Origin of the sequence: Crossiella sp. CA198, from assembly GCF_052078295.1 — a bacterium.
In the GTDB taxonomy this organism is placed as follows: Bacteria; Actinomycetota; Actinomycetes; order Mycobacteriales; family Pseudonocardiaceae; genus Crossiella.
This window is the reverse complement of the sequence record NZ_JBQJIM010000009.1, coordinates 228,958-285,682: the sequence shown is the minus strand read 5'-3', so window position 1 is coordinate 285,682 and position 56,725 is coordinate 228,958. Positions and strand designations below refer to the sequence as shown.

General features: G+C 71.0%; 51 protein-coding genes (2 of these 51 running past the window's edge). 27 read left to right on the top strand and 24 right to left on the bottom strand.

The features are described from left to right. The 5 genes in view from ACTOWY_RS17630 to ACTOWY_RS17610 are tightly spaced (at most 5 nt apart) and all read left to right on the top strand, a layout consistent with a single transcriptional unit that may run on beyond the window. Positions 1–931: the end of a lantibiotic dehydratase gene (locus ACTOWY_RS17630; protein WP_441310712.1), read on the top strand. It extends 1,373 nt beyond the left edge of the window; 931 of the gene's 2,304 nt are visible here — the last part of the coding sequence; its start codon lies off the left edge, out of view; the stop codon is at positions 929–931. Then, positions 928–2,388, top strand: coding sequence for an amino acid adenylation domain-containing protein (locus ACTOWY_RS17625; protein ID WP_441310711.1), 1,461 nt, complete (start codon positions 928–930; stop codon positions 2,386–2,388). Before ACTOWY_RS17630 ends, ACTOWY_RS17625 begins: the two co-directional genes overlap by 4 nt. Beyond that, positions 2,385–3,290 carry a threonine ammonia-lyase gene (locus tag ACTOWY_RS17620; RefSeq protein WP_441310710.1) on the top strand — a complete coding sequence of 302 codons (906 nt, stop codon included), beginning with the start codon at positions 2,385–2,387 and terminating at the stop codon, positions 3,288–3,290. The genes ACTOWY_RS17625 and ACTOWY_RS17620 overlap by 4 nt, the downstream gene beginning before the upstream one ends. After that, a complete protein-coding gene (locus ACTOWY_RS17615; RefSeq protein ID WP_441310709.1) occupies positions 3,287–3,535 on the top strand; it encodes a phosphopantetheine-binding protein in 249 nt (82 codons plus the stop codon). Before ACTOWY_RS17620 ends, ACTOWY_RS17615 begins: the two co-directional genes overlap by 4 nt. Positions 3,536–3,540: 5 nt before the next feature. Continuing rightward, entirely contained in the window at positions 3,541–5,781 is a 2,241-nt protein-coding gene (locus tag ACTOWY_RS17610; protein WP_441310708.1) for a lantibiotic dehydratase, read from the top strand. A 55-nt stretch (positions 5,782–5,836) separates the two neighbouring features. Here ACTOWY_RS17610 and ACTOWY_RS17605 read toward each other — a convergent pair whose 3' ends face one another. After that, positions 5,837–7,075: an MFS transporter gene (locus tag ACTOWY_RS17605; protein ID WP_441310707.1), complete on the bottom strand. Its 1,239-nt coding sequence runs from the start codon at positions 7,073–7,075 to the stop codon at positions 5,837–5,839. A 165-nt stretch (positions 7,076–7,240) separates the two neighbouring features. Here ACTOWY_RS17605 and ACTOWY_RS17600 point away from each other — a divergent pair, with 165 nt between their 5' ends. From ACTOWY_RS17600 to mgrA, 5 genes are all read left to right on the top strand, one after another. After that, positions 7,241–14,467 carry an amino acid adenylation domain-containing protein gene (locus ACTOWY_RS17600; protein WP_441310706.1) on the top strand — a complete coding sequence of 2,409 codons (7,227 nt, stop codon included), beginning with the start codon at positions 7,241–7,243 and terminating at the stop codon, positions 14,465–14,467. Beyond that, entirely contained in the window at positions 14,467–15,453 is a 987-nt protein-coding gene (locus ACTOWY_RS17595; RefSeq protein WP_441310705.1) for a TauD/TfdA family dioxygenase, read from the top strand. The genes ACTOWY_RS17600 and ACTOWY_RS17595 overlap by 1 nt, the downstream gene beginning before the upstream one ends. Before the next feature lie 58 nt (positions 15,454–15,511). After that, positions 15,512–16,027, top strand: coding sequence for a hypothetical protein (locus ACTOWY_RS17590; protein WP_441310704.1), 516 nt, complete (start codon positions 15,512–15,514; stop codon positions 16,025–16,027). A gap of 12 nt (positions 16,028–16,039) precedes the next feature. Next, complete coding sequence (locus ACTOWY_RS17585) at positions 16,040–16,951, top strand: SDR family NAD(P)-dependent oxidoreductase (RefSeq protein WP_441310703.1); 912 nt, start codon at positions 16,040–16,042, stop codon at positions 16,949–16,951. 697 nt (positions 16,952–17,648) lie between these two features. Next, on the top strand, positions 17,649–18,644 hold the full coding sequence (mgrA, locus tag ACTOWY_RS17580) for an L-glyceraldehyde 3-phosphate reductase (protein WP_441310702.1): 996 nt from the start codon (positions 17,649–17,651) through the stop codon (positions 18,642–18,644). Between the two features lie 85 nt (positions 18,645–18,729). On the opposite strand, the gene ACTOWY_RS17575 is transcribed toward mgrA, so the two are convergent. After that, entirely contained in the window at positions 18,730–19,668 is a 939-nt protein-coding gene (locus ACTOWY_RS17575; protein WP_441310701.1) for a glycoside hydrolase family 6 protein, read from the bottom strand. Positions 19,669–19,925: 257 nt separating this feature from the next. Further along, positions 19,926–20,951, bottom strand: coding sequence for a LacI family DNA-binding transcriptional regulator (locus ACTOWY_RS17570; RefSeq protein WP_441310700.1), 1,026 nt, complete (start codon positions 20,949–20,951; stop codon positions 19,926–19,928). Between the two features lie 172 nt (positions 20,952–21,123). Here ACTOWY_RS17570 and ACTOWY_RS17565 point away from each other — a divergent pair, with 172 nt between their 5' ends. Genes ACTOWY_RS17565 through ACTOWY_RS17555 form a run of 3 tightly spaced genes read left to right on the top strand, consistent with a single transcriptional unit; the run spans position 21,124 to position 24,036 of the window. Continuing rightward, positions 21,124–22,431 (top strand): ABC transporter substrate-binding protein, encoded by a 1,308-nt coding sequence (locus ACTOWY_RS17565; protein ID WP_441310699.1) that lies wholly within the window; start codon positions 21,124–21,126, stop codon positions 22,429–22,431. After that, complete coding sequence (locus ACTOWY_RS17560; RefSeq protein ID WP_441310698.1) at positions 22,428–23,354, top strand: carbohydrate ABC transporter permease; 927 nt, start codon at positions 22,428–22,430, stop codon at positions 23,352–23,354. The genes ACTOWY_RS17565 and ACTOWY_RS17560 overlap by 4 nt, the downstream gene beginning before the upstream one ends. After that, entirely contained in the window at positions 23,347–24,036 is a 690-nt protein-coding gene (locus tag ACTOWY_RS17555; RefSeq protein ID WP_441310697.1) for a carbohydrate ABC transporter permease, read from the top strand. Before ACTOWY_RS17560 ends, ACTOWY_RS17555 begins: the two co-directional genes overlap by 8 nt. Before the next feature lie 16 nt (positions 24,037–24,052). Here the strand turns inward: ACTOWY_RS17555 and ACTOWY_RS17550 are convergent, their stop codons facing one another. The 3 genes from ACTOWY_RS17550 to ACTOWY_RS17540 are packed head-to-tail and all read right to left on the bottom strand — an operon-like array spanning position 24,053 to position 25,820. Next, on the bottom strand, positions 24,053–24,583 hold the full coding sequence (locus ACTOWY_RS17550; RefSeq protein WP_441310696.1) for a hypothetical protein: 531 nt from the start codon (positions 24,581–24,583) through the stop codon (positions 24,053–24,055). Continuing rightward, positions 24,571–25,074 (bottom strand): AAA family ATPase, encoded by a 504-nt coding sequence (locus tag ACTOWY_RS17545; protein ID WP_441310695.1) that lies wholly within the window; start codon positions 25,072–25,074, stop codon positions 24,571–24,573. The genes ACTOWY_RS17550 and ACTOWY_RS17545 overlap by 13 nt, the downstream gene beginning before the upstream one ends. Before the next feature lie 44 nt (positions 25,075–25,118). Next, on the bottom strand, positions 25,119–25,820 hold the full coding sequence (locus ACTOWY_RS17540) for a TetR/AcrR family transcriptional regulator (protein WP_441310694.1): 702 nt from the start codon (positions 25,818–25,820) through the stop codon (positions 25,119–25,121). Between the two features lie 95 nt (positions 25,821–25,915). On the opposite strand from ACTOWY_RS17540, the gene ACTOWY_RS17535 reads away from it, so the two are divergent. Continuing rightward, positions 25,916–26,656 (top strand): SDR family oxidoreductase, encoded by a 741-nt coding sequence (locus ACTOWY_RS17535; protein WP_441310693.1) that lies wholly within the window; start codon positions 25,916–25,918, stop codon positions 26,654–26,656. Positions 26,657–26,672: 16 nt separating this feature from the next. Here the strand turns inward: ACTOWY_RS17535 and ACTOWY_RS17530 are convergent, their stop codons facing one another. Beyond that, the gene (locus ACTOWY_RS17530) at positions 26,673–27,272 is read right to left on the bottom strand and encodes a TetR/AcrR family transcriptional regulator (protein ID WP_441310692.1); all 600 of its coding nucleotides are present in this window, start codon (positions 27,270–27,272) and stop codon (positions 26,673–26,675) included. A gap of 61 nt (positions 27,273–27,333) precedes the next feature. Here ACTOWY_RS17530 and ACTOWY_RS17525 point away from each other — a divergent pair, with 61 nt between their 5' ends. From ACTOWY_RS17525 to ACTOWY_RS17515, 3 genes are read left to right on the top strand one after another with little or no spacing between them, the layout of a single operon-like run. Then, positions 27,334–27,789, top strand: a complete 456-nt coding sequence (locus ACTOWY_RS17525; protein ID WP_441310691.1) for a GNAT family N-acetyltransferase — start codon at positions 27,334–27,336, stop codon at positions 27,787–27,789. A 41-nt stretch (positions 27,790–27,830) separates the two neighbouring features. Beyond that, on the top strand, positions 27,831–30,749 hold the full coding sequence (locus tag ACTOWY_RS17520) for a glycine--tRNA ligase (protein ID WP_441310690.1): 2,919 nt from the start codon (positions 27,831–27,833) through the stop codon (positions 30,747–30,749). 13 nt (positions 30,750–30,762) lie between these two features. Then, a complete protein-coding gene (locus tag ACTOWY_RS17515) occupies positions 30,763–31,338 on the top strand; it encodes a suppressor of fused domain protein (protein ID WP_441310689.1) in 576 nt (191 codons plus the stop codon). On the opposite strand, the gene ACTOWY_RS17510 is transcribed toward ACTOWY_RS17515, so the two are convergent. Both ACTOWY_RS17510 and ACTOWY_RS17505 read right to left on the bottom strand, forming a co-directional pair. Beyond that, the gene (locus ACTOWY_RS17510) at positions 31,335–31,784 is read right to left on the bottom strand and encodes a universal stress protein (protein WP_441310688.1); all 450 of its coding nucleotides are present in this window, start codon (positions 31,782–31,784) and stop codon (positions 31,335–31,337) included. The two genes, ACTOWY_RS17515 and ACTOWY_RS17510, sit on opposite strands and share 4 nt — an antisense overlap. A gap of 70 nt (positions 31,785–31,854) precedes the next feature. Further along, positions 31,855–32,769 carry an SDR family NAD(P)-dependent oxidoreductase gene (locus ACTOWY_RS17505; RefSeq protein WP_441310687.1) on the bottom strand — a complete coding sequence of 305 codons (915 nt, stop codon included), beginning with the start codon at positions 32,767–32,769 and terminating at the stop codon, positions 31,855–31,857. A gap of 90 nt (positions 32,770–32,859) precedes the next feature. On the opposite strand from ACTOWY_RS17505, the gene ACTOWY_RS17500 reads away from it, so the two are divergent. Then, positions 32,860–33,411, top strand: coding sequence for a TetR/AcrR family transcriptional regulator (locus ACTOWY_RS17500; protein WP_441310686.1), 552 nt, complete (start codon positions 32,860–32,862; stop codon positions 33,409–33,411). Here ACTOWY_RS17500 and ACTOWY_RS17495 read toward each other — a convergent pair. Continuing rightward, complete coding sequence (locus tag ACTOWY_RS17495; RefSeq protein ID WP_441310685.1) at positions 33,408–34,190, bottom strand: class I SAM-dependent methyltransferase; 783 nt, start codon at positions 34,188–34,190, stop codon at positions 33,408–33,410. The two genes, ACTOWY_RS17500 and ACTOWY_RS17495, sit on opposite strands and share 4 nt — an antisense overlap. 253 nt (positions 34,191–34,443) lie before the next feature. Between ACTOWY_RS17495 and ACTOWY_RS17490 the strand changes: the two genes are divergently transcribed. Continuing rightward, a complete protein-coding gene (locus ACTOWY_RS17490; protein ID WP_441310684.1) occupies positions 34,444–35,445 on the top strand; it encodes a YdcF family protein in 1,002 nt (333 codons plus the stop codon). On the opposite strand, the gene ACTOWY_RS17485 is transcribed toward ACTOWY_RS17490, so the two are convergent. The 6 genes from ACTOWY_RS17485 to ACTOWY_RS17460 all read right to left on the bottom strand — a co-directional run bounded on the left by ACTOWY_RS17485 (position 35,442) and on the right by ACTOWY_RS17460 (position 39,514). Then, a complete protein-coding gene (locus ACTOWY_RS17485; RefSeq protein ID WP_441310683.1) occupies positions 35,442–35,828 on the bottom strand; it encodes a glycine cleavage system protein H in 387 nt (128 codons plus the stop codon). The two genes, ACTOWY_RS17490 and ACTOWY_RS17485, sit on opposite strands and share 4 nt — an antisense overlap. Before the next feature lie 157 nt (positions 35,829–35,985). Continuing rightward, a complete protein-coding gene (locus ACTOWY_RS17480; protein ID WP_441310682.1) occupies positions 35,986–36,507 on the bottom strand; it encodes a hypothetical protein in 522 nt (173 codons plus the stop codon). 111 nt (positions 36,508–36,618) lie between these two features. Further along, positions 36,619–37,818 (bottom strand): RNA polymerase sigma factor, encoded by a 1,200-nt coding sequence (locus ACTOWY_RS17475; protein ID WP_441310681.1) that lies wholly within the window; start codon positions 37,816–37,818, stop codon positions 36,619–36,621. After that, on the bottom strand, positions 37,818–38,159 hold the full coding sequence (locus ACTOWY_RS17470) for a YciI family protein (RefSeq protein WP_247761947.1): 342 nt from the start codon (positions 38,157–38,159) through the stop codon (positions 37,818–37,820). Before ACTOWY_RS17470 ends, ACTOWY_RS17475 begins: the two co-directional genes overlap by 1 nt. 84 nt (positions 38,160–38,243) lie before the next feature. Next, complete coding sequence (locus ACTOWY_RS17465) at positions 38,244–38,591, bottom strand: hypothetical protein (protein WP_441310680.1); 348 nt, start codon at positions 38,589–38,591, stop codon at positions 38,244–38,246. 11 nt (positions 38,592–38,602) lie between these two features. Further along, positions 38,603–39,514, bottom strand: coding sequence for a LysR family transcriptional regulator (locus ACTOWY_RS17460; RefSeq protein ID WP_441310679.1), 912 nt, complete (start codon positions 39,512–39,514; stop codon positions 38,603–38,605). Between the two features lie 91 nt (positions 39,515–39,605). Here ACTOWY_RS17460 and ACTOWY_RS17455 point away from each other — a divergent pair, with 91 nt between their 5' ends. Beyond that, positions 39,606–41,336 carry a pyruvate dehydrogenase gene (locus tag ACTOWY_RS17455; protein ID WP_441310678.1) on the top strand — a complete coding sequence of 577 codons (1,731 nt, stop codon included), beginning with the start codon at positions 39,606–39,608 and terminating at the stop codon, positions 41,334–41,336. 166 nt (positions 41,337–41,502) lie between these two features. Here the strand turns inward: ACTOWY_RS17455 and ACTOWY_RS17450 are convergent, their stop codons facing one another. Then, positions 41,503–42,129, bottom strand: coding sequence for a hypothetical protein (locus tag ACTOWY_RS17450; RefSeq protein ID WP_441310677.1), 627 nt, complete (start codon positions 42,127–42,129; stop codon positions 41,503–41,505). A 157-nt stretch (positions 42,130–42,286) separates the two neighbouring features. On the opposite strand from ACTOWY_RS17450, the gene ACTOWY_RS17445 reads away from it, so the two are divergent. Genes ACTOWY_RS17445 through ACTOWY_RS17430 form a run of 4 tightly spaced genes read left to right on the top strand, consistent with a single transcriptional unit; the run spans position 42,287 to position 45,281 of the window. Next, complete coding sequence (locus tag ACTOWY_RS17445; protein WP_185006245.1) at positions 42,287–42,685, top strand: TOBE domain-containing protein; 399 nt, start codon at positions 42,287–42,289, stop codon at positions 42,683–42,685. After that, positions 42,686–43,441, top strand: coding sequence for a molybdate ABC transporter substrate-binding protein (modA, locus tag ACTOWY_RS17440; protein ID WP_441310676.1), 756 nt, complete (start codon positions 42,686–42,688; stop codon positions 43,439–43,441). It begins immediately after the preceding gene. Further along, positions 43,438–44,235 (top strand): molybdate ABC transporter permease subunit, encoded by a 798-nt coding sequence (gene modB, locus ACTOWY_RS17435; RefSeq protein WP_441310675.1) that lies wholly within the window; start codon positions 43,438–43,440, stop codon positions 44,233–44,235. The genes modA and modB overlap by 4 nt, the downstream gene beginning before the upstream one ends. Then, positions 44,232–45,281, top strand: a complete 1,050-nt coding sequence (locus ACTOWY_RS17430) for an ABC transporter ATP-binding protein (protein ID WP_441310674.1) — start codon at positions 44,232–44,234, stop codon at positions 45,279–45,281. The genes modB and ACTOWY_RS17430 overlap by 4 nt, the downstream gene beginning before the upstream one ends. Positions 45,282–45,550: 269 nt before the next feature. Here the strand turns inward: ACTOWY_RS17430 and ACTOWY_RS17425 are convergent, their stop codons facing one another. Further along, on the bottom strand, positions 45,551–45,904 hold the full coding sequence (locus tag ACTOWY_RS17425; RefSeq protein WP_441310673.1) for a hypothetical protein: 354 nt from the start codon (positions 45,902–45,904) through the stop codon (positions 45,551–45,553). Between the two features lie 124 nt (positions 45,905–46,028). Between ACTOWY_RS17425 and ACTOWY_RS17420 the strand changes: the two genes are divergently transcribed. The 3 genes from ACTOWY_RS17420 to ACTOWY_RS17410 all read left to right on the top strand — a co-directional run bounded on the left by ACTOWY_RS17420 (position 46,029) and on the right by ACTOWY_RS17410 (position 50,109). Next, complete coding sequence (locus ACTOWY_RS17420) at positions 46,029–47,453, top strand: glycoside hydrolase family 76 protein (RefSeq protein WP_441310672.1); 1,425 nt, start codon at positions 46,029–46,031, stop codon at positions 47,451–47,453. A gap of 100 nt (positions 47,454–47,553) precedes the next feature. Then, positions 47,554–49,095 (top strand): hypothetical protein, encoded by a 1,542-nt coding sequence (locus ACTOWY_RS17415; protein ID WP_441310671.1) that lies wholly within the window; start codon positions 47,554–47,556, stop codon positions 49,093–49,095. 27 nt (positions 49,096–49,122) lie between these two features. Next, the gene (locus ACTOWY_RS17410) at positions 49,123–50,109 is read left to right on the top strand and encodes a hypothetical protein (protein ID WP_441310670.1); all 987 of its coding nucleotides are present in this window, start codon (positions 49,123–49,125) and stop codon (positions 50,107–50,109) included. A 50-nt stretch (positions 50,110–50,159) separates the two neighbouring features. Here the strand turns inward: ACTOWY_RS17410 and ACTOWY_RS17405 are convergent, their stop codons facing one another. From ACTOWY_RS17405 to ACTOWY_RS17380, 6 genes are all read right to left on the bottom strand, one after another. After that, positions 50,160–50,780, bottom strand: a complete 621-nt coding sequence (locus ACTOWY_RS17405; RefSeq protein WP_441310669.1) for a LysE family transporter — start codon at positions 50,778–50,780, stop codon at positions 50,160–50,162. 169 nt (positions 50,781–50,949) lie between these two features. Continuing rightward, a complete protein-coding gene (locus tag ACTOWY_RS17400) occupies positions 50,950–52,584 on the bottom strand; it encodes a class I adenylate-forming enzyme family protein (RefSeq protein WP_441310668.1) in 1,635 nt (544 codons plus the stop codon). After that, positions 52,581–54,260, bottom strand: a complete 1,680-nt coding sequence (locus ACTOWY_RS17395) for a CoA transferase (protein WP_441310667.1) — start codon at positions 54,258–54,260, stop codon at positions 52,581–52,583. Before ACTOWY_RS17395 ends, ACTOWY_RS17400 begins: the two co-directional genes overlap by 4 nt. Beyond that, positions 54,257–55,039 carry a class I SAM-dependent methyltransferase gene (locus ACTOWY_RS17390; RefSeq protein WP_441310666.1) on the bottom strand — a complete coding sequence of 261 codons (783 nt, stop codon included), beginning with the start codon at positions 55,037–55,039 and terminating at the stop codon, positions 54,257–54,259. Before ACTOWY_RS17390 ends, ACTOWY_RS17395 begins: the two co-directional genes overlap by 4 nt. Next, complete coding sequence (locus ACTOWY_RS17385) at positions 55,036–56,601, bottom strand: class I adenylate-forming enzyme family protein (RefSeq protein WP_441310665.1); 1,566 nt, start codon at positions 56,599–56,601, stop codon at positions 55,036–55,038. The genes ACTOWY_RS17390 and ACTOWY_RS17385 overlap by 4 nt, the downstream gene beginning before the upstream one ends. Further along, a protein-coding gene (locus tag ACTOWY_RS17380; protein WP_441310664.1) for a protoporphyrinogen/coproporphyrinogen oxidase crosses the window boundary here: on the bottom strand, positions 56,598–56,725 show its final stretch. 1,177 nt of this gene lie beyond the right edge of the window; 128 of the gene's 1,305 nt are visible here — the last part of the coding sequence; the start codon falls outside the window, past its right edge; it ends in the stop codon at positions 56,598–56,600. Before ACTOWY_RS17380 ends, ACTOWY_RS17385 begins: the two co-directional genes overlap by 4 nt.

The following is a 56,725-nucleotide window of genomic DNA, read 5'->3' as shown; positions in this document are numbered from 1 at the left end:
GTCCTCAGTGGACCTGAAAGACCAGGTGGAGGCGGCGTTCAGCGAACCCGGCGACGCTTGGAATATTGCCCGATACGTGAGTCCGGACGTGCTGATCCTGGCCGAGGACGCCGACGCGGTGGCCCGCGGCGAGTTCGAGCTGGTGCTCGGCGAACTGCACGTGGCCATGAACACTGTCGGCGCTTCCCTGTTCGCCATGCAGCACCCGGACATCAACGAGCTGCTCGCCGAGACCACAATGGACTTCCCCGGTCCGCGGCTGATGCCCATGCTGCCCAAGGAACAGCCGCCACGCTGGTCCACCCGCAGCCGTCCATCCCTGGTGCGTCCCGAGGACTACTTCGCCGGCATGGTCGACTACACCGCCGATCCGCACAACCCGCGCGCCCTCAACAGCGCAGACGTCCAGGTGCTCGACCGGGACGGCCGGCTGCTCGCGATCCTGCCCGACGGCGCCGAGTTCCCACTCCTGGATGTATTCGGCAACGCGCTCACCAACCGGGTCATGGACCGCTTCTCGCTGCGCACCGACGCCGAGCACTCGCCGCGGATCACCGTGGACCGGATGATCATCGCCAGGGAGACCTGGCGATTCACCGCCGCGAGCCTGGAGTTCACCGCGGAGAAGAGCGAGGCCCGCCGGTTCGTCAAGGCCCGGCAGTGGCGGGCGGAACTGGAGCTGCCCCGGTACGTCTTCGTCACCTCGCCCACCGAACCCCGCCCGTTCTACGTCGACTTCGACAGCCCGGTCTACGTCAACATCCTGGCCAAGGCCGCCCGCCGCCTCGCCCGCACCGACCCGGAGGGCCGGATCACGGTCAGCGAGATGCTGCCCAACCCGGAACAGGCCTGGCTCACCGACGACCAGGGCCAGCGCTACACCTCCGAACTCCGCTTCGTCGCGGTGGACCAGACCGGCGGTGCGTCATGACCGGCTTCGTCGACGAGCTGCTGGCCAACCCACCGCACACCCCCGCGATCATCACCCCGGACCGCACCGTGTCCTACGGCGAACTGCGCAACCGGATCGTCCGACTGGCCCAATGCCTGGTGGTCGAAGGGCTGCGCCCGGAACAGGTCTGCGCCATCGCCGTGCCCAGGGGCGTGGACGCGGTGGTCGCCATGGCCGCCGTGCTGCACGCCGGCGGCGCGTTCCTGACCCTGGATATCGACCAGCCACCCCAGCGCCTGGCCGTCATGCTCCACAGTGGACAGACGGCGCATCTGCTGACCACCAGCCAGGTCAAGCTGCCTTTCCCTGGCCGCACCACCCTGCTGGACCGGCTCACCCCGGCCATCGCACCCCTGCCCGCCGTGTCACCCCGGTCGCTGGCCTACGTCAGCCACACCTCCGGATCCACCGGAACCCCCAACGCGGTACTGATCGAACGCCGCGGCCTGGACTCCTACCTGCGCTTCCTGGCCAGGGACTACGACCTCGGCCCGCACACCACCGCCGTGCAACTGGCCCCGCTGGGCTACGACGCCTCCATCCGGGACATCTTCGCCCCACTGCTCGCGGGCGGCCGACTGGTGCTCGCGCAACGGGAATCCCTGTTGCGCGCCAACGGGTTCGCCGAGGTGATCCGCCGGTACGAGGTCAACACCGTGCTCAGCGTGACCCCGTCCTTCCTCACCTTCCTGGCCCAGCACAAGGACATCGCCGCAGACCTGTACCGCCTGCGACTCGTGGTGTCCAGCGGCGAGTCCCTGCGCCCCTTCCTCGCCGCCGGTGGCCGGGACCTGATCGCGGGCAGCCTGGTCAACCAGTACGGCCCGACCGAGTGCACCATGACCTCCACCCGCCACCGCGTCCCGGTCGTCCCCGACCTCAGCGCCGACCACATCGGCGTGCCGGTGGACGGCGTCACCGCGCACCTCCTGGACGAGCAAGGAAACCCGGTGCCGCCCAACACCATCGGCGAGATCCACCTCGGCGGTGTGGGCGTGGCGCGCGGGTACGCGGACCGCCCCGGCCTCACCGCGGACCGCTTCCGACCGGATCCCTTCGGCGAACCCGGCTCCCGCAGGTACCGCACCGGCGATCTGGCCCGCCGCACCGAGGACGGCATCCTGGAGTACCTGGGCCGGGTGGACCGGCAGATCAAGATCCGCGGCTACCGGGTCGACCCGGCCGAGGTCGAATCCGCCCTGCTGACCCACCCCGCGGTCACCGGCGCGGTCATCACCGCCGCCACCGACGACCGCGGCCGCGGCCACCTGATCGCCCACATCACGGGTGACCTCACGACCACCACCGACGCCGACCTGCGCGCCCATCTCGGAAAAACCCTGCCACCGCACCTGATGCCGCGCCGGTTCGCCCGAATCGACCAGCTGCCCACCACCAGCACCGGCAAGACCGACCGCAAGGCACTGGCCCGATGACCACGCCCGCCCTGCAACTCGGCCACGCCGACGTCTCGGCCGCCGCGGACCGGATCGCCGCGCAGATCCGGCACACCCCGCTGCTGCCGTGCTTGCCCGGCCTGCGACTCAAGGCCGAGCACCGCCAGCGCAGCGGTTCGTTCAAACTCCGCGGCGCGGCCAACGCCCTGCTGGGCAACGGGGTCACCGCCGTCGTCGCCGGATCCTCCGGCAACCACGGCATCGCGGTGGCCACCCTGGGCGCCCGGCTCGGCGTCACCGTCACGGTTGTGATGGCCACGGGAGCCAGTCCGGTCAAGGCCGCCCGGATCCGGGAACTCGGCGCGGACATCGTCACGGTGCCCGGGGGCGTGGCCGACCGCGAACGACACACCCGGGAACTGGCCGCGAACACCGGCGCGTTCCTGCTGCCCTCCTCCGACCACGACCTGGTGGTCGCGGGCGCGGGCACGGTCGCCCTGGAAATCCTCGCCGACGCACCCGACACCGACACGATCTTCGTCCCCACCGGTGGCGGCGGTCTGCTCGCGGGTTCCTGCCTGGCCGCACTGGGCAGCACGGTCCGGGTGATCGGCGTGGAACCCGCCGCCTGCCGCCGGTACGCGCGCTCACTCGCCGCCGGGCAACTGGTCGAACTGCCGCCACCGGACACCATCGCCGACGGCCTGCGCGGCCAGCGACCCGGCGAGGTGCCGTTCCCGATCATCGAGCACCGGGTGGACGACCTGATCGGCGTGTCCGACGAGGCCGTCCGTCACGCACTCGACCTGTTGCGGCGCAACGGGTTCCACGCCGAACCCAGTGGCGCGGTCGCCCTCGCGGGCGCGCTGCGCGCCGGGTGGACCGGCACCGCCGTCGCGATCGTCTCCGGCGGAAACACCACAGCGAAAGGACAGCCATGACCAACGACCTCAAGGTGGACGTGCCCGAACTGATCGCCGCGATCTACCGCGAGACCCTGGGCGATGAGCACCTGGACGCCGCCAGCGACTTCTTCGAGGCAGGCGGCGATTCCCTGGCCGCTTTCCAGATCACCGCCCGCCTACAGGACGCCCTCGGTGTTGAGGTGCCGGTGGCGCTGGTCTTCGCCTACCCCTCGCCGATCGACCTGGCCGGCGTGGTGGACCTCGACCCGGTCCAGGGGTGAGCCCAATGGGTGCGGACGAGGTGCGCCTGGACCAGACCTGGCGGTTGTGGGACCAGTTCGCGTTGCGCGGCCCGGGTTTCCCCGCCAGCGGGGTGCTCCGGCTCGCACCCGCCGGTCTGGCCCAGGCCGCGGACAAGTTCGACCGGGACGATCGACTGTCCGGTGTGGACTGGCAAGGATTCGAGGAGACCTACCAGGAAGCCGCGGTGCAGACCGCGAGGGATCTCCAGGACATCGCGGCCCGGCCCGACTTCCGGGCCGCGGTCGCCTGGCAGAACCGACCGGTGCTGACCACCGGCATCAAACCCTTCCTGGACTGGACGCCCACCGCAGCGGGTCGCACCAGCATGCCCCGCCAGCGCGAGGAACTCATCGCCCATTACTGGCAACGGTTCTGCGTCAAGAACGACACCATCGGCTTCTTCGGCCCGGTCGGCTGGGGCCGCTGGGACCTGACCCAGACCGGCGTCACCGTCGACCCCGGCGACTCGCTGATCGCGGAGACCAACGTCTACTTCGCCAGCTGGGCCATCGACACCCTCGCCCGCACCCTGGAACCCGCACTGCGCCAGTGGATCGCGCCGCGCCGCGTCCCGTTCGTCCACATCGGACCGGACACGGTCACCATCCCCAGCCGCCCACCACAGCGGATCACCCCGGACCAGCACCGCTTACTGACCCAGTGCGACGGCACCCGTTCGGCCCACCACCTGACCCGGTCCAACCCCGACCTGGACGTGCCCGCGCTGCTGGCCGACCTGGTCGCCCGCCGATGGCTGGTGTGGCGCCTGGAGATTCCCGCCGACGCGCACCCGGAACGCTGGCTACGCACCTGGCTGGCCACCGTCGAGGACGAACCCCAGCGCACCAAGGCCGAAGCCGCTCTGGACACCCTGGAACGCGGCCGCGCCGAGGTCGCCGCCGCCACCGACGCGGACACCCTGGCCGCCGCGCTCAGCAAGCTGGAACAGGACTTCGTCGCCCTCACCGACACCGCAGCGGTCCGCGAGAAGTCGGCGAGCACCGCGCCATGCCGGGCACTGGTCTACTCCGACTGCCGGCGCAGCGCCACCGCCACCGCTGGCCACCGGGTCCTGGACGCGCTGGCCCCGCTGTCCCTGTTCCTGACCAGCGCCACCTGGCTGACCGCCAACCTCGCCGACCGGGTCCTGCACCGTGCCGAGGAGGTCTTCGACCGTCTGGCCGCCAACGGCCCGGTCAACCTGGCCGACTTCTGGTTCGCCTGCATGCCGATCCTGCACGGCGCCGCCGCCGCGGACGCGGCCGAGTTGCAGCAGGAGTTCCAGCGCCGCTGGGGCATCATCCTCAATCCGGGCAGCGGCAGCCGGGTCACCCGGTCCACAAAGGACATCGAGCACCGGGTGTCGGTGGCCTTCGGCAACCGGGCCCCCGGCTGGACCGCGGCCCGCTACCTCAGCCCCGACATCCTGCTCACCGAGGACCACCTGGTACTCGGCGAACTGCACGTGGCCACCAACACCCTCGGCGCCTCCCTGTTCGTCAACCAGCACCCGGACCAGTCCGAACTACTGGCCAGCACCACCAGGGACCACCCCGAACCCCGCCTGCTTCCCTTGCTCCCCAAGGAACACCGCTCCCGCCTCTCCGCCAGGATCCGGCACACCCTGATCCGCCCCGAGGACCACTACGTCGCCCTGGTCGACCACACCGCAGACCCGTCCCGCCCCAACACCCACGCCAGTGCGGACATCCAGGTCGAACGGCACGACACCCTCCAGGCGGTCCTGCCCGACGGCACCCGGTTCCCGGTGATCGACGTCTTCGGCCACGTCCTGACCACCCTGGCCATGGACCTGTTCCGCCTCCTCCCGGAAGCCCCGCACACCCCACGGATCACCGTCGACAACCTGGTCGTCACCCGTGAGACCTGGCGCTTCCCCGCCGCCGAAGTCACCGCCGCCGAGGAGAAGTCCGAACCCCGCCGCTTCGTCTGCCTCCGCCAATGGCGCGAGTCGAACACCTTGCCCCGCTTCGTCTTCGTCACCTCCCCGGCCGAACCCCGCCCGTTCTACGTCGACTTCGACAGCCCCGTCTACCTCAACATCCTGGCCAAAGCCGTCCGCCGCCTGGCCCGCAAGGATCCGGCCGCCCAGCTCACGATCACCGAGATGCTGCCCACCCCGGACCAGGCCTGGCTGCCCGACCACAACCGCGAACCGCACACCGCCGAACTCCGCTTCGTCGCGGTGGCCGATCCCCGCTGAGCGCAACCCAAAAGCCCCCGCCCCGGACACTCGGGGCGGGGGCTCGACGCTGTGTTCAGCGGACCGCGACCGGCTCCGCCACCGGCCGCGCCGAATCCAGACTGGGCGCGTTACGCACCGCCGGACTCACCGTGGCCACGATCGCCAGCCCGATCATCCACACCGCCAGCGCCCACACCGTCGCCCGCGCCCCGATCCACTCCAGCGCGAACCCGCCCAGCAACGACCCCAACGGCACCGCGCCGAACGCGATCATCCCCGCCGCCCCCAGCACCCGCCCCTGGATGTGATCCGGCGTCACCGCGAGCTGATAGGCCGAGATCGCCACATTCCACACCGGACCGACAAAGCACATCAGCGCGTACACCGCGCCCAGCACATAGGGATTGGGCACCAGCAACACCATCGGCACCAGCAGGCCCCAGGCCCAGTTCGCCGCGATCACCACCACCTTCATCGACAGCCGGCGCTCCAGCGCGGGCGCGGCCAGCGAACCCAGCACCCCACCCACCGCGGCCAGCCCGAACATCACACCCACCAGCGTCGGCGAGGCGCCGTAGTCCGCGGCGATCACGATCACCACCAGGAACAGCGCGCGGAACAGGAAGTTGCTGCCCGCCACCAGGAACGTGGTCATCCGCAGGAACGGCTGCCGCCACAGCCAGGCGATCCCGGCGCCCAGTTCCAGCCGCCGCGGCTTGCGCTCGGCCTGGAAATCAGTGCGGATCAACAACAACGAGACCAGCGACACCAGATAGGTCACCGCGTCGAACAGGAACGGCACCGCCCGGCCCAATCCGAACAACGCCCCGCCCAGCGGCTGACCCAGCATCGCCGCACCCCGCTCCCTGGCCTCGTTGCGAGACAACGCGAAGGTCAGCTGACTCGGGTGCACCACATTCGGCACCGCGGCCGCCGCCGCAATCTTGAACGTCACGGTCAGCACCCCCTCGACGAACCCGACCGCCAGGATGTGCGGCAACGTCAGCGAATCGCTCACCAGCGCCACCGCCAGGGTGCCGATGGCCAGCGCGCGCAGGATGTCGCACCAGATCATCACCCGCTTGCGGTTCCACCGGTCCACCAGTGCCCCGGCAGGCACCTGGAACACCAGTTGTGGCAGCAGCGCGATGAACCCGCTCAGCCCCGCGTCCACCGGCGAGCCGGTCAGCGCCAGCACCAGTAGCGGATAGGCCACGCTGGAGGCGTTCGCGCCGAGGCTGGACACCGCCGAACCCGACCACAACAGCAGGAAGTCCCGGTTACGCCGCAGCGGCGGCACCTCTTCGCTCATACGCCCGATGCTTCTCGGCGTCCAGAGCAGGACACAGAGAAGGACCGGCAACCACGCAGGCAGTCCCGGTTGCCGACAGAGGTACCACGCTGACTCTGCTCTACCACCCCCTCCGCTCGGCAGGCTGTCCACTGATCGGCCGACCCGGAGCAGGAAGGGCGAACGATGAGCACCAGCTCAATCTCCCGCGCGGAACTGTTGCAGCGCAGACTGCGCGGTCTCAGCCCCGCCGCACCGGACTCCGGGATCACCCCGGTCGCCAGGGATGGCGCGCTGCCGCTGTCGTTCGCCCAGCGGCGGCTGTGGGTGCTGGACCAGATCCAGCCCGGCGGCACCGAGTACCTGATGCCACTGCGCCTGCGGTTGCGCGGGCGCCTCGACGTGCCCGCGTTGCGCGCCGCCCTGGATGAGATCGTGGCCCGGCACGAGATCCTGCGCACCCGCTACTCCACAGTGGACGGTGAGCCGGTCCAGGTGATCGATCCGCCCGCGCCGATCACCTGGCGCGAGGCTGACCTGCGCGGCGCCAACTCGGCCGCCCGGATCGCCAAGCTGATCGACGCCGACGGGCAGCGCCCGCTGGACCTGGCCACCGAACACCCGATCCGGGCCCTGTTCATCCGGCTCACCGCCGAGGACCAGATCCTGCTGATCACCACCCACCACATCGCCGCCGACGGCTGGTCCGAGTCGGTGCTGCTGGCCGAACTGGACAGCCTCTACGCCACCTTCGCCGCCGGCATGCCCTCGCCACTGCCGCCGGTCCCGGTGCAGTACGCCGACTACGCTGCTTGGCAGCGCGAGCAGCTCGCCGGGACGAAGCTCACCGAGCAGCTCGCGCACTGGCGCAAGACCCTGGACGGCCTCACCCCCCTTGCCCTGCCTACCGACCGGTCGAGAGGCCCGATCCGCGACCCGCGCGGAGCCAGCGAGACCTTCACCCTGCCCGCGACCCTGGTCGAACCGCTGCTCGCCCTCGGCAGGCAGCAGGGCGCGACGCCGTTCATGGTGCTGCTGGCCGCCTTCCAGCTGCTGCTCGGCCGCCACGCCGGTCAGCACGACGTGGTGGTGGGCAGCCCGGTCGCCGGTCGCGACCGCGCCGAGACGCAGAACCTGCTCGGGCTGTTCGTGAACACCGTCGTGCTGCGCACCGACCTCTCCGGCGACCCGAGTTTCCTCGACCTGCTCGGCCGGGTCCGCGAGACCGCGCTGGATGCCTACGCGCACCAGCACACCCCGTTCGAGCGCATCGTCGACGCACTGGCGCCCGAACGCGATCCGTCCCGGAACCCGCTGTTCCAGGTCGTCTTCCAGCTCACCAGCCAGCAGCCCACCGAGCTGAGCTGTCTGCGCGCCGAGCAGGAGCCGGTCGAGTGGAACGCGGCCAAGTTCGACCTCGGCCTGGCCCTGGCCACCCACCCCGACGGCTCCCTGACCGGCCAGCTCGAATACGCCACCGCGCTGTTCGACCCCGCCACCATCCAGCGGCTGATCGGCCACTTCACCCAGCTGCTAACCAGCATCGTCGCCCTACCGACCGGTCGGGTGGGAACCCTGCAGCTGCTCACCCAGCCCGAACGTGAGCAGCTGCTCGGCCCGTGGGGCGGCACCGGCCGCCACTTCCCGGCCGCGGAATCCCTGGCCGAGGTGTTCCAGGCCCAGGTCCGCCGCGCCCCCGAGGCGATCGCGGTCCGGCACCACGGCGTCAGCCTCACCTACGCCGAGCTGAACACCCGCGCCAACCGCCTCGCACACGAGCTGCGTGCCCGCGGCGCCGGTCCCGACCACCTGGTCGGTGTCTGCCTGGAGCGCGGCCTGGACCTGGTCATCGCCCTACTTGGCGTGCTCAAGTCCGGTGCGGGCTACCTGCCCCTGGACCCGGCCGCCCCTACCGATCGGTTGGCTTACCTGCTGGATGACGCCGAGGTCGCCCTGGCGATCACCGGCACCCCGCTGCCCGGCGTCGACAGCCTTCCCGTCGACCAGCCCGGCCGCCCGGACACCGACCCGGAACCCCTGGCCGCGCCGGACAACCTGGCCTACGTCATCTACACCTCGGGCTCCACCGGCAAACCCAAGGGCGTCCAGGTCACCCACGCCAACGTGCTGCGCCTGTTGCGTGCCTGCGAACCCGACTTCGGCTTCGGCCCCACCGACGTCTGGACCCTGTTCCACTCCTACGCCTTCGACTTCTCCGTCTGGGAACTCTGGGGCGCCCTGTTGCACGGCGGCACCGCGGTGGTCGTGCCGTACGAGATCTCCCGGTCCCCGCGGGACTTCCTCGACCTGCTGGTCAGCGAACGGGTCACCGTGCTCAACCAGACCCCCTCGGCCTTCCGTGGCCTGGTCGAGGCGGTCACCCAGACAGACCTCTCTGCCGACGCGCTGTCCCTGCGCACCGTGGTCTTCGGCGGCGAGGCCCTGGACGTCACCGAACTCGCGCCCTGGTTCGACCGCTTCGGCGACCAGCGGCCCGAACTGGTCAACATGTACGGGATCACCGAGACCACCGTGCACGTCACCTACCGTCCGGTCGGTAGCGGCGACCTGAACGGGGACCAGCGCAGCCCGGTCGGCGGCGCACTGCGCGACCTCCGGCTGTACGTGCTGGACGCGGAACTGAACCCGGTCCCGATCGGCGTGCCCGGCCAGGTTTACGTCTCCGGTCCCGGCCTGGCCCGCGGCTACCTCGGCCGCCCCGCCCTCACCGCCGACCGCTTCGGCCCCGACCCCTACGCCACCACCCCCGGCGCGCGCATGTACCGCACCGGCGACCTGGCCCGCTACCGGGTCGACGGCGACCTGGAGTTCCTCGGCCGCGCCGACAACCAGGTCAAGATCCGCGGCCACCGCATCGAACCCGGCGAGATCGAAGCCGCCCTCACCACCCACCCGGCCGTGGACAAGGCCGTCGTGCTGGCCCACCAGTCCCGCCTGGTCGCCTACTTCACCGGCGCGCCTGCCGAGATCACCGAGCTGCGCGAGCACCTCGGCCGGACCCTGCCCGCCTACATGGTGCCCGCCCTGTTCGTGCCCCTGGACTCCTTCCCGCTCACCGTGAACGGCAAGATCGACCACGCCGCGCTGCCCGATCCGGACGCCCACCGCACCCAGCACACCGCCGATCAGCTGGCCCCGCGCAACCCGGTCGAACAGATCATCGCCGAGACCTGGGCCGAGGTGCTGGCGGTGCCCGCGGTCGGCGTGCGGGACAACTTCTTCACCCTCGGCGGCGACTCCATCCGCGCCATCCGGGTGGTCGGCGCGCTGCGTCCACGCGGCATCGACCTGTCCGTGCAGAACCTGCTGCTGCACCAGACCGTCGAGGAACTCGCCCGGTTCAGCGAGACCCACGACCAGTCCACAGTGGACAACGCCGAGGAGCACCGGGTCGGCGCCTTCGCCCTGCTCGACCCGGCGGACCGGGCCGCGTTGCCCGCCGGGCTGGTGGACGCCTATCCGATGTCGATGGTGCAGGCCGCGATGGTCTACCAGATGATCGCCGACAGCGAGGAAAGCCCGTACCACAACATCACCCTGCTGCCGATCAACGACGACGGCCCGTTCGACCTGACCGCACTGCGTCAGGCCGCGGCCCTGCTGGGACAACGGCACGAGATCCTGCGCACCTCCTTCGACCTCAACGGATTCAGTCAACCGCTCCAGCTCGTGCACCCGGCGGGCGCGATCGAGGTCGGCTACCACGACCTGCGGGACAGCACTGATCCAGACGCCGAGATCCAGCGCTTCATCAGCACCACCCGCGGCACGCCGTTCGACGTCGGCACCACGCCGATGCTGCGCTTCCACGCCCACCAGAGTGCCGCCGACCGCTGGACGTTCTCCTTCATCGAGTGCCACGCCATCCTGGACGGCTGGAGCCACCACTCGCTGATCACCGAGCTGATGGCCGACTACCGCGCCCTGCGCGCCGGCCGCGAACCCGCCGAGCCAACCGTCCACAGTGTCCGGTTCGCCGACTACATCGCCCTGGAACAGCGCTCACTCAAGGACAACACCGACCGCGAGTTCTGGCAGGACCGCCTCGGCCGGTTCGACCGGGTCGAGCTGCCCGAGGGCTGGGCGGCCGAACCCGGCAGCGGCGAGTCCGCGTACAAGATCGGCGTCCCGATCGCCGATCTCGAACCCGGCCTGCGCGCCCTCGCCGTGGTAGCGGGGGTCTCGCTCAAGAGCGTGCTGTTCACCGCGCACCTCAAGGCACTCAGCGTGCTCAGCGGCTCCACCCGGTTCCACACCGGCCTGGTGTGCAACGGACGGCTGGAGACCAGCGGCGGCGAGACCGTGCGCGGCATGCACCTCAACACCGTCCCGGTCGGCGTCGACCTGACCAGCTCCACCTGGCTCGACCTGGTGCGCCAGGTCTTCGCCGAGGAGGTCGCGGTCTGGCCGCACCGCCGATTCCCGCTGCCGGAGATGCAACGCGCATGGGGCGGCGGCGCCTCGCTGGTGGAGACCGCGTTCACCTACCTGGACTTCCACGTGCTGGACGCGCGCCGGATCGAGTCCGCCGGCGTGGTCGACGTCAGCCCCAACGAGTTCGCCCTGGATGTCTGGACCTTCCCCGGCGCGCTGTTCCTGGCCGCCCGGCCGGAACGGATCAGCCGCGCCAACGGCGAACGCCTGGCCCGGCTGTACCGGCGCATCCTGGAACTCATGGCCGCCGATCCGGGCGGCAACGCCAGGGACAACGGCCTGGACGAGGTGGAAACCGCACGGCTGCTCTCCTTCGCCCACGGCGAGGTGGCCGAGTATCCGGAGCTGTGCCTGCATGAGCTGTTCGAGCAGCAGGTCAGCCGGACCCCGGACGCGACCGCCCTGCGCTGCGCCGACGGGTCCACTGTGGACTATTCCGCGCTCAACGCCCGCGCCAACCGGATCGCACACCACCTGCGGTCCCTCGGCGTCGGCCAGGAGTCCAGGGTCGGCATCCTGCTCCGCCGCGGACCGGACCTGGTCGCCGCTCTGCTCGGCGTGCTCAAGGCGGGCGCGGCCTACCTGCCACTCGACCCCACCCACCCGGCCCAGCGTCTCGCCGACCTGCTCGCCGAGACCCACGCCGAGGTCGTGCTCGCCGACTCCACCACCGCACACCTGGTGCCAGGTAAGGAACTCGTCCTCCTCGACCAGATCAACCTTGACCATCAGTCCACAGTGGACCTGGTCCGAACGGCCTCTCCGGACTCGCTGGCCTACATCATCTACACCTCCGGCTCGACCGGCACGCCCAAGGGCGTCATGATCGAGCACCGCAACCTGGTCAACTACGTGCTCTGGTGCCTCGGCGCGTACACCCCGTTGCGCGGCAAGGGATCCCCGCTGTACTCCTCGGTCGCCTTCGATCTGCCGGTCACCTCGGTCTTCCCCGCGCTGCTCACCGGCCAGCCGGTCACCATCACCGCCGACGACGGCACCCCTGGCATCGACGCACTGGTGGCCGCGCTGGAGGAAGGCGAGTTCGGCCTGCTCAAATTGACCCCCTCGCACCTGGCCGTGCTCAACCAGTCGCTCACCCCGGCAGCGGCCCGCCGGGCCACCGGCCGGATCATCGCCGGCGGCGAGGAACTGGTGCGGGACATGGTGTCCAGCTGGGCACAACACGCCCCGGACACCGTGGTGGACAACGAGTACGGCCCCACCGAGACCACCGTCGGCTGCTCCTGGCTGGAAGCCCCGGCCAACGGCCTGGAACCCGGGGTGCTGCCCATCGGCAAGCCCATCGCCAACACGGTGATGCGGGTGCTGGACGCCAACCTGGAGCTGGTGCCGGTCGGCGTGGCGGGGGAGTTGTACATCGGCGGCGCCCAGCTCGCCCGCGGCTACGTCGAACGGCCCGAGCTGACCGCCGCCCGGTTCATCCCGGATCCCCTTGCCACACAACCAGGTGCGCGGCTGTACCGCACCGGCGACCTGGCCCGCTACCGCGCCGATGGCGTGCTGGAGTTCGCCGGCCGGGTCGACCACCAGGTCAAGATCCGCGGCTACCGGATCGAACTCGGCGAGATCGAGGCCGCCCTGCACCGCCAGGTCCCGCTGCAGGACGTCATCGTGCGCGTGCACACCGCGCCCGCCGGCGACAAGGAACTCATCGCCTACCTGGTGCCAGCCGAGGGCGCCACCCTGGATCTGACCGCCCTGCCCGCGAAACTGGCCGAGATCCTGCCCGATTACCTGGTGCCCCAGGCCTTCCTCGAACTCGACGAGCTGCCGCTGATCAGCAACGGCAAGGTCGACACCGCCCGGCTCCCGCAACCCGAACTGGCCAGGGTCAGCACCCGGTTCCAGGCGCCGCGCACCGCGGTGGAGAACATCCTGGCCCGTGCCTGGGCCGAGGCGCTGAAACGGGGCCGGATCGGCGTGCACGACAGCTTCACCGAACTCGGCGGCCACTCGCTCAGCGTCATGCGGATCATCGTGAAACTCCGCGAGGAACACGGCATCCGACTGTCCTTTCGGGACTTCTACGAGCACCGCACCATCGCCGAACTCGCCCGCGTGCTCGGCGACAGCAACGCCGAACAGTCCGAAGTGGACGGTCTGGACGCGGTGGTGTGGCTGCGCCGCGGCGGCACCAGGCCGCCCCTGTTCTGCGTGCACCCCGGCAGTGCGCACTGGTTCGCCCAGCTCGCCGAACACCTCGACCCGGACCAGCCGGTCGCCGCCTTCGAGTGGCCCGGCCTGAGCCGCCGCTGCCCGGCGCCGGAGAGCGTGCACCACATCGCCGAACTGAATCTCGCCCAGCTTCGCCGCCTGCAACCCAGTGGCCCCTACCGACTGCTCGGTTGGTGCGGCGGCAGCCAGATCACCACCGAGATGGCCCGCAGGCTGCGCGCCGAGGGCGAGCAGGTCACCTTCATGCTGCTCGACCCCGCGCTGGACAGCTACGAACGCGCCAACATGCACGAGTTCATGGCTCGTTTCCGCCGCGCCGAACACCTGTTAGCCGAACTGGCCACCGCCACCGCCGAGGAGATGCCCGGTCTCCAGGAACAGGCGGTGGCGGTGCTGGAGCTGATCGTCGACGACGGCCGGATCGATCCGCCGGTGCCGGGCGATGAGTTCTGGCCTGCCAGGGTGCGGGTGTGGCGCGAGCTGCTGCAGACCCGCCTGGACTACCGGCACGAGCCCTATCCCGGGTCGCTGCACCTGATCGCCGGGGACGAGCTGGCCGCCGGTGAACACGAGGTCGCCGTCGGCGTGGACTTCGTCGACTACACCCAGCGCTGGGCCGAACTGGCCACCGGTGGGCTGGACGTGCACCGGGTCGGCGGCAACCACCTCGGCGTCCTGCGGGCGCCGCAGGTCGGCGAGGTGGCGCGGGTACTGACCCGCCTGATGGCAACCCCCGAAGACGCGCAGAAGGATGTGAACTGATGTCGATGGTCCTCGAGGTCGACGCGCCCGCGGGCGTACTGACCCTCAACCGCGCCAACGCACTCGCCGTCGAGGAGGTCGCGAGCACGTTACTGTCCACCGAGGATGGACGCGTTGACGACCGCGGCTGGGTGCGCGCGGCCGCGGAACGCGCGCACGAGCTGCCGGTCTCCCTGCGCCGCGCGCTGTCCGGCTACCGGCGGGACTCCGGTCCCAGCGGCGCGCTGGTGATCCGCGGCCTCCCAGTGGACGAGTCCCTGGTGCCGGAAACCCCTGCACAGAGCGGATCCGTGCAACGCGCGGCCACCATCCCGGCCGCCACGCTGATGATGGTCACCCACCTGCTCGGCGACGTGATCGCGTTCCGCCCGGAGAAGTCCGGCGCCCTGGTGCACAACGTGGTGCCGGTGCCCGGCAACGAGGACTTCCAGGGCAACGAGGGCTCGGTGCTGCTGTCCTTCCACAACGAGAACGCCTTCCACGACAACCGGCCGGACTACGTGCTGCTGCTGTGCCTGCGTGCCGACCACGACCGCGAGGCCGGTCTGCGCACCGCCTCCATCCGCCAGGTGCACGACCTGCTGAGCGACCAGAGCCGGGAAGTGTTGTTCCGCCGGGAATTCGTCACCGCCCCACCCCCGTCCTTCGGCCTGCCCGCCGGCGAGACCGAACCGCACGCGGTGCTCACCGGCGCCCCCGACGACCCGGACGTCCTGGTCGACTTCGCCGCCACCACCCCGCTCACCGAGTCAGCCCGCACCGCCATGGCCGAACTGCAGAACCTGTTCGCCGCCAACGCGTTGACCCACTACCTGGTCCCCGGCGATCTGGCCATTGTGGACAATCGGGTGACCGTGCACGGCCGCACCGGGTTCACCCCGCGCTACGACGGCCAGGACCGCTGGCTGCAACGGAGTTTCGCCACCCAAGACCTGCGACGGTCCCGGGTGCACCGGATCGGCGACGGCCAGGTGCTGTACGGCTGAGCGGACCCCAGGCGTGGGCTTCGGCGGCGGAGCCCACGCCTGGCCCATCGGAGGGGCCATGGAACAGGCAGTCCTGCACCGCATCCACAGTTCCCACACCCACGCCAAGATCACCGTCACCGGCCAGGTCCCACTGGCCCCGCTGCTCCGCGCGATCGCGAACCAGCAGGTCCCCACCTACGCCATTACCTACCGACCGGACGGTTGGGCCGCGATAGTCCCCAGAACCACCGGCGTCCGCGTAGCCGCGGCCCTCCAGTCGGCCCGGCCCCACCTCGGCTTCACCCACCTCACCCTGGACAGCGACATCGCCGAGGTGGCAATCACCGGCTCCGGCCTGCGCTCGGACCCCGCCATCCGCCCGATCTTCTGCGAGGCCCTGACCAGAATCGGCGTCACCCTGGACTTCATGTCCGCCACCGGCAACCGCCTGGCAGTGCTGTGTCCCGACCGCCAAGCCGCCCCCGCCATCCGAGCCCTGCGCGAGGCGCTGGAGATCACGGTCGCCGGAGTCCTACTAACGGATGACTCATCCGCTTATGCTACGGTGCAGGCGGATAGCAAATCCGGTTAGCAGGAGGTAGCTGTGCGGACCTGGACCCTCGCCGACATGCCCGACCAAACCGGCCGCACGGCAGTGATCACCGGCGCCACCAGCGGCCTGGGCCTGGCCGTGGCGCAAGCCCTGTCCGCCCGCGGCGCCCGAGTGATCATGGCCATCCGCAACCCAGCCAAAGCGGAAACCCTGCGCCCCCAGTTCCCCAGCGCCAACCTGGCCATCCACAAACTGGACACCTCCGACCTCGACTCGGTCAGATCCTTCGCCGCCGACCTGGAATCCCGCGGCGACCAGGTGGACGTCCTGGTGAACAACGCCGGCATCGGCAACCAACCGCACGCGGTCTCCGCCCAAGGCCACGAACTCCACCTGGCCACCAACCACCTGGGCCACTTCCTGCTGACCGCACTGCTGCTGGCCAACCTGACCAACGGCAACGACCCCCGCGTGGTGACGGTGGCGTCCTTCCTGTACAAACTCGGCCACTTCGACTTCGACAACCTCCACCTCACCCGCGGCTACAGCTCAGGCCGCGCCTACGCGAACTCCAAACTCGCCAACGTCCTGTTCGCCACAGAGTTGGATCGTCGCCTCCGCGCCACAAACTCCCCAGTCAAAAGCATGCTCACCCACCCCGGCATTGCCCGAACCCCCATGCTCCGCAGCGCCCCCGGCCCCATCATCAGCCGCATCACCGGCGGCATCGCCGGCCTACTCGGCCGCCCGGTAACCCAGGCCGCTCTCCCCATTAACTACGCCGCAACGGCCCCCGAAGCCCCCGCCGGCCAGCTGCTCTCCCCAGGCAAAACCCTGCACAAAAACCAGGTAACCCAAGAACCTCTCCGCGGCCGGGGCCTGACCCCCACCGCCGCCGCCACCCTCTGGACCCACTCAGAAGCCCTCACCAACGCCACCTACCCCACTCCGCAAACCCCCTGACCCCACCCTGTGGACAGCCGCCCCCACGCCGCCAACTTCCCCGCTATGTTCAACTCACGACCAATCCACCCGCCCCAACCCCAGCCCCCAGAACCCCCGCGAGCGGCCCCCACGCCGCCTCGCAGCTGAACGCCGAACCACCCAAGTCGCACTGAGTAGTGAACCCTGGCTCAATGGATCGCTAGCAAGGGTGAACCTGGAATCCCCGTAATAGTGAACGCTCCAGGGAACTCAGCCCCATGGTCATTTCGTTACCGCAGTACAAAGCGGAGGGCGGCGCAGGACACCCCCAGGTCCCCAACCCAGCCGAGCCCACCCCGCCAGAGGCCCAAGAACAAAGGCACCCGGGGAACGAAAGCACCCGGGCTCAGACTTGACCCGCCCAGCCGGGGACCTGAAGAACAGGAACGCCAAGGGCCGGGGAACAACGCCCAGGGCTGGGGAGCGGTGCGGAGTGGCGGCGGAGCCGAATCCCAGTCTGGCTGAGTTGTGTCCCAGTCTGGCTGAGTCGTGCGCGCTGTGGGGTGGAGGTATGGCGAGGGATGGGGCTTGCCGGGATTCGGCGTGGCGTGGGGTGCAGGTGGAGTTGCCGACGGAGTCGTGGCCGCCGTGGTCGCCGGTGCCGCCGGTGGAGTGGGTCTGAGACCCCGGGTGGTTACGATCTCCTCGATGCGCCCACCTGGTAGCAAGGAGCACGATGACCTACCTCGCCGCTGACGCGCGTTACGACGCCATGCCTTATCGCCGGTGCGGTCGCAGTGGCCTGAAGTTGCCCGCGATCTCCTTGGGGCTGTGGCACAACTTCGGGCTGGCCAAGGATCTGGAGACTCAGCGCGACATCGTGCGGGCCGCCTTCGATCTGGGGGTCACGCACTTCGACCTGGCCAACAACTACGGGCCGCCGCCGGGGGCCGCGGAGGAGAATTTCGGGCGGTTGTTCGACGCGGATCTGCGGCCTTACCGGGACGAGTTGATCGTCTCGACCAAGGCCGGGTACCTGATGCACCCGGGGCCGTACGGGGAGTGGGGGTCGCGCAAGTATCTGGTGTCCTCTTTGGACGCCAGTTTGCGGCGGCTTGGGCTGGACTACGTGGATGTCTTCTATCACCACCGGCCGGACCCGGACACGCCCATCGAGGAGACCATGGGTGCGCTGGATTCCTTGGTGCGTCAGGGGAAAGCGCTTTATGCGGGGGTGTCCAACTACTCGCCGGAGCAGACCCGGGAGGCGGCGGGGGTGTTGGCGGAGCTGGGCACGCCGTTGCTGATCCATCAGCCTTCTTACTCGATGGTGAACCGGTGGATCGAGGACGGGTTGCAGGATGTGCTGGATGAGGTGGGTGCGGGTTCGATCGCGTTCTCGCCGTTGGCACAGGGGTTGCTGACCGATCGCTACCTGGATGGGATTCCGGCTGACTCGCGGGCCGCGGGGGCCAGTCCGTTCCTCAATGCCGAGCGGATCACCGAGCAGCAGCTCACGCTGACCCGTGGGCTCAACGAGGTTGCCCGGCAGCGTGGGCAGACCCTCGCGCAGCTCGCGCTGGCGTGGGTGTTGCGTGGGGAGCGGGTGACCTCGGCGTTGATCGGCGCGAGCAGTGTCAAGCAGCTCACCGACAATGTCGCGGCCACCGGCAATCTGGACTTCGCGGATGGGGAACTGGCCGAGATCGAGCGGTTGCTCGGCGGGAACTGACGTAGGCCGAAGTCCGGGGCAGACCAGGGCCTGGGGCAGGCTGGGCGCCTGCCCCAGGTGGGGCTAGCCGGTGGCTGGTTCGTGGTCAGCCGGTGGCCAGTTCGTAGGCGCGTTGCGGTACGAACTGGCCTGCGGGGCCGATGCAGCCGTCGGACTCGCCGGGCAGCTTCACCCAGAGGTAGGCCGCGATCAGCGGGTCGCCGGTGTTGGTGGTGCTCGGCGTGCCCACGGCGCGACCTGCCGGATCGCACCAGTCGCTGCCGAGCGGGCCGTTGCCGTTGCGGCTGGTGTCGATCACCGCGCGCAGCCGGGAGCTGCCCAGCCGGGACAGGATGTCCTTGGCGTAGGCGGTTTCCGCGCTGGTGTGCCGGTAGTTGGACACGTTCAGCGAGATGCCGTCGGCGCTGTTGAGCACATCCGACTGGGCGAGCCGGGTGGCCATCTCCGCGGCACTATGCCAGTTGGAGTGCGCGGCGTCGAAGTACACCTTGGCCGCGGCCGAACCGGACTTGAGCTTCTTGCCCGCGTACGCCATGGACGCCCGGGTTTCCGCCTGCTGGGCCTCGTTCTGGCAGTTGGACATCAGCGCCAGCACATCCGGTTCCAGCACGATGCTGGCCGGCCGCCCGGCCAGGCCCGCGGCGACCTGGTCCACCCACTGGCGGTAGGCGCTGTGACTGGGTGCGCCGCCGCCGCTGGGGCCGCCGCAGTCCCGGTTCGGGACGTTGTAGACCACCAGGATCGGCACCTTCCCGGCTCGCGCCGCCGCGCCGACCAGCTCGTGCACCTGGCCGCGCACGGTGTCGGTGTTGGTGCTGGTGAACCAGCGGGCCTGGGGCACCGCGGCGACCCGGTCGCGGATCACCGGCATGCGGCCGTCGCCGGGGTTGGCGGCCACCCACTTGGCCGCGTTGGTGGCCGGATCGACGTAGAAGCCCGAGGGTGCGGCCTGGGCCGGTGGGCCCAGCAGGGCGAGGGTGACGAGCGCCGTGCTGAGCACGGGCAACACTGACCATCTGCTCATCTGAACTCCGAGTTGCCGACGTGACAGGGACACAAGGCGGCGGATTCTGGGAGCGCTCCCAGAACGTGTCAGAGCTTACGGATGTGCTGCCCTGCTGGGAAGTGCGGCCTTTTCAGTTGGGTCGGGGATGCCATGTGGGCCGGGGGTGTTGTGCACGCGTCTCTACCGACCGGTCGGTAGAGACGCGGAAAGTCGTGGTGGCGGTGTGGCTGAACGTGGGGTAGGGCTCTGGACGCCGGGTCGGCCAGGCGGGTTGGTCAGGCCGAGGCGCGGCGGACCAGGCGGACCGGCAGCACCCGGCGGCGTGGTGGCGGGGTGTCGCCGTCGATGAGCTGGTGCAGGGTGGCCACCATCTGCCGGACCTGCTCCCGTGGGTCCTGGTGCACGGTGGTCAGCGGCGGGTTGGTCGCCTCGGCCAGGCCGGGGTGGTCGTCGAAGCCGATCAACGCGACATCCTCGGGCACCCGCCGGCCCGCGGTCTGCAGCGCGCGCAGGGCGCCGGCGGCCATGGGGTCGTTGGCCACGAAGACCGCGTCCAGGTTCGGCACCCTGGCCAGCAGCCGTTGCATGGCCTGCTCGCCGCCCTCGGTGGTGAAGTCGCCCTCCTCGGCCAGCCGGGCCGCGGCCCGGTCGGACAGGCCGAGGGTCTGCTGCCAGCCGGTGCGCCGGTCCACCGCCGAGCGCTGGTCCTGCGGGCCGGTCACGGAGCCGATCCGCTTACGTCCCAACGACTGCAGGTGCTCCACGGCGAGTTTCGCGCCGCCAGTGTTGTCGAAGTCCACCAGGTGCAGGCCGCGGATGGCCCCGCCCGGCCTGCCGCCGCCGTAGACCATCGGCAGCCGCAGTGGGCGCAGTGCGGCGGGTAGCTGGTCGGCCTGGTGCGAGGCGAAGATCAGCGCGCCGTCCACGTGCCCGCCGTCCAGGAAGCGCACCGTGCCCGGAATGTCCTCCTCGCTGTCCACCAGCATCATCAGCATCTGACTGCCCAGCGCGGACAACTGGCGGAAGGCGCCGCGGACGATCTCGGCGAAGTAGGGGTCCTCCAGGAACTTGGTCTCCGGCTCGGAGAGCACCAGGGCGACCGCGTTGGTGCGGCGGGTGACCAGCGAGCGGGCCGCCTGGTTGGGCGAGTAACCCAGCTCGCGGGCGGAGTCGAGCACCCTCTCCCTGGCCCGGGCGCTGACGTAGCTCTCCTCGTTGAGCGCCCTGGACGCGGTGGACCGGGAGACGCCCGCGTGCGCGGCGACATCCTCCAGCGTCGGCCGTGCCTCATCTCGGATCACACCCGTCACCCTATCCGGCCCGCGCCACCCAGCACGGCCTAACCCGGGCAACGCGGCCGAACGGCTGAAACCGGTCAGGACCCGACCTCCGCAGGGCGCTGATCCGCGGCGATCCCGGCATCCTGGAGAGCGCATTCCACGCTGCCGCCGCCACGGTCAGATGAGGAGCGTCATGCGGTTACCCGGACTCGCCGCGGTCGGCCTGATCCTGTTCGCCATCGGCCTTTCCGGCTGCGACCCGGCCGAGGATCGCGGTGGCAGCGGCACGCTCACCTACTGGGCCAGCAACCAGTCGGCCAGCCTGGACCGGGACCGGGAGATCCTCACCCCGCCACTGGCCGAGTTCACCCGGCGCACCGGCATCGAGGTCGAGCTGGAGGTGATCCCCTGGTCGGACCTGCTCAACCGGATCCTGGCCGCGGCCTCCAGCGGACAGGGGCCGGATGTGCTCAACATCGGCAACACCTGGTCGGCCTCGCTGCAGGCCAGTGGCGCGCTGCTGCCCTTCGACGAGCCCGCGCTGGCCAAGGTCGGCGGCCGGGACCGGTTCCTGCCCAGCACACTGACCTCCACCGGCGCGGCCGGGCAGCCACCGGCGGCGGTTCCGTTGTACGGCCTGGCCTATGGCCTGTACTACAGCAGGAAACGCTTCGCCGAAGCGGGGATCAGCGCCCCGCCGGGCACCTGGGCCGAGTTCCTGGACACCGCGCGCAAGCTCACCGAACCGGCCAAGGACCGCTGGGGGCTGGGCATCATGGGGTCCAGCTACACCTCGAACGCGCACCTCGCGTTCATCTTCGGCCGCCAGCACGGCGCGACCCTGTTCGAGGGCAACAGGTCCACTGTGGACTCACCGCAGCTCGCGGCCGGGATCGGGCAGTACCTGGACCTGGTGGCCGGGGCGAAGGTGGTCAACCCGGGCAACGCCGAGTACCAGAACGACACCCAGCCGCTCAAGGACTTCGCCACCGGGCGGACCGCGATGGTGATGTTGCAGAGCCACGCCACCATGGGCCTGCGCGCCAACGGAATGGCCGACCAGGATTACGGGGTCGCGCCGATCCCGGTGCCGGATCCGTTGCCACCGGGCGGAAAACGGATCACCAGCCACGTGGCCGGGATCAACCTCGGCGTGTTCGCCGACACCGACAACACCGAGGGCGCGCTGAAGTTCGTCGAGTTCATGACCAGCCCGGACACCCAGCGCACGGTCAACGCCGCGCTCGGCTCGCTGCCGGTGGCCACCGCCGCCTACGACGATCCGCGGTTCCAGGGCCCGGTGCCGCGGACCTTCCGGGAGGTGCTGGCCGGCACCGCCGAGACCATGCCGATGATCCCCCAGGAAGCCCAGTTCGAGACCCTGGTGGGCACCGCGGTCAAGGATCTCCTGACCAAGGTCGCAGGCGGCGGGACCGTCGCGGTGGCCGACATCCGGGCCGAGCTGGTCGCGGTCGACGAGCGGATGCGCGGCGGCGGATGAACGGGCCTGCCCCGGGTCGGCGCCGCGCGGTCCGGCTGCTGCCGTACCTGTTGCTGGCGCCCGCGTTGCTGGTCGAACTGCTGGTGCACGTGCTGCCGATGCTGGCCGGTGCGGTGATGAGTCTGTTGCGGCTCAACCAGTTCGCCATCCGCGACCTCACCCGCGCCCCGGCGGCCGGACTGGACAACTACCGGCTGGCCGCCGACCTGACCGGCCCGGTCGGCGCGGATCTGTTGCGCTCCTTCGGGATCACCCTGGCCTTCAGTCTGCTCGCGGTGAGCGGGGCGTTCCTGCTCGGCCTCGCGGGCGCGGTGGCGATGCGCAAGGCGTTCCGGGGCAGGACAATGCTGCGCACGCTGCTGCTGATCCCGTTCGCACTGCCGGTGTTCTCCAGTGTGATCACCTGGAACTTCATGCTGCAACGCGACACCGGCCTGGTGAACACGGTGCTGGTGGACTGGCTCGGCCTCACCGAGGACCGGATGTTCTGGCTGGTCGGGCCGAACAGCTTCGCGAGTCTGGTCGTGGTCGCGGTGTGGCGGACCTGGCCGTTCGCCTTCCTCACCATCACCGCCGGGCTGCAGAGCATCCCGGCCGAACTGTACGAAGCCGCCGACCTGGACGGCGCGGGCCCGTGGCGCCGGCTGTCCTCGGTGACGCTGCCGCTGCTGCGGCCAGTCAACACGGTGCTGGTGCTGGTGCTGTTCCTGTGGTCCTGCAACGATTTCACCACCCCGTTCACCCTCTTCGGCGCGGCCGCCCCTGCCGAGGCGGACGTGGTGTCCCTGCACATCTACCAGTCCTCCTTCGTCACCTGGAACTTCGGGCTTGGCTCGGCGATGTCCATGCTGATGCTGGGTTTCCTGCTGCTGGTGACGATCGGCTACCTGGCGCTGACCGGACGGAGGCGGCGGGATGCGTGAGTCCGCGGTGGTGCGCTGGTCGCGGCGGCTGGTGATCGTGGCGCTGACCGGGTTCGCGCTCACCCCGGTGTATGTGATGATCACCTCCGCGGTGAAGCCGCTGCGTGATGTGCAGGGCCCGTTCACCGCCTGGCCCAGCGTGCTCACCCTGGAGCCGTTCCGGGAGATGTGGCGCACGGTGCCGCTGGCCCGGTACTTCCTCAACAGCGCGGTGGTCGCGCTGGGCGCCACCGCCTGCTCCATGCTGATCGCGATCCTGGCCGCGTACTCGTTGAGCCGCTACCGGTTCCGCGGCCGTGGCGCCTTCCTCACCGCGCTGCTGTCCACCCAGATGTTCCCCGGCATCCTGTTCCTGCTGCCGCTGTTCCTGTTGTTCGTCAACCTGGACCGGGTCACCGGGCTGCGCCTGTTCGGCAGCCAGGCCGGACTGATCATCACCTATCTGACCTTCGCGCTGCCAGGGGTGGCCGCGGTGGCGATCTACAGCTTCATGACCGCCTGGAGCGAGGTGCTCTTCGCCTCGGTGCTCACCACCGCCGACACCCGCACCCTGGCCGTGGGTTTGCGTGGTTACGCCACCCAGTCCAGCGTGTACTGGAACCAGGTGATGGCCGCCTCGCTGGTGGTGAGCATCCCGGTGGTGCTGGGGTTCCTGTTGTTGCAGAAGGCATTGGTGCGCTGACTGACCGCGGGCGCGGTCAAGGGCTGAGCCAGGCCGCCCGGACCGCGACGGCCACCTCGGTGATCGACAGGTCGTCGGTGTCCACCTGGAGGTCGCCGAACGGGCGGCGGACCGGCGATTCGGCGGCGATCCGGCGCAGCTCGTCCGGATCGCGGCCGCGCAGGTCGTCACCGGGGATCGGCGGACCGTGTCCCTGGCCGCGGGCCAGGATCCGTTCGGTCAGTCGCTCGCGACCGGCCCGCAGCTCGCACACGGTCAGCCTGATCCCGGGCAGCGCCCCGGCATAGGAGTCGAGCACGGCGGGCCCACTGATGTCGCCGGAGAGCACGAGCGATCGGATGCCGTTGGCGCGGAAGGTGGTCCAGGCCGACGCCAGGTTGCGCGCGGTCAGCCAGGTCGAGTCGGGATGGCAGAAGCCGAGCTGGGCCAGGTCGAGGTAGGCGACGGCGACTCCGGTGCGCGCCAGGTGCGCGTAGATCTGCCAGCCCACCACCGACTTGCCGACCGCGCGCGGCCCGCACAACAGCAACGCCGTCACCGCGGCCACCGCTCCAGCACCAGCCGCGCGACCGCCACCGCGGACAGCCCGGTGGTGTCCACGCACAGATCGGCGAAGTCGTCGCGGTCCATGGCCGCGGCCTCCCGCACCGCGGCCTCGGCCAGTTCGGTCAGCCAGCCGCGCCGGTGGATCCGGTCCCGCAGCTCCGTGGCCCTGACCCGCAACCGGCACAGCGTCACCGCCGCACCGGGCAGCGCGCTGGTGTAGCGCCGGGCGATGGCGGCGTTCTCCAGGATGCCGGAGACGATCAGTCCTTCTCTACCGACCGTTCGGTAGGCGGGCAGCATCGCGGCCAGGTTGGCCGCCTTGATCCGGTGGTTGGCCGGGTCCTCGGCGGGGGCGGGGGAGCACAGGCCGAGCTGATCCGTGTCGACATAGCCGGTCCCCGGCAGCTGGGTGTGGATCTCCCAGCCCACCGTGGACTTGCCCACGCCGGAGGGGCCGCACAGCCACAGCACCGGGAAACGATCACCAGCCACCCGGTGCAGGGTAGTGCGGCCCGGATCGGGGCGGCCAGCGGATTTCAGGCGTCCGCGATCCGGTCCAGCCACTCCACCAGCAGCGCCTGCTCGGTCCCGGTCAGCGCCGCCACCGGCTCACTGCGCAGCGCGGCGGCGAGTCCGGCGGCGCGGGCGGGCACCGCGGTGTCGCCGAGCGCCTGCCCGCCGGTGGTGATCGAGCTGATCACGTGCTCCCGGGCGGCGGCGGCGAACTCCATGTCCCGCTCGTCCTCCGGGGTGCCGATCAGGGTCAGCACCACGCCCTTGCCGGTGGCGTGCACCAGTTCCGCGCCGCGGCTGACGCTGACCCGCAGCTGGCCTGCCTCGGCGATGCGCTGCACGATCCGGCGCAGCTTGTTCTCCGCCTCCTTGCCCGCCGCGGAGGAGGCGCCTGCCTTCGGGTCGCCGTACATCAGCAGGTAGAAGGCGGGGTGGGTCAGGCCGAACTGGACGTGCAGGTCCCAGCCGCGGCGCAGGTCCTGGACCGGGTCGGCGCTCTCGCCGAGGGCGACCTTGTCGGTCAGGTACTCGGCGAAGCCGTGTGCGGCCACCGCCTCCAGGAGGCCGTCCTTGTCCCCGAACAGCCGGTAGAGAGTGGGGGCCTGCACCCCGGCCGCGGCGCTCACCGCACGGGTGGACACCGCGTCCCGGCCGCCCTCGGCCAGTAGCTCGGCAGCCGCTCTCACCAGGCGGTCCCTGGTGGCCTCGGCGCTCTTCTCGGTCATGCAATCAACGATAACAAACTTCTAGTAGCGCCGCTCCGGTATCAGTGATACGGTGATGGCGTTAGCAACGGAAACACCAGTTAGGGAGTGGAACGATGACTGTTCCTGCGCAGCAGCGGGTCGCGATCGTCACCGGTGGATCGCGCGGCATCGGCCGGGCGAGCGCACAGCGGCTGGCCGCCGACGGCCAGGCCGTGGTGCTGGTCTACGGCGGCAACAAAGCCGAAGCCGACCAAGCGGTAGGGGAGATCACCGCGGCCGGCGGGCAGGCCATCGCGGTACAGGCCGACGTGGCCGACGAGGCGGCGATGACCGCGGTCTTCGACGCGGCCGAGCAGGCCTTCGGCGGGGTGGACGTGGTGGTGCACGCGGCCGGGATCATGCACCTGTCCACCGTGGCCGAGTTGGACCTGGATCAGCTCGACCGGCTGCACCGGACCAACATCCGGGGCCCGTTCGTGGTGGCCAAGCTGGCCGCGAACCGGGTCCGCCAGGGCGGCGCGATCATCAACTTCTCCACCTCGGTGATGGGCACCCTGCTGCCGACCTACGCCGCCTACACCGCCGCCAAGGGTGCGGTGGAGGTGCTGACCAAGATCCTGGCCAAGGAACTGCGCGGCCGGGACATCACGGTCAACGCGGTGGCTCCCGGCCCGACCGCGACCGCGTTGTTCCTGGAGGGCAAGGACGCCGACCTGATCGACCGGATGGCCAAGATGGCCCCGCTGGAGCGGATCGGCACGCCGGAGGACATCTCCGAGGTGGTCTCGTTCCTGGCCGGTCCGGCGCGCTGGGTGAACGCGCAGGTGTTGCGCGCCAACGGTGGCATGGTCTGATGCGCGCGGGGCCTGCTCACGCCGGGGGATCGGTGAGGTCCAGTGCGGCCAGGGTCGAGTTCAGCACCGCGATCTGCCGGGTCGGCCGGTAGGTCTCCGGATCGGCCACCGCCAGGGTGTTCATGCCCTCGATCAGCGAGACCAGGGACAGGCTCACCGTGGCCCGCCGCGCCTTGGTCCACTGTGGACGGACCTGGCCGACCAGGCGGTCGATCCGGCTGAGGAAGGCCCGGTTCGCGCTCCGGTGCCGGTCGGCGAGATCGTCGTCACCCAGGGCGGCGGCCAGGTAACCCAGCCACACCCTGGCCTCCTGCTGTTTGGCCGGATCCACCGAGGCGGCGTGCCGCAGCACCGCTCGCAGCACCGCCGCCGGTGACCCGCCGGTCCCGGACAGCTCGTCCATCGCGGCCCCGGTCCGTTCGTGCAGCAGATCCCTGGCATGGCGCAGCAACGCCCGCTTGTCCGGGAAACGGTGCAGCACCAGGCCGGTGGTGCAGCCCGCCGCCGCGGCCACCGCCCGCAAGGTCAGCCCCTGCGGACCCGCCTCGGCCATCAGCCGCCACACCGCCGCGGAGATCCGCCTGCCCTGCTCCGCCCGATCCGCGATCCTCGCCATCGGCCACCACCTCTCGTAACGCATGTTACCGTAACGTCTGTTACGACGAGAGGGGTGGCTGATGAGCTTCCAGGTGACCGAGGTGAGCTGGGCGGATCCGGAGGGCGCCGTGCTGCGCAAGGCGCAGCAGGAGGAGCTGGACGCCCGCTACGGCATCGACGACCATGAGCCTGGCCCACCGCCGTCAGCGGCCGATATCGCGGTGTTCCTGCTGGCCAGGGATGCCGACGGGCAGGCGGTCGGCTGTGGCGCGCTGCGGGTGCTGGGGCCGGATTCGGTGGAGATCAAGCGGATGTACGTGACGCCGTCGGCGCGCGGCAGCGGGGTGGCGGTGGCGTTGTTGCGGGCGCTGGAGAACGAGGCCCGGCGGCGGGAGTTGCGCACCCTGCTGCTGGAGACCGGGACCGAACAGCCGGAGGCGATGCGCTTCTATGAGCGCGAGGGCTACCGGCCGATCGAGAACTTCGGCGTCTACGTCGGCTCGAAGCTGTCCCGCTGCTACCGGCGGGACCTGTAAAACCGGATGTCACCGCGGCGGCCCGCACCTAGACTCGGGCCATGCCGACCATGCCGACCATGCAGGACGTGTTGCTGGCGTTGACGAACTACTGGACGAGCCAGGGCTGCCTGGTCGTTCAGCCGGTCAACTCCGAGGTCGGCGCCGGAACCCTGAACCCGGCCACCATCCTGCGCGCACTCGGCCCTGAACCGTGGCGAGTGTCCTATGTGGAACCCAGCGTGCGCCCGGACGACTCGCGCTACGGCGAGAACCCGAACCGGCTGCAGACCCACACCCAGTTCCAGGTGCTGCTCAAGCCCGATCCCGGCCACGCGCAGGAGCTGTACCTGGGCAGCCTGGCCGCGATCGGCGTGGACGTGGCCGCGCACGACATCCGGTTCGTGGAGGACAACTGGGCCTCGCCCGCCCTGGGCGCCTGGGGCCTGGGCTGGGAGGTGTGGCTGGACGGCCTGGAGATCACCCAGTTCACCTACTTCCAGCAGGCGGGCGGCCAGTCCCTGGCCCCGGTGTCGGTGGAGATCACCTACGGCGTCGAGCGGATCATGATGGCGGTACAGGGCGTCGAGCACTTCAAGGACATCGCCTACGCGCCCGGCATCAGCTACGGCGAGGCGTTCGGCCAGGCCGAGTACGAGCTAAGCCGGTACTACCTGGACGAGGCCGACGTGCCGATGACCAGGGAGCTGTTCGAGGCCCAGGCCGCCGAGGCCCGACGCCTGCTCGACCGGCGGCTGCCGGTGCCCGCGCACGGCTGCGTGCTGCGCTGCTCGCACCTGTTCAATGTGCTCGACGCGCGCGGTGCGGTCAGCGCCACCGAACGCGCCCAGTACTTCGGCCGGATGCGCGCGCTGGCCCGCGAGGTCGCCCAGCTCTGGGCCGAGCGCCGCGCCGAACTCGGCCATCCCCTTGGCAGCACTGCGTTTCCGCCGCCCGCCACACTGCCCGAGGTGCTGCCGGAAGTCACCGAACCGGCGACGCTGGTCTTCGAGATCGGCGTGGAGGAACTGCCGCCCGCTGAGGTGACCCGCACCGTCACGGCGGTCCGGGACGCCCTGGTCAGGCGGCTCGGCGCGACCCGGTTGGCACACGGCGAGATCCGGGTGCACGGCACCCCGCGGCGGATCGTGGCCGTGGTGGACGCGGTCGCGCCCCGGGAGACCGACGCCGAACGCACCGTCCGCGGCCCCGGCCTTGACCGGTCCTATGTGGACGGTGTGCCGACCAAGGCCGCCTTGGGTTTCGCGCGTGGTCAGGGTGTCGCGGTCGAGGCGCTGGAACGGATCGGCGAGCACGTCGGCGTGCGCCGGATCGAACCCGGCCGGGGCGCGGTGACCGTGCTGAGCGAGTCGCTGGCCCACCTGGTCGGCGAGTTGCGGGCGGAGCAGAACATGCGCTGGCACGATCCCGTGCTCTCCTTCGCCCGCCCGATCCGCTGGCTGCTCGCCCTACTCGGCGACACCGAGATCCCCCTGGCAGTGTCCACAGTGGCCGGTGGCCGGACCACCCGGGTGCACCGGAGCGCGCCGCGGCCGGTGGTCGAGGTGCCCGCTGCCACCGGCTACCTCGATTTCCTCAAGCAGCACAACGTGATCGCCGACGCCGAGGAACGTCGGGAGCTGATCGTCGAAGCCGCCACCGTGCTGGCAAGGGAAGTCGGCGGTGTGCCGGACTTCGGTGTGCTGGCCGAGGTGGTCAACCTGGTCGAGTCGCCGACCACCATCCTGGGTGGCTTCGACCCGGCCTACCTGGCGCTGCCACCGGAGATCCTGACCACGGTGATGCGCGAACACCAGCGCTACCTGGCGGTCCGGGACGCCGAGGGCGTGCTGCTGCCGCACTTCCTCGCGGTGGCCAACGGCGACTGCGTGCCCGAGGTGGTGCGCGCGGGCAACGAGGCGGTGCTGCGGGCCAGGTATGAGGACGCGGCCTTCTTCTGGCGCGCCGATCTGACCCGCACCCCGGACAGTTTCCGCGCCGACCTGGCCGCGCTGACCTTCGCCGACCGGCTCGGCTCGATGGCCGACCGCGCCGACCGGATTGCCTCGGTGGCAACGGAATTGGCCGCCGAGATCCCGGTGGACCGGGACGTCCTGCGCCGCGCGGGCGAGCTGGCCAAGTTCGACCTGGCCACCCACCTGGTCGTCGAACTGCCCGCCCTGGCCGGTGTCATGGCCCGCGACTACGCCCGCCGCGCGGGTGAGTCCGAGGCCGTCGCCCAGGCCCTGTTCGACCTGGAACTGCCGCGCACCGCCACCGATGACCTGCCAGCCACCACCGTTGGCGCGCTGCTCGCCCTGGCCGACCGGTTCGACCTGCTGGCCGGCCTGTTCAGCGTCGGCGCCGCGCCCACCGGCAGCTCCGACCCGTTCGGCCTGCGCCGTGCCGCCCAGGGCATCCTCGCCATCCTGCGCGCCCGCCCCGAAATCCCGCTCACCCTGGACGACGGCCTGCGCGCCGCCGCCCGCCACCTGCACACCGATCCACCGGCGCAGGCCCGAGATTTCCTGCTCCGCCGCTACGAACAGCAACTCCTGGACGCGGGTCACGACCACCGCCGGGTCGCCGCCGTGCTGCCCCTGGCCGCCTCGCCCGCCACCGCCGACGCCACCCTGCGTGAACTGGTCGAGCTGAGCGCGGACCCGGGTTTCGCCGACCTGGTCGCCGCCGTGCAACGGGTCCGCCGGATCGTCCCGCCGGGCACCGCCGCCGGGTACGACCCGGCCCGCCTGGTCGAACCCGCCGAGATCGCCTTGCACCAGGCCGTGTCCACGATGGCGCCCGCGACCGAACTGGCCGGGTTCGCCCGCGCCGCAACGGTTCTCATCGACCCGGTCACCCGGTTCTTCGAGGATGTCTTGGTGCTGGTGGACGATCCGGTCCTGCGCGCCACCCGGCTCGGCCTGCTCGCGAGCATCCGCGACCGGGCCGACCGGGTGCTGGACTGGTCCGCGCTCTAGGCTGGCCATCAAGATGAACCTGATCGCACACCTGGAAAGCCGCCTCGGCCCGATCCGGCACGGCTGGCGCACCGACCCGGACGGCGGGCCGATGCCGTTCACCATCGTCCAGTGCGACGGCGGGGCGCTGCCCGGCGTCACCACCTTCGCCACGGTCGGGCTCAGCGACAAACACCTGCGCTCCCGGGTCTCCGGCAAGGGAATCCACCAGGAACTGCTGATCTCGGTGCCGTCGGAGCAGGCCGACGGCCCGTTCCCGGCGATGCTCCAGCAGATCGCCGCCGGTCTGCTCGCCGAGGACACGGCCCTGCTGCGCGGCGACGTGCTCGGTCCGCACGGCCCGATCCTGCCGGGCAGCCTGCTGGAAGCCTTCTACGCCGCCGGGCCGGTGCACCACGACGACGATTTCGCCGTGGTCGAACCCGGCGCGGACGGACAGCCGTTCGGCATCGTGCTGGTGTGGCTGATCCCGATCAGTCGCGGCGAGGCCGAGTTCGTGGCCAGCCAAGGCTGGACCGCCTTCGAGACACAACTCGAACGCGTCCAGCCCGACCTGATCGATCCGCGCCGCACTCAGCTGATCCGCTAGCGCGGTACCAGCTTCGGCGGGATCACCACCACCGGACAGGTCGCCTTCCGGATGCATTCGGTGCTGATCGAGCCGAGCACCGCGCTGTACAACCGGCCGTGCCCGTGACTGCCCACCACCAGCAGATCCGCCTGCGCGGCCTCCTCGGTCAGCACGTCACCGGCATAGCCCTGCCGCACCACCGTGCGCACCGGGTGCTCGCCGCCGCCGGTCACCTCCGCGATCGCCTCGTCCAGGCGTTCCCGGTGCACCTTCTCGTGGTCGACGCCCAGATCGACCGGATCGGCCACGGTGAACGGGGTCGCCGAGGACGGGACCGGATTGGGCACCCAGGCGATCACCGCGACCACCTCGGCGTCCCGGCGGCCTGCCTCTTCCAGGGACCAGCCGAGGGCGCGCAGGCTTTCGGTCGAGCCGTCCACACCCACCACGATCGTTCCGGCCATGCCGCCTCCCAGGGTTGATGGGCTTCAGCTTGCCGAATACCACCGGGAGCGGCCCGGTGAAACCGAGTGATCACACGGGAAAGGTCACACCTGTAAGCCGTTCGGACTCCGTCCACAGCCGCGCCTGCTGCTCAGTGTCCCTGGACTGCCTGCTGGAACCCACCACCACCGGCGCGCCACGCAGCTCGCGGAATCCGTCCGGACCGTAGTACTGGCCGCCCTGGACCGCCGGATCCGCCGCCGCGCGCAGCGTGGGCAGCGCGCCCTGATCGGCGGGCTGGCTCAACAGTCCGCCGAGCAGCTTGGAGCCCACCCGCAGCGGCAGCGGGGAGTTGCGCACCAGCTCGGTCATCGAGACGCCCGGATGCGCGGCCACCGCCAGGGTCGGGCCGCCGTGTGCGGTCAGCCGCCGCTGCAGTTCGTAGCTGAACATCAGATTCGCCAGCTTGGACTGGCCGTAGGCGCCGATCCGGTCGTAGGAGCGGGTCAGCTGCAGATCGTCGAAATGGATCTTCGCGCGGATGTTGTGCGCCATGCTGGACACGGTCACCACCCGCGAGCCGGGAGTGGCCAGCAGCCGGTCCAGCAGCAGGCCGGTGAAGGCGAAGTGGCCCAGGTGGTTGGTGCCGAACTGCAGCTCGAAACCGTCCTGGGTGGTCAGTTTCGGCGTGTACATCACCCCGGCGTTGTTGATCAGCAGGTCGATCTGGTCGAACCCGTCCCGCAGTTCGGTGGCGGCCTGGCGCACCGAGTCCAGGGAGGTCAGGTCCAGTCGCTGCACCACCAGGTGCGCGCCCGGTGCGGTGCCCGCGATCCGGTCCGCGGCCCGCTTGCCCTTCTCCACATCGCGCACCGCCAGCACCACGGTCGCACCGCGCTGGGCCAGCACCTCCGCGGTGTGGAAGCCGATCCCGGTGTTGGCGCCGGTGACGATCGCGACCCGGCCGGACTGACCCGGCACATCGGCCGCACTCCACTTGCTCATGGCTGCTCCCACCTATAATCCGGGGTGTGCGTTCCGTTTACGAACATACGGAACGCGCGCCCCGTTTGTCCAACACTGGGGGAGGGTGTGTTGAAGAAGACCAGGTCGGATGCTGTTCGCAATCGGGAACGCCTGTTGCGGGTGGCGTACGAGACCTTCGCGACCGAGGGCCTCGGGGTGCCGATCGACGAGATCGCCCGGCGGGCCGGCGTCGGCGCCGGCACGGTGTACCGGCACTTCCCGACCAAGGACGCGCTGTTCCTGGCGATCGTGGCCGACCAGTTCGACCAGCTCATCGCCCGCGCGCGGGAGCTGGCCGGGGCGGCCGATCCCGGCGCGGCCTTCTACGGCTACTTCAGCCGGTTCATCCGCGAGTACAGCACCGACCAGGGCCTGATGGACGCCTTCGCGGGCAGCGGCTTCGACATCGAGACCGCCGAACCCGAGCGCACCGCCGAGTTCAAGGCCGCGCTCGGGGTACTGCTGGCCCGCGCCCAGCAGGCGGGCGCGGTGCGGCCGGACGTGGACGTGCACGACGTCAAGGCGCTGGTCATCGCCGGGCACGCCATGATCGGCTACCGCGGCGAGGCGGGCGCCCGGCTGATCCCGTTGCTCTGCAAGGCCCTGGCCCCCGACGCCTAGCGCGGTGCCCGGCCCCAGGTGCTGAGCAGCGGATAGGCCGTGACGCTGAACCCCGGATCACGCAGCAGCCGGGTGAACTGGGCCAGTTCGCCCGGCTCGACTCCGGCCGCGCGCAGCTTGTCCCGCAGCTCCCAGGCGTTGGCCAGCAGCAGCCTGCTGCCCTCGCCGCCGCCCACCCAGATCGGCGTGGACCGGCTGGCCGCGACCTGGTCGAGTCCACAGTGGACAAACAGTTTCTCCACGCCGAGGGCCCAGTCCAGGTCGTCGGAACCGAGTTTGGTGAGCACCTCCAGCACCTGGGTCTGCACTGCCCAGAACGAGTCCTGCTGGCAGGTCGCGGTGCTGAGCACCCGCTGCTCCTTGGGCAGGATCTCCTCCAGCAGCAGCACCCCGCCGGGGTTGAGCGCGGCGGTCAGCTTGGCCACCGCGGCATCCCTGGCCGGGTGGTGGATGAGCACCAGGCGGCAGTGGATCAGGTCGAAGCCGCCTGGCGGCAGTGGGTCGGTGAGCACGTCGTGCCGCTGGATCCGCACCGGCGCGGACAGTTCCAGCAGCCGGGTGTCCAGGTCGGTGGCCAGCACGTAGCCGTCCGGGCCGACCCGTTCGCCCAGCCAGCGGGCGATCGAACCGCCGCCTGCGCCGACCTCCCAGCAGCGCCAGCCCGGCGCCACACCCAGCGCGGTCAGCAGCGGGGTGGTCACCGCGTCGTAGGTGGCCTCCAGCGCGGCCATCCGGGTCCGCGCGGCGTCCACCGCGTTGTCGAAGGGGTAACTGCCCACCGCGCCTCCTGGTCCGGCTACTACCTTGGCGGCTGGCGGGCTCTGGCGAAAGTCGGCGGGGGTATCCGGGCACGGATCCGGGCTCCGCGGCCACCTGTCGCGGGCCGCTCGGGAGGGTCCGCCGGGGATCATCGGCGGCCCGATGTCTACGGCCGCGGGCGGCCCAATGGATACCGCGGGCGGCCCGGTGTTCGCGCTCGCGGCCGGTACTGCACACTGTGGACGGTCGCCGGTCGGGTCGGAGAGGGCTGACGTGCTGTTCGGAATCCTGGCAGGAATCGCGGGCCTCGTCTTTCTGGTGCGGGTGGTGCGCGAACCCCGCCGGATGAGCAACGCGGTGTGGTTCGGCATCCTGTTGTTCTTCGGTGGGCTGTGGGCGTTGTGGGAGCTGGGCCAGTACGGCTACGGCACGATCGTGGTGGTGCTGGGGCTGCTCGCCCTGCTCATCGGGCTGGTGCTGCCGTTCGCGCTCCTCGCCAACGGAGTGATCATGCTACGCCGCGAGTCCTTCCGGCCGGCCAACCTGCTGTCCCTGCTCACAGGATTGACGACGATCGGCCTGCTCGGGTTCACCGTGATCTTCGGCTGGCGGCTGGAACGCGGGGCGCAACTCGTGTTGATCGCGGTGATCCTGGCCTTCGGCTACTTCGCGTTCCTGTTCGTCAGCCTGCTGGCCTACTCCATTGTGTACGGATCGCTGAGCAGCCGGGGCCGGGTGGACGCGATCGTGGTGCTGGGCAGCGGCCTGATCGGGGACCGGGTGCCGCCGCTGCTGGCGGCCAGGATCGAGCGCGGTCTGGCGCTCTACCGCCGGGATCGCGCGGCAGGCGGTGAGCCGGTGCTGGTGGTCTCCGGCGGCCAGGGACCGGGGGAGACCACCACCGAGGCGGCCGCGATGCGGGACTACCTGCTGGCCCGCGAGGTCCCGGCCGGGCACATCGTGCTGGAGGACCGGGCCCGCACCACCGAGGAGAATTTGACGTTCAGCTCGGCGCTGGTGACCCCGGCGCGGCCGGGGGCGCGGATCGTCGCGGTGACCAACAACTACCACGTCTTCCGCACCGCGGTGCTGTCGTATCAGCTGAAGCTGCGGATGCGGGTGGTGGGTTCGCGCACCGCGCTGTACTTCCTGCCGAGCGCGTTCATCCGCGAGTTCGTCGCGTTGCTCATGCAGTACCGGATCACCACGGCCCTCGGCGCGCTCGCGGTGGTGGGGATGCCGTCGCTGGGCTTGTTCCTGCTCGCTACCGCCTAGGGAACCTGGCTGACCAGTTCGAGGTAGTCGGCGCCGTCGAGGGTGTCCAGCAGCGGGTCGCCGGTGGTGCGGATCTCGAAGAGCCAGCCGGTGTCGTACGGGTCGCGCACGACCAGGCCGGGATCGTCGAAGAGCCGTTCGTTGCGTTCCACCACGAGCCCGGACATCGGCGCGAACAGGTCGCCGAACCAGGTCCGGGTGGCCAGGAATCCGCACGGGGTCAACAGGTGGACGTCACCGCCCAGCGGCGGTAGGCCCACCTCGACCAGATCGGTCAGGCCGCGGGTGAGCACATCGGTCAAGCCCACTCGCAGCGTGTCGCCGCGATGCCGGACCCAGGTGTGGTCCCTGGTGAACCGGAGGGTCTGGAAGTCGACGAACATAAAGCTTTTCTAGCGCTCCGGCGACAGGCGCGTAAACACGCGGAGGTCGTTTTTACCCGAACGAACACATTCAGCTTGCCCTGGCAGCAAATTTGCCAAATCCGCTGACTGTCCATTGTGGACGATATGGTCGTTCGACCGGATGACAGCGGGTGGCTCAACCAAGATTGGTCTCACTGACGGCTTCAGTCACCGCGACCTGGCCTTCCGCGAGCACCGCGGTGAGTTCGGCGGCCAGGCCGGCGCGGTAGGGGAACTGCCGGGAACGCACGTTGCAGGTTTCGAAGTGCAGGATCAGCTGGGTCCAGCGCGGCAGGTGACTGACGAAGGTGTGCTGCACGGTCACCGCGCGCAGTGCGGTCAGCGGCCGGCTGTCCGCGCCCGACCGGCTGACCGTCTCGACCCGGTCCGCGGTGATCCGCACGGTGTGCGCGGAGACGTCCCGGTGGCGCAGCAGGAACAGCGCGAACGGGATGAGCACCGCGGCGATGGCGATGGGCACCACCACGAGCATCGAGTCCGACGCCCAGGGCGCGGGGTCCTGGTTCATCGCCGCGTACCCGACCACCGCCAGCGCGGCCAGCAACCCGACCAGCGCGGCCAGTCCGGTCATCGCGACCACCAGCGGGCCTGCCTCACCGTGGCCGCCGGCCCGCACGCGCAGCTCCCAGGCGTTCATCACCCGAGTATGCGAAGCCGGGTGCGATCGGCCCAGCCGCCGACGGGGTTGCCGGTAGAGGCCGATTGAGCCAGACGGCCGCCGTCGTCGATGCCGGTTGTCTCGTGCGGGCTATGCCTCCGGTGCGTGCCGGTTGCGGCGGCGGCGCAGGAAGTCTCGTTCGGTGGCGTTGCCCGCGAGGCTGATCGCCTCCTCGTAGGCGGCGATCGCGTCGGCGGTGCGGCCCAGGCGGTGCAGCAGGTCGGCGCGGATGGCGGGCAGCAGGTGGTAGCCGGGCAGTTCCAGGTCTTCGATCAGGGCCAGCGCGGCGGCCGGGCCGTCGACCTCGGCGAGGGCGACCGCCCGGTTGAGTGCGACGATCGGGGTGGGGGTGAGGCTGAGCAGCTGGTCGTAGAGGGTGACGATGGCGGTCCAGTCGGTGGGTGGCGGGTCGGCGTGCACGGCGTTGATCGCGGCCTGGATCTGGTACGGACCCGGCAGCCCCCGGCGGATGCACGCCTCGACGATCGCCTGGCCTTCCTGGATATAGCTGGGATTCCAGCGCGAACGGTCCTGATCGGACAGTGGGATCAGTTCGCCGTCCTGGCCGGTGCGGGCCGCCCGCCTGGACTCCACCAGCAGCATCAGCGCGAGCAGGCCCCAGACCTCGGGCTCATCCGGCATCAGCTCGGCCAGCACCCTGGCCAGCCGGATCGCCTCCGTGCCAAGATCGGGCCGGTCCAGGCGGTCGCCAGCGGTGGCGGTGTGGCCCTCGGAATAGACCAGGTACAGCACGGCCAGCACCGAGCGCAGCCGGTCCGGCAGATCCGCCTCCCTCGGCACCCGGTACGGGATGCGGGCGTCCCGGATCTTGCCCTTGGCTCGCACCAGGCGTTGCGCCATGGTGGATTCCGGCACCAGGAAGGCCCTTGCTATCTCCACAGTGGACAGTCCGCCGAGCAGGCGCAGGGTCAGCGCGACCCTGGCCGAGGGGGCCAGCGCCGGGTGGCAGCAGGTGAAGATCAGCCGCAGCTGGTCGTCGCGCACCGCACCCACCTCCACCGGATCCTCGGGACTGTGCGCCCGCAGCGCTTCGGCTTCCCGGCTTTCCCGGCCGGACTCGCGCCGGTGCCGGTCGATCGCCCGGTTGCGGGCGGTGGTGATGATCCAGCCCGCCGGACTGGGCGGCAGGCCGTCGGCTGGCCAGCGGCGCAGTGCGGTGACGAAGGCGTCCTGGACCGCCTCCTCGGCGAGATCGATATCGCCGAGCAGGCGGACCAGCACTGCCACCGCGCGCCCGTATTCGGCGCGGAAGACCGCTTCGACGTCCATCACTCGTACATGGGCCGCACTTCGATGGGCAGGCCGAGCGCCTCGGCCAGCCGGGTGCCCCAGCCCAGGGCCGCGTCCAGGTCCTCGACCTGGATCACGGTGAAGCCGCCGATGTGCTCCTTGCCCTCGGTGAACGGGCCGTCGGTCATCAGCACCTCTTCGTCCCTGGCCCTGATCACGGTGGCGGTGCTGGGCGGGAACAGTCCGGCGGCGAAGACCCGCGCGCCCGAGGCGATCAGGTCCGCGTTGACCGCGTCCAGCTTCTTCATGATCGGGTCGAGGAACTCCGGCGGCGGGGTGGGGCCGTCCGGCTGGTAGATGCTGAGCAGGTACTGGGCCATTGTTTTCTCCTCCTTGGTTCGCTCTCTACACGAACCCCGGAGCCCCGGATCGACACCACGGCGGAAATCCGGCCAAGATTTTTCTCAGCCGCGGTCGCCGGGACCGTTCGCGGCGGTCTTGACCATGGCCACCATCAGCCGCACCGCGTCCAGGGGGACCAGGCCGCTGGTCCGGACCAGGGACTGCCAGGTCGGGAAGGAGATCGCGTGCCGGATCGCCCCGGCGAGGACCTCGGCGCGGGCGGCGTCGGCCTGGAACGGCGGGGCGAGCCTGGCCACCGCACCATCCACATAGGACTCGTGCTCGGCGCCGGGCGGACCGTCCAGGGTCGGGTAATACTCATACAGTGCGGCCAGTGCGATGGACAGGCGGCGATCCGGACGGGCGATTCGTTGCCAGTCCGCGGGATCGGGCAGGGGGGTCGCGTCCATGGACGCGGACCCTACCTCGCTGGTTTGCCCCGTTGCCAGGGGAGGTCCAGACCATCGGCGACGGTGTCGAGCACGTGCTCCCGGAACTCCGCGGAGGCGGGCGGCAGTTCCCGTTCGGCCAGCCACATCAGCCCGATGTCCCTGGTGGCGGGCACGTCGGTGAGCCGCAGGTGCGGGGTGGCCGGTTCGCCGCCGGGCAGCGGCAGCAGCGCGACGCCGAGTCCGGCGGCGACCAGTCCGCGCAGGGTCTCCACCTCCTCGCCCTCGAAGCCCACCCGCGGGGTGAAACCGGCCTGGTGGCAGCGGTCCTCGGTGGTGGCGCGCAACGCGTAACCCGGGCGGAGCAGGATGAACGGTTCCTCGGCGAGGTCGGCCAGCCGGACCCGGGACCGGCGCGCCAGCCGGTGCCGCGGCGGCACGGCCAGGAACAGCGGTTCGGTCAGCAGATGCTGCCAGCGCAGCTGCGGGTGGCCGGGATCGTCGCTGGTGACGGCCAGGTCGGCGGTGCCGGAGAGCAGCGCGGCGGCCAGACCCGCTTCGCCGTGCTGGGTCAGCTCGAAGGCGATGTCCGGGAACCCGGCGCGGAACCGGCTCAGCAGCGGCGGCACCAGCCAGGTGCCCAGGGTGTGCAGGAAGGTCAGCGGCACCGTGCCCCGTCCTGGGTCGGTCAGTTCGGCCACCGCGCGCAGGCCCTGGGCGTAGCGGTCCAGCACCTCGGTCACGCAGGTCCGGAACAGGTGTCCGGCCGGGGTGGGCACCAGGGTCTTGCCCACCCGCTGGAACAGCGCGGCGCCGGTTTCCACGTCCAGTCTGGCCAGCGCCCGGGACAGCGCGGGCTGGGTCAGGTGCGCGCGGCGCGCGGTCTCGGTGACCGTGGCGCCCTCGGCGACCTCCCGGAACCAGGCCAAGGTCCGCAGATCCATGTGTCAAGGGTATCGATGGGCCGGAAACTCGGCATTGGACGCATGGGTTAGCCCGGCGCAGGCTGGGCGGTAGCAGCCGGAGGAGGACAACATGACGAATGTGGCCGAGCAGCTCGTGCACCTGCTGCGCGAGGCCGGGGTCCAGCGGATCTACGGCATCGTCGGGGACAGCCTGAACCCGATCGTGGACGCGGTCCGCCGCACCGAGGGCATCGAGTGGGTGCACGTGCGGCACGAGGAGACCGCCGCCTTCGCCGCCTCGGCCGAAGCCCAACTGACCGGTCGGTTGGCGGTCTGCGCGGGCAGCAGCGGTCCCGGTAACCTGCACCTGATCAACGGCCTGTTCGACGCGCACCGCAGTGGCGCGCCGGTGCTGGCCATCGCCTCGCACATCCCGGCCGCGCAGATCGGCACCGGCTTCTTCCAGGAGACCCACCCGGAGCAGCTCTTCGCCGAGTGCAGCCACTACAGCGAACTCGTCTCCCAGCCCGAACAGCTGCCCCGCCTGCTGCGCATCGCCATGCAGACCGCGCTGGGCCGCGGCGGCGTGTCGGTGCTGACCATCCCTGGCGACCTGGCCGACCGCAAGGCCACCGCGCCCACCCCGCCGGTGACCACGGTCCGTCCCTCACCCGTGGTCCCTACCGACCGGACGGTAGGCGAACTGGCGGAACTTCTTGACAGCGCGGAGAAGGTCATGCTGTTCGTCGGCGCGGGCGCCCGCGGCGCGCACGCCGAGGTGATGGAACTGGCGGGCAGGCTCGGCGCGCCGGTCGGCCACTCCTTCGGCGGCAAGGAGTGGATCCAGTTCGACAACCCCTACGACGTCGGCATGAGCGGCCTGCTCGGTTACGGCGCCTGCTTCGAGGCCATGCACCAGGCGGACCGGGTCATCCTGCTGGGCACCGATTTCCCCTATGACAACTTCCTGCCCCAGGCCCGCACGATCCAGGTCGACCACGACCTCACCCGCCTGGGCCGCCGCACCCCCCTCGAACTGGCCGTGCACGGCAGCGTCAAGGAAACCCTGCGGGCCCTGCTGCCCAAGGTGAAGCAGCGCACCGACCGGTCCTACCTGGACAAGATGCTGCGCAAGCACGCCGACCGCCTGGAGAAGGTCGTCGACGCCTATACCAAGGACATCGCCGAACGCACCCCCATCCATCCGGAGTACGCGGCCGCGGTGCTGGACGAGGTCGCCGCCGCCGACACCGTCTTCACCATCGACACCGGCATGAACAACGTCTGGGCCGCCCGCTACCTCACCCCCAACGGCCGCCGCCGCATGATCGGCTCCTTCCGCCACGGCAGCATGGCCAACGCCCTGCCCCAGGCCATCGGCGCCCAACTCGCCTACCCCGACCGCCAGGTCGTCGCCCTCTCCGGCGACGGCGGCCTGTCCATGCTGCTCGGTGACCTGCTCACCCTCTCCGGCGCGGACATCCCGGTGAAGGTGGTGGTGTTCAACAACGCCAGCCTGGGCATGGTCAAACTGGAAATGCTGGTCGACGGCCTGCCCGACCACGGCACCGACCACCGCCAGGTCAACTTCGCCGCGATCGCCAGGGCCGCCGGCATCCACGCGATCCGCGCGGAGAAGCCCGCCGAGGTCGAGACCGCGTTGCGAGAGGCCTTCACCCACCCCGGCCCGGCCCTGGTCGAACTCGTCACCGACCCCAACGCGCTGTCCCTGCCACCGAAGATTACCGGCGAGATGGTCCGCGGCTTCGCCCTGGCGGCGGGCAAGACGGTGCTGAATGGCGGCGTGGGCAAGATGATCGACCTGGCCCGCAGCAACCTACGCAACATCCCCCGCCCCTGAACAAGCAGCCGAAGCACCCACCCGCACCGTGTTGGCCGTTGTCGTACGGTGAGTTGGCCGTTATGGGCGGCGTGTTGGCCGAATGGGCGTACCACTTGGGCCAACTGGTACGCCCGCTTGGGCCAAACTGGCGTACCGGTTGGCCCAACTCGCCGGCGAGCCTGGCTCAGGTTCGGGCGGAGACCGTCAGGTCGTAGGTGACCTCCAGCGCGAAATCCGCGCTGCGCCCCGTGATCACCAGGCTGTGCCTGCCGGGCTTGAGCCTGGGCAGGGTGAACCACAGCCCGCAGCCGTGGGTCCGGGTCCGGCCCGGCCGCTGGGTGACCGGGTTCCCGGCGACCGAGCGGAAGGTGATCTCGGTGGGTTCGATCCGCTCGATCTCCTGGCGTTCGCCGTTGAGCAGCAACTGGCCACTGGCCGCCGCCAGGAACCGGGTGCAGCCGGCCTTGTCGGCGACCAGGTTGACCACCGGGCCGGCCAGTGGCAGGTCGGCGGGGACGGTGCAGCGGCGGCTGAGGTTCTCGCCGAAGGAACCGGCGAGCAGCCAGACGTCCCTGGGCTGGTCCAGCGCACAGTGCGCGCCGGTGCGGTCGGCGACCGGGTTGGTGGCCTCGGGGCGGGAGGAGGCCCAGGTCCACCAGCGGGCCTGCAGGTCGGGGATGGCGACGGCGCTGGCCGGGGCGGCACTGGTGGAGGTGGCGGTCAGGGCGGAGGGCGGTGCCGGGGCCGGTGGCGGCGGGGGAGTGGCGCAGGCGGTGAGCAGGAGGGCGAGGGCGGGCAGGGTTCGGCGCACCGCGGCACAGTAGGAGATCGGCGCCCTCGGGCGGGCCGGATTCAGCAAGCGCGGAAACCTCGCCCTGGGTCACGGCGCGGGCACCGTGCGGTGTTGATCCGCGAACGAGCACCCACGTCACGCCGTGCGCCGCAAGCGCGGAGGTAGAGTCCCCGGCATGCCGAATCTGCGGATCAGCGAGGCCGCCGCGCTGCTGGGGGTCTCCGATGACACCGTGCGCCGGTGGGTGGAGCAGGGGCGGCTGCCCGTGGTGGTGGGGGCTAACGGGCGTAAGGCGATCGAGGGGCGGGAGCTGGCCGAGTTCGCGCGGCGGCTGGCGGAGACGCCGGAGCCGGGGGCGACCGTGGCGGCCTCGGCGCGGAACCGGATGCGCGGGATCGTCACCCGGGTGGTCAAGGACGGGGTGATGGCGCAGGTGGAGCTGCAGGCCGGGCCGTTCCGGGTGGTGTCGCTGATGAGCCGCGAAGCAGCGGACGAGCTGGGCCTGGAGGTGGGCAGCGTCGCGGTCGCCTCGATCAAGTCCACCCATGTCGTTGTCGAGATTCCGGAGGCATGAATGCGGCGGGTTGTTCCCCTAGTAGCGTTGCTGGTCCTCGCGGGCTGCGGATCGACCCCGGCGCCGCCACCGGCCGGGGCGGGTGGGGCGGTGACCGTGTTCGCGGCGGCCTCGCTGACCGAGTCCTTCACCCGGATCGGCAAGGACTTCGAGGCGGCCAACCCCGGCGCGAAGGTGACCTTCAACTTCGGCGCCTCCTCGGCGCTGGCCCAGCAGCTCAACCAGGGCGCGCCCGCGGACGTGTTCGCCTCGGCGGCGCCGGCGAATATGAAGCAGGTCACCGACACCAAGACGGTCACCGAGACGCCGGTGACCTTCGCCCGCAACAGGTTGCAGATCGCGGTGCCCAAGGGAAACCCGGCCCGGATCGCCGGGCTGGCCGACTTCGGGCGGGCCGAGCTGAAGATCGCGTTGTGCGCGGAGCAGGTGCCATGCGGGGCGGCGGCGAAGAAAGTGTTGCAGGCGGCCAAGGTCACCGGGCAGCCGGACACTCTTGAACAGGACGTCAAGGCGGTGCTGACCAAGGTGCGTCTAGGTGAGGTGGACGCGGCGCTGGTCTACCGGACCGACGTGCGCTCCGCAGGCGCCGAAGTGGACGGGATCACCTTCGCCGAAGCCGATCAGGCGATCAACGACTACCCCCTGGCTGCCCTGGCCAAGGCGCCCAATGCCAGTGGCGCCAAGGCATTCGTCGACTACGTGCGTTCGGACAAGGGCCGGGCGGTGCTCGCCGAGGCCGGGTTCGACGGTCCGTGACCCGGCGCGTCGCCCGCCGCCGCCCGGCGCTGCTGGTCGTCCCGGCCCTGCTGGGACTGGCCTTCCTGCTCGTGCCGCTGCTCGGGCTGCTCGTGCGCGCGCCCTGGGCCCGGCTGCCCGAACAGCTGTTCAGCCCGGAAATCGGTGCGGCACTACGGCTTTCGCTGCTGTGCGCGACCCTGGCCACGCTGATCTGCCTGGTACTGGGCATCCCGCTGGCTTGGCTGCTGGCCAGGGGCGACCTGCCGGGGCGCGGACTGATCCGGGCCCTGGTCACCGTGCCGCTGGTGCTGCCGCCGGTGGTCGGCGGGGTCGCGCTGCTGCTGGTACTCGGGCGGCGCGGGGTGCTCGGACAGTACCTGGACGAGTGGTTCGGCATCTCACTGCCGTTCACCACCGCGGGCGTGGTGCTCGCCGAAGCCTTTGTCGCACTGCCGTTCCTGGTCATCTCGGTGGAGGGCGCGCTGCGTGCCGGAGACGGCAGGCTGGAAGAGGCCGCGGCCACGCTGGGCGCGTCCCGGTGGCTGACCTTCCGGCGGGTCACCCTGCCCTCGATCTTCCCTGGCGTGATCGCGGGCGCGGTGCTGTGCTGGGCCCGCGCACTCGGCGAATTCGGCGCCACCATCACCTTCGCCGGCAACTTCCCCGGCCGCACCACCACCATGCCACTGGCCGTCTACCTCGCCCTGGAGACCGAACCCGAGGCGGCCATCGTGCTCAGCCTGGTGCTGCTGCTGGTCTCCGTCGCGGTGCTCGCCCTGCTGCGCGACCGGTGGATCAACGGAGCCACATGACCCTGCATGCCGACCTCCGGCTCACCCGCGGCGAGTTCCGCCTCGACCTCCCGCTCACCATCGAACCCGGCGAGGTCATCGCCCTGCTCGGCCCCAACGGCGCGGGCAAGACCACCGCGTTGCGCACACTGGCCGGGCTGCTTCCGTTGACCGACGGGCACATCCGGCTCGGGGAGGAGGTCTGGGACCAGCCGCCCAAGATGTTCCGCCCGGCCGAACACCGCCCGATCGGCGTGGTTTTCCAGGACTACCTGCTCTTCGGTCACCTCTCCGCGCTGGAGAACGTGGCTTTCGGCTTGCGCGCCAGGGGAATCCGTCGCACCGAGGCACGCGCCGAAGCGGCCAGCTGGCTGGATCGGGTGGGCCTGGCCGAACACTCGAACACCCGCCCGCGCGCGCTCTCCGGGGGCCAGGCCCAGCGGGTCGCACTGGCCCGCGCCCTGGCCACCAGCCCGGACCTGCTGCTGCTGGACGAACCCCTGGCCGCGCTGGACGCGGGCACCCGGCTGCGCGTGCGCGCCGACCTCGGCCGGCACCTGCGCGACTACCCCGGCCACACCCTGCTGGTCACCCACGACCCCCTGGACGCCATGGTGCTGGCCGACCGCCTGGTCATCCTGGAACACGGCCGGATCGTCCAGGAAGGCCCGCCCCTGGAGGTCGCGCAACGTCCGCGCACCGACTACGTGGCCAACCTGGTCGGCCTCAACCTGCACCGCGGCCACGCCGACGGCGGCACCGTCACCCTGGACGCCGGTGGCAGCCTCACCATCGCCGAACCCGCCACCGGAGCGGTGCACGTGGCCTTCCCGCCCGCCGCGGTCGGCCTGCACCGGGACAAACCCAGCGGCAGCCCGCGCAACGTGTGGCCGGTGACCGTGGACGGCATCGAGCAGCACGGCCACACCACCCGGGTCCGCCTGCACGGCCGGCCGCCGGTGCTCGCCGACGTCACCACCGCCACCGTCGCCGAACTCCGCCTCACCCCCGGCGACACCCTCTGGGCCGCCCTCAAGGCCACCGAAACCCGCACCTACCCGGCCTGACCAACCCGGTCACGCACGCGTACCTACCGAACGGCCGGTAGGCGCGCATGTGGGCGGCCGACCGGATCCCGCAGGCCGAACACGGGGTGTCCTACCGGCGGTTCCTCGCCCTGACCCTGGTCGGCGAGCTGGACGCGACCCCCGGCGGGCGCTGGCCTCGGCGTGGCCGGCCCTCGGTGAGCCGGATGACCGCCGCACCGCTCGCCTACCGAACGGTCGGTAGCGGCGTGCTGCGCACCGCCGAGGACTGCCTGCCGCTGGCCACCGCCCTAGCCCGCACGCACACCGTGCACCCCGGTTGGATGGCGCGCTACCGGGAACCGCTGGCCGCGGGCGACGACCACGGCGCGTTCGCCGCTTTCCCGCGCGGCTCGGGCGGCGCGCCGCGGATCGCCTGCCGCGGCCCGGCCTGGCGGCGGCCACGACCGCCACCGGCGGCCAACCTGGCCGAGCACGAGCAGATCGCCGCCCAGCGGGCCCGGTTGCCCGGCTTCGCCGCCGTCACCGCGCCGATGCCGCTGCCCACCGGCGGACGGGCCGCGGCGGAGTTCGCTCCGCTCGCCGATCCCGCTGCCCGGACTGGACCACTTCGGGCCGGAGGGGAAGTCGGCGAGTCTTGTCACGGAACGGATTCTGGCCTGGCTGACCGATTCCGGCCGTTGACGGCCCGCCGCGACCCGGCCTACGTTCGAGCTGGACCCGGCCGCGCACCCACCCCTGCCGGAGCGCCCGGTCCAGGAGGTCACCATGCTGCGCCCGGCGTTGACCGCTGCCCTGATCGCCGCGACCCTGCTGACCATGACCCCGCCCGCGCACGCCGCCGCCACCGTGTGCAACCGGCACTGCGACGCCCGCGACCCCGCCCTGGCGCCGCAGGACCGCGCGGCCCTGGACGTCACCCTGTTCGGCCGCCGGATCTCCTTGCACTTCAACGACACCGACGCGATGGGCTGGGCCGCCCTGGACGCCGCCACCTCCGGCGACGAGGTCTGGCTGGACCGTTCCTTCGACGGCGGCCGCACCTGGACCCCGCGCCTGGGCAACACCGCCGTGCCCGCCGGACGGAGCGGCCGGCGCACGCTGATGTACAACGTCGACGACTGGGCCAACCGAGCGGTAGGCGCGCTGCGGGCCTGCGCGAAAGTCAAGGACCGCCCCGAGATCGCCTGCACCGCCTGGGCCCGGACCACCTGGAACGCCTACGACCGGCGCACCGCCGCGGCCACCGCGCTGATGCAGTTCTACAACCGGGACACCGGCCTGTTCGACACCAGCGGCTGGTGGAACTCGGCCAACGCGCTCACCGCGATCATCGACAACATCCGGGTGTCCGGAATGGACAGTTACCGGCACGTCATCGCCACCACCTACGACCGCAACCGAGCCGCCGCGCTCGGGGAGTTCCGCAACGAGTTCCTGGACGACACCGGCTGGTGGGGCCTGGCCTGGATCGCCGCCTACGACCTCACCGGCGACCGCCGCTACCTCAACACCGCCCGGGCCGACGCCGGGCACATGCACGCCTACTGGGACGGCCGCTGCGGTGGCGGGGTGTACTGGAAGACCGACCGGCGGGTGAAGAACGCGATCACCAACTCGCTCTACATCCAGCTCAACGCCGCCCTGCACAACCGGATCCCGGGTGACACCGCCTTCCGCGACCGGGCCCGCGCCGGGTGGACCTGGTTCCAGGGCACCGGAATGATCAACAGCGCCGGGCTGGTCAACGACGGCGTCACCATGGCCACCTGCCGCAACGACGGCAAGCCCGCGTGGACCTACAACCAGGGCGTCATCCTGAACGCGCTGGTCGAACTGCACCGCGCCACCGGCGACCCCGCGCCGCTGGCCCGCGCCCGCCGCCTGGCCGACGCCTCCACCACCAGCAGCGCGCTCAACCCCGGCGGCATCCTGCGCGAACCCTGCGAACCCAACAACGACTGCGATCCGGACGGACCCTCGTTCAAGGGCGCCTACGTCCGCGGACTCGGCGCGCTCAACCAGCTCCTGCCCGACCGTCCCTACCGCTCCTACCTGCGCAGACAGGCCGACTCGGCGTACACGCGGACCCGGACCAGCCTGGACACCTACGGCCTGCGCTGGGCAGGGCCGTTCGACCGGGCCGACGCCGCCCGCCAGCACAGCGCCCTGGATCTGATGAATGTCACGTAAACCGGGGACGCCCGGCGGAGAACCACTCGCGCGGCCCCGTCACCCCGTCGTATAGTGCGCGCGGCCCCGATCGGGGTATGCGCGTATGGGGAGTCACGGGGTGGAGTGGGTTCGCACCGAGATCGACGGTGTGCCGGTGTTCTGGTCCGAGCACGAGGGCGAGTTGACCGCGGGCCTGGTGTTCCGGGTCGGCCACGCCGATGAGCGACTCGCCCGGCGCGGGATCACGCACCTGGTCGAGCACCTGGCGCTGCACCAGGCCGGGGCCAGGCACGATCAGTCCAACGGCAGCGTCGACGCCACCCTGACCACCTTCCTCACCCACGGCGACGCCGGGCACGTGCGCGATTTCTTCGCCCGGCTGTGCGCCGCGCTGGCCGAGCCGCCGGTGGACCGGATCGCCGCGGAGAACCAGCTGCTGCTCACCGAGGCCGACGGCCGCAGCCGGGACATCCAGTCCTCACTGGCCATCTGGCGTTACGGCGCGGCCACCTATGGCCTGAGCGGCTACGACGAATTCGGCGTCGGCCAGCACAGTCCGGAAGAGGTCCGGGCCTGGGCGCGGGCCTGGTTCACCACCGGCAACGCCGCGCTGTGGCTCATCGGCGGCCCGCCCCCGGACGGGCTGCGGCTTCCACTGCCCGCCGGGCCACGGATCCCGACGCCGGAACCCACCTGCACGCTGCGCCGCACCCCCGCCTACTTCAACGCCAGCCTCAACGGGGTGGCCGCGGGTAGTGTGGTGGAACGCTCCACCGCGGCCACCGCCTACGCGGATCTGTTGCAGCGCAGGCTGTTCCAGAGCCTGCGCACCGCGGAGGGGATCAGCTACAGCCAGACCGCCACCTATGACCGGCGGGACGCGTACCTGGCCGAGATCACCGCCTTCGCCGACGGCCTGTCCTCTGTCCACTCGCGACTGGTCCGCGGGTTCACCGAAGTGATCGACTGGCTGGCCGAGTTGCCGCCCAAGGAACACGAGGTGGCCGAGCTGATCGAACTGCGCCGGGCCCCGTTGCTGGACCCCAGGATCCGGGCCGGACTGCCGGTGGGTGCCGCGCACGCCGAACTGTTCGGCGCCGAACCGCCCACCATCGCCTCGGTGGAGGCCGAGCTGGAATCCCTGTGCGCCGAGGACATCCAGGACGTCGGGATCACGGTGCGGGACAACATCCTGCTCATGGTCCCCGAGGGCCACACCCCAGCGGGCGACCGCTACGTGGCCGCGCCGCACACCTCCACCGGCCGGGTCGAGGGCGAGATCCTGCTGCCCATCGAATCCGCCCAGCCCGGTGAGCAGAACCCGTTCGGCCCCGGCACCACCGGCCGGCCGCGGCTGTGCGTCGGGCCGACCGGGATCAGCCTGATCAGCGGGCCGGAGTTCATCACCATCCGGTTCGCCGACTGCGCCGCGATGCTGGCCTGGCCGGACGGCGCCCGGCACCTGATCGGCCGGGACGGGCTGCACCTGCGGATCGAGCCCACCCTGTGGAAGTACGGGGCCGCGCTGCCCGACCTGATCGACCGCGGCGTGCCGCCAGGGGTGGTGGTGCCCAAACCCCCTCGGGCCGACCACGAAATCCCCCGGCAGGTCAGGAGCAGCTCCTGGAGCCGCCTGCGTGCCCGCCTCAAGCGTCACTGAACCCCTTCTCGTGCCTGGAGAAACGCCGTGCCCAGCAAATTCATGATGATCATGCGTGTCCTGCGCGACATCGGCATCAGCACCGACGCGGGCCAGCCCGACCCGGACTTCAAGGCCGCCGAGCACGACCTCTACAAGGGTGACCTGGAGGTCGCCTGGAAGCTGGCCGCGGCCACCCAGGGCGACCACGAGTTGCGCGCCGACCGGATCGGCAAGATCAGCAAGATCCTGGTCCGCAACGTGGACGAGCTGGGCAAGATCGCCGCCGCCAACCCCGACGACGCCGACCTGCACCTGCTGCTGGGCGCCACCCGGATCCAGCACGCCTGGAAGGTGCGCACCGGGGCGACCGCCGACCAGGTCAGCCGGGAGCAGTTCGAGCAGTTCTGGTTCATCCTCGGCGGCGCCTACGATCCGCTGATGCGCGCGGCCGAGCTGCGCCCGGCGGACCCGGTGCCCTGGGACAAACTCCAGTGGCGCGGACTGGGTCTGCAGGTCAGCCGGGACGAGATGGACGAGGTCTGGCAGGAGCTGACCGACCGCGACCCGTACCACTATGGCGCGCACTACTCCCGGGTCCAGGTGCTGTGCGAGAAGTGGCAGGGCAGCCACCGGGAGGTCCTCGAATTCACCAGCGAGGTCGCCGACTCCGCCCCGCCAGGGGAGCCCTTGGGCGCGCTGACCGTGGCCGCGCACCTGGAGGTCATGATGGGCACCGACGCCGAACCCCTGGACTACTTCGGCCGCCCGCACATCAGCGCGCAACTGGTGCGGATCAGCGACACCTGGCTGGCCGGCCTGCGCCCGCACCACCGCAACATCGAGGCGCACCACCTGCTCGGCGTCGGGCTGTACCTGGCCGGGGAACGCGAACGCGCCCGCGACCACCTGTCCAGGGTGAGCGCGCGCAGCATCACCGACGGACTGCCGTGGAGCTACATCGGTTACCGCTACGACAAGCTGGACTACCGCGCCATCCGCAAGTCCCTCGGCCTGAAGATGAAGGACGCCTAGCCAGCGCGGAGCGGCACCCCACCGTCAGGTGCGGTGCCGCCTCCTGTGCGTCAGCTGAACGCCAGGCTGATCGCCAGCCCGGTGATCAACGCCGCCGAGGCCAGTGCGGTCGCCAGCCGTCCGCGCGGTCCGGTGAGCAGCCGGCCCAGCAGACTGCCGCCGGTGGCCAGCACCAGTTGCCAGCTCGCCGAGGCGAGGAAAGCGGCCAGTACGAACACGATCGCGCTCCACCCGGTGGCCGCGGTGCTGGATCGGGCCAGCACCAACGCGGAGAAGTACACCACCGTGGTGGGGTTGAGCATCGTGATCCCCAGCAACAACAGGAACGCCCGGCCCGGCCTCGGCGGTGACGCCGTGGAAGCCGGGTCCTGGCCGTCCCGGAACCGGCGCACCGCGGCGTAGGCGGTCCGGATCGCCAGTCCCACCAGGATCAGCACCGAGGCCCAGCGCAGTGGTTCGGCGATCGGCCGGAGCAGATCGGTGAGCGCGGCCCCGCCGAGCACGGCCAGTAAGGCGTAGAGACCGTCCGCCGCCGCGACGCCCAGGGCAGCCGCGGCGCCGATGCGCAGGCTGGTGCGGGCGGAGAGGGCGACGAGGTAGGTCGCGACCGCGCCGACGGGCATGGCGATGCCATAGCCCGCGAGCAGTCCGGCGACCAGCGCCTCGATCATGACCGGGGGTGGATCGGCCTCCAGGGGAGCAGGGTGCGCTGCTGCCGACCGGCCGGTCGGTCGGCGGGTCGGGGCAGCAGCGTCAGGGTTTCGGTCATGCCGGGAGGGTGCGCCGGGGCTGGGTGGTGCGGCAACCGAATTTGGTGGGGCCCGGTATGCCCCACCGACTTCACTTGCGCGCGGGTTGACCCTGCGGTTGCCGCGGCGGTGGTGGCGCGGGGCGGTCGGCGGCCAGTGCGCTCAGCGTGTGCCTGCACACCTTCCCGGTCGGCCCCAGCGGCAACTCCGCCAGCAGCATCAGCACCTCCGGCAACTTCCGCCGTTCCAGGCCCCGTTCCCGTTCCAGGTATCCCGCTAGCGCCGCCAGTGTCAGTGCTTCGGTGCCGGGGTGCTGGACCAGGCAGGCGGCCAGTCGTTCGCCCAGTTCCGGGTCGGGCACCGGCACGCAGGCGACGTCCGCGATGTCCGGGTGGGCGCCCAGGTGAGTTTCGATCTCGGCGGGGCTGATGTTGAGGCCGCCGCGGTTGACGATCTGCTTGAGCCTGCCGGAGACGTGCAGGCAGCCGTCGCGGTCCAGCTGACCCAGGTCGCCGGTGCGCACCCAACCATCCAGTCGGTAGGTGGCGTCCAGACCGGGATCGGCGACGTAGCACAGCGGGGTCATCGGGCCCAGTGCGATGATCTCGCCCTCCTCGCCGCGGGGCAGTGGCCTGCCGGTGGGGGAGAGGATTTGCAGCTGGGCGACCGCCGGGTCGGGCAGGCCGGTGCCGGTGGCGGGGGTGATGCCGGTGCGCGCGGTGTGGCAGTTGACGCCGTCGGCCGAGCCGTACACCGTGATCACGTTGTCCGCCAGCCGTTTCCGGCAGTCCGGCAGCAGGCTGGGCGGGAACGCGGCCGAACTGGACACCACTGCTCGCAGTGATGAAGTGTCCTCTGTGGACTGACGGGGGGTGCCGACCATGCGGCGCAGCATGGTGGGCACGCCGAAAAGGTGCGTCGGGCGTTGTTCGGTGATCAGCCGGAGGGCCCCGGCCGGGTCGAATTTCGGTTGGGTGATCAGGGTTCCGCCGAGTGCGGCCAGGGTGACCGGCACGCCGAGGGAGCCGTAGGAGGAGGACAGCGGCACCAGTACCAGGTTGCGCATCGGGCCCTCGCCGGTGTGCAGCGAGCGCACGTAGCGGGCCCGGCCGCCGAGGAAGGCGTTGTGCGAGTAGGCGATCATCTTGGGTTGTGCTTCGGAGCCGGAGGTGACCAGGATGCGCACTGGCCCGTCCGGATCGATCACCGCGGGTGTCCACGGCTCCGGCGGGACCGGGGTCTCATCCAGGGACACACAGCCCTCGGGGGCCGGGCCGAAGACGAAGACCCGGCACAGTGCGGGCAGTTCGGGGCGGGCCACGGTGATCAGCGCGGCGGCCCGGGAGCGGCCGAGCAGGCTGACCGAGTCCCGGGTGCCGCGACCGTAGGGGTAGGGCAGGGACACCGCGCCGAGCGCGGCCACCGCGAGTTCGGCGGCCACCGCGTGGCGGCCGTTGGGCAGCTGGATGCCGATGATGTCCCGCTGTCCCAGCCCGGCCGCGCGCAACGCGGTGGCGATCCGGCGCACCTCCCGGTCCAGGTCGACGTAGTCCAGGCTGCCGAGTTCGTCGCTGACCGCGATCCGGCACGGCCGGGCCCGCACCTGCCTGCGGAAGGCGGTGTAGACGTCCAGGTCGGGGCAGTGGCCCTCGCGGACCCATTGCCTGCGCAGCGCGTGCGGCACCAGATCACCTAACACGATGCCGTTGTTCGAGGTCCAGCTCACGAGAACTCCCAGGGCAGGGTGGGGGTGGCGAAGCCGTTGTCCTGCCGCAGCACCGCGCCGAACCGCGGATCGCGGGGCAGTTCGGCCAGGTCGGTGCACACTCGCACCGCGGGCACGCCGACCGAGGTCAGCCGGTCCAGCCAGTGACTGGTGGACTGCTGGGCGCAGCGCGCCGCGAGGTGGGCGTAACCGGGTGGGTCGGGCAGGTCGAAGGCCTTGGCCATCCTGTTGTTGTGCTTGGGATCCGCCGAGATCGCCAGCCAGCCGTCCAGTGTGGACAGTGGTTCGCGGCGCGGGGTGCGCGGCATCCGGCGCAGCACGGCGGCGGCGGAGAGCAGTGAGGAGTCGACCCGGCGGCCGCGGCCCTCGCGGAAGCGGGCCAGCAGACCGGCGAGCACACCCTGGGCGCTGACGAGTCCGCCGAGGATGTCGGTGAGGGTCATCAGCGAGGGTGCCGCGGGTTCCCTGGCGGGTCGCACCTCGGCGGCGAGTCCGCTGTAGGCCTGCACCATGAAATCGGTGCCCAGGGGCGGGCGGGGGCCGAGGTGATCGCCCCAGCCCGAGGCCCAGGCGTAGACCAGGCCGGGGCGTACCTTGGCCAGGTCTTCGGCGTCCAGCCGGAGTTGCGCGGCCTTGCCGGGCGCCCAGTTGTGCAGGAACACGTCCGCGCCGGTGACCATGTCCAGCAGTTCGGCCCGGCCGGAGGGGGTTTTGAGGTCGACTTCGACCACGTGTTTGCCGTCGTTGATGGCGCGGAAGCGGGCCGAGGTGTCCCCGGCCATCGGCGGCATGCCGCGCAACAGGTCGCCGCCACGGGGTTCCAGGCGGATCACCCTGGCGCCGAGCAGCCGCAGCAGGTGCCCGGCCATCGGGCCCTGCAACCGCCGCCCGGCCTCGATCACCACCAGGCCATCCAGGGGATTCTCGCGCGCCAACCGACCGTTCGGTCGGGACGCGGGACCCAGCGGCGTGATCCGCCAGGGCGGCAGGTCGGCCAGGCTGTGCCCGGCCGGGTTGAGCCGCAGCACGCTGACTCCGGTGAGGTCGGCGGCGGCGTGCACCGCACCGAAACAGACCCGGTTCGCGGCCCGGAACAGGGGTTCGGGCAGTGGGCAGGTGGCGGTGGCGTAGCGGTGCTGGAACGGCCGCCAGCCTGCCCGGATCGCCTCCGGTTCGGCGGCCAGCACGGTCCAGAACCGGTGCCAGCGTTCGGCTTCGAAGGTCTCCACCTCGAACCGCACCCCGTCGCTGGCGAGGAAGGGCGGACCGCCGGGGTGCAGGGGTTCGATCCAGTCGTCCCCGGCGGTGCGCGCGGCCAGGTATTGCGACACCGACAGCAGTGCGGCCTGCGCCACCGAGGTCTCTGCCCTGCGTAGCCGCAGGCCGCGGTGCCGGGCCACCAGGACGGCCAGGACTCCTTGCGCGGCAAGGACTCCGGCCAGCACGGTGGCGTAGTCCACGTCCAGCGTGGTGGGTCTGCCGTAGCGGCGGCCGTGCACGTGCGCGATCCCGCAGGCGGCCTGCACGGTGGTCTCGTCCAGCAGCGGCGCGGCCACCGGACCGGCCCAGTCCACCACGCAGTCCGCGTCCTGGCCCTCCACGCCCAGGGTCTGGAGTTGCCGCCAGGCCAGGATGCGCGCGGCGGCGGCCTCGGTGTCCAGCCGCACCGGGCTCACGGCCGCCGTCCCTGCACCGAGTAGAACACGCAGGAGGCGGCGCGAAAGCCGGGATCGGTGAGCAGCGCACGCAGTTCGGTGAGGTCGTGCTCGGTCAGTCCGGCGGCCAGCAAGGGTTCTCGCAATCGGTAGGTGTGGTTGAGCTGGAGCCGCAGCCCTGGCGAGTCCGGCCGCCACTGGCTCAGGTACGGCACCGGGTCGATCTCGACGAGTCCGGCGGCCCGCATCGCGGTCGCGACCCGGCTGCCCCAGGCGCCGTCGGCGCCGGTCGCGGACATCACCGCGGCCTTGGCGGTCAGGAATTTCTGGTACAGCTCGGCGGCCCGCTGGTCCGGGGTGAGCAGGGCGGGCCCGTAGCCGAGGTCGAGATCGTCGAGTTGCAGCACCCCGCCGGGCCGCAACGCGCCGACCAGCCGGTGCAGCACGGACAGTCGTTCGGGCAGCAGCGGCAGCACCTGGCGGGCGTGCACCAGGTCGAAGGCGTTACTCGGCAGTGGATCGTGCCGGATGTCGTGTCGCAGCACGGACAGCCGGCGTTGTGGGGTGAGGTGCCGGGGTTCCAGGTCGGTGGCCAGCACCCAGCCGTCCGGGCCGACCCGTCCGGCCAGCCAGCGGGCGATGCTGCCGTTGCCCGCGCCGACCTCAAGGCACCGCCAGCCGCTGCCTGCCCCGGCCTCGGCCAGCCGTGACCTGGTGATCGGGTCGTAGGCATCGGCGAGGAATCGGTGCTGGTCAGCGGCGTGTTCGCTGCGGTTGTCGGAGAAGACCGGGGCGCTCATGTCCACCGCCCGCTGCCGTGTCGCTCAGCCCTACCGACCAGTCGGTCGAGAAGCTGTTGACGGCGGACCTTGCCGGTGCCGGTGCGTGGGACCTCCGCCCAGGTGAGCGCGACCGGGTCGGCCAGTGGCGGCAGGTCGCGCAGGGCGCGCTGCCAGGCGATCGGGTCCAGGGTGCCGTCCGCGGTGACCAGCACCGGGATCGGCGGCTGCCCGCGCACGCCGAGCACCACGGCCTCCAGGACCTCGGGCAGCCGCTCTTCCAGGAGGTCCTCGGTGCGTACGCAGCTCAGTTCGGGGGTGCGGTCGACCTCGCGGTCCAGGAACAGGATCGCGCCGGAGCGGGTCTGTCTGCCCAGGTCGCCGGTGTTCCACCAGCCCGCGGTGTCCTTGGCCGCGAACCGGTCCGGCTCGCCGACGTAGTCCAGGCAGCGGGCCTTGGTGCGGGCCAGTACCAGCCCGGTGTGCCCTGGCGGCAGCGGGGCGAAGGTGCTGGGATCGACCACCCGCAACCGGGTTCGTCCCGGCAGCGGGTGGCCGAGGTTCCTGGTGGTGGGTTCCGGATCGTGGCCGCGGGCCAGGGCTTTGTGGGTGAGGAAGCGGAAGGTGAGCGGCCCGGTCTCGGTCTGGCCCCAGCCCTGCATCCACAGTGGACGGTTGCGGCGGGAGGCGTGCAGGTAGGCGCGCACGGTGGGCGGATGCATGGCGTCGTAGGTGCTGACGAACAGCCGCACTCGCCGGAACGGGTTGGCCGGGTCCGCGGTGAGGTGCTGGTGCCGCACGTACCAGGAGGGCAGTGCCTCCAGGGTGCTCGGCGGATGCTGTTCGAGCAGCTCCCGGTCGTGCTCGCCGCTGAGGATGAGGATCTTCGCCGGGGCCAGGCACAACACGCTGGCGGTCCAGCAGAAGGTGCGGCCGTGCGCGAAGGAACTGGCGCTGGCCACCGTGTCGGTGCGCCGGGTGCCGATCACCGGCCAGCGGATCGCCTCGAACCGGGCCAGCCGACCGATGATCGTCCTGGTGGAGTGGGTGACCAGCTTGGGCAGCCCGGTGGTGCCCGAGGTGTGGTTGATGACCAGGGGATCGTCCTCGGCGCGCCGTTGCGGCCCAGGGGCTTGGTGGCCGCGCACATCGTCGAGGGTGAGCACGCCCTCGGGTCCGTGGTCCAGGGTGAGCGTGCGCCGGGCCAGCGCGGGCAGGTCACCCATGGCGAGATGGCGGCCGGCGCTGACCAGCAGCGCCGGGTCGAGGCGTTTGAGCAGCACCTCGGCCGTCTCCGGCGGCAGGTGGCCGGACAGCAGCGCGGGCACCGCGCCGAGCCGGATCGCCGCGCAGGCAAGGAGGTCGTAGTCCCAGTGGTTGTCCTTGAGGATGGCCACCCGCTCACCCCGGCGCAGTCCGGCGGCGGCCAGCCAGCCCGCCATGGCGCGCACCAGTCCAGCCAGTGCGGGCAGGTCGTGGCTGGTGCCGGGGGCCAGGTCGAACGGCCGGTCCAGGTGCACGATGGTGCCGTTGCCGCGTTCGGCGCACTCGTCGAAGAGCACGCCCATGTCGTGTGGTCTCACGCCGGTTCCCTCCGCGGGCTGAGTGTGGTGCAGGCCTGGATCCGCCGCGCGGCCAGCAGTGCGCTCTGTACGGCGGCCTCGCTGTTGGGGCGCAACAGGATCCAGTCGCCCGCGTACTCCACCG

Excerpts from the sequence above, each read along its gene's own strand:
- ACTOWY_RS17625 (WP_441310711.1), top strand. The coding sequence starts at position 928 with ATGACCGGCTTCGTCGACGAGCTGCTGGCCAACCCACCGCACACCCCC.
- ACTOWY_RS17620 (WP_441310710.1), top strand. The coding sequence starts at position 2,385 with ATGACCACGCCCGCCCTGCAACTCGGCCACGCCGACGTCTCGGCCGCC.
- ACTOWY_RS17615 (WP_441310709.1), top strand. The coding sequence starts at position 3,287 with ATGACCAACGACCTCAAGGTGGACGTGCCCGAACTGATCGCCGCGATC.
- ACTOWY_RS17610 (WP_441310708.1), top strand. The coding sequence starts at position 3,541 with ATGGGTGCGGACGAGGTGCGCCTGGACCAGACCTGGCGGTTGTGGGAC.
- ACTOWY_RS17605 (WP_441310707.1), bottom strand. The coding sequence starts at position 7,075 with ATGAGCGAAGAGGTGCCGCCGCTGCGGCGTAACCGGGACTTCCTGCTG.
- ACTOWY_RS17600 (WP_441310706.1), top strand. The coding sequence starts at position 7,241 with ATGAGCACCAGCTCAATCTCCCGCGCGGAACTGTTGCAGCGCAGACTG.
- ACTOWY_RS17595 (WP_441310705.1), top strand. The coding sequence starts at position 14,467 with ATGTCGATGGTCCTCGAGGTCGACGCGCCCGCGGGCGTACTGACCCTC.
- ACTOWY_RS17590 (WP_441310704.1), top strand. The coding sequence starts at position 15,512 with ATGGAACAGGCAGTCCTGCACCGCATCCACAGTTCCCACACCCACGCC.
- mgrA (WP_441310702.1), top strand. The coding sequence starts at position 17,649 with ATGACCTACCTCGCCGCTGACGCGCGTTACGACGCCATGCCTTATCGC.
- ACTOWY_RS17575 (WP_441310701.1), bottom strand. The coding sequence starts at position 19,668 with ATGAGCAGATGGTCAGTGTTGCCCGTGCTCAGCACGGCGCTCGTCACC.
- ACTOWY_RS17565 (WP_441310699.1), top strand. The coding sequence starts at position 21,124 with ATGCGGTTACCCGGACTCGCCGCGGTCGGCCTGATCCTGTTCGCCATC.
- ACTOWY_RS17560 (WP_441310698.1), top strand. The coding sequence starts at position 22,428 with ATGAACGGGCCTGCCCCGGGTCGGCGCCGCGCGGTCCGGCTGCTGCCG.
- ACTOWY_RS17555 (WP_441310697.1), top strand. The coding sequence starts at position 23,347 with ATGCGTGAGTCCGCGGTGGTGCGCTGGTCGCGGCGGCTGGTGATCGTG.
- ACTOWY_RS17540 (WP_441310694.1), bottom strand. The coding sequence starts at position 25,820 with ATGACCGAGAAGAGCGCCGAGGCCACCAGGGACCGCCTGGTGAGAGCG.
- ACTOWY_RS17535 (WP_441310693.1), top strand. The coding sequence starts at position 25,916 with ATGACTGTTCCTGCGCAGCAGCGGGTCGCGATCGTCACCGGTGGATCG.
- ACTOWY_RS17530 (WP_441310692.1), bottom strand. The coding sequence starts at position 27,272 with ATGGCGAGGATCGCGGATCGGGCGGAGCAGGGCAGGCGGATCTCCGCG.
- ACTOWY_RS17525 (WP_441310691.1), top strand. The coding sequence starts at position 27,334 with ATGAGCTTCCAGGTGACCGAGGTGAGCTGGGCGGATCCGGAGGGCGCC.
- ACTOWY_RS17520 (WP_441310690.1), top strand. The coding sequence starts at position 27,831 with ATGCCGACCATGCCGACCATGCAGGACGTGTTGCTGGCGTTGACGAAC.
- ACTOWY_RS17515 (WP_441310689.1), top strand. The coding sequence starts at position 30,763 with ATGAACCTGATCGCACACCTGGAAAGCCGCCTCGGCCCGATCCGGCAC.
- ACTOWY_RS17510 (WP_441310688.1), bottom strand. The coding sequence starts at position 31,784 with ATGGCCGGAACGATCGTGGTGGGTGTGGACGGCTCGACCGAAAGCCTG.
- ACTOWY_RS17505 (WP_441310687.1), bottom strand. The coding sequence starts at position 32,769 with ATGAGCAAGTGGAGTGCGGCCGATGTGCCGGGTCAGTCCGGCCGGGTC.
- ACTOWY_RS17485 (WP_441310683.1), bottom strand. The coding sequence starts at position 35,828 with ATGTTCGTCGACTTCCAGACCCTCCGGTTCACCAGGGACCACACCTGG.
- ACTOWY_RS17480 (WP_441310682.1), bottom strand. The coding sequence starts at position 36,507 with ATGAACGCCTGGGAGCTGCGCGTGCGGGCCGGCGGCCACGGTGAGGCA.
- ACTOWY_RS17475 (WP_441310681.1), bottom strand. The coding sequence starts at position 37,818 with ATGGACGTCGAAGCGGTCTTCCGCGCCGAATACGGGCGCGCGGTGGCA.
- ACTOWY_RS17470 (WP_247761947.1), bottom strand. The coding sequence starts at position 38,159 with ATGGCCCAGTACCTGCTCAGCATCTACCAGCCGGACGGCCCCACCCCG.
- ACTOWY_RS17465 (WP_441310680.1), bottom strand. The coding sequence starts at position 38,591 with ATGGACGCGACCCCCCTGCCCGATCCCGCGGACTGGCAACGAATCGCC.
- ACTOWY_RS17460 (WP_441310679.1), bottom strand. The coding sequence starts at position 39,514 with ATGGATCTGCGGACCTTGGCCTGGTTCCGGGAGGTCGCCGAGGGCGCC.
- ACTOWY_RS17455 (WP_441310678.1), top strand. The coding sequence starts at position 39,606 with ATGACGAATGTGGCCGAGCAGCTCGTGCACCTGCTGCGCGAGGCCGGG.
- ACTOWY_RS17445 (WP_185006245.1), top strand. The coding sequence starts at position 42,287 with ATGCCGAATCTGCGGATCAGCGAGGCCGCCGCGCTGCTGGGGGTCTCC.
- modA (WP_441310676.1), top strand. The coding sequence starts at position 42,686 with ATGCGGCGGGTTGTTCCCCTAGTAGCGTTGCTGGTCCTCGCGGGCTGC.
- ACTOWY_RS17430 (WP_441310674.1), top strand. The coding sequence starts at position 44,232 with ATGACCCTGCATGCCGACCTCCGGCTCACCCGCGGCGAGTTCCGCCTC.
- ACTOWY_RS17420 (WP_441310672.1), top strand. The coding sequence starts at position 46,029 with ATGCTGCGCCCGGCGTTGACCGCTGCCCTGATCGCCGCGACCCTGCTG.
- ACTOWY_RS17405 (WP_441310669.1), bottom strand. The coding sequence starts at position 50,780 with ATGATCGAGGCGCTGGTCGCCGGACTGCTCGCGGGCTATGGCATCGCC.
- ACTOWY_RS17390 (WP_441310666.1), bottom strand. The coding sequence starts at position 55,039 with ATGAGCGCCCCGGTCTTCTCCGACAACCGCAGCGAACACGCCGCTGAC.